Source organism: Azospirillum sp. B2RO_4 (assembly GCF_051124815.1).
In the GTDB taxonomy this organism is placed as follows: Bacteria; Pseudomonadota; Alphaproteobacteria; order Azospirillales; family Azospirillaceae; genus Azospirillum.
The window spans coordinates 338,072-393,453 of sequence record NZ_CP118486.1 but is presented as its reverse complement, the minus strand read 5'-3'; the positions used below and the strand labels follow the sequence as shown (position 1 = coordinate 393,453).

The window sequence follows — 55,382 nt, the reverse complement described above, 5'->3', positions numbered from 1 at the left end:
GCCCTTCGGGCTGCCGGTGGTGCCGCTGGTGAACTGGATGTTCACGGGATCGTCGAATTGCAGGAGGCCGGCCAGCCGCCCCAGCTCCGCCACGTCGGCCGGGCGGGCCAGCAACGGCAGGTCGTCGAAGTTCAGCATGCCCGGCGTCTTTTCCGTGCCCAGCCGGATCAGGTGGCGCAGGGTCGGCAGTCGTTGCAGCGACAGGGGCTTGTCGGCGGTCGCCTGATCCAGTTCCGGCGCCAGCTTGGCGATCATGCCGAGATAGTCGCTGGACTTGAAGGACGGCGACAGGATCAGCGCGGCGCAGCCGACCTTGTTGATGGCGTATTCCAGCTCGTGCAGGCGGTAGGCCGGGTTGATGTTGACCAGGATCAGGCCGGCCTTGGCGGTGGCGAACTGGGTCACCACCCATTCGGCGTTGTTCTGCGACCAGATGCCGATGCGCTCGCCCGGCTTCAGCCCCAGCCCGACCAGCCCTGCCGCCACCTGATCGACCCGGCGCTTGAACTCCGCATATGTCCAGCGGACGTTCTGGTGACGGACGACGAGAGCCGGCCGGTCGGGCGACAGCGACGCCATGCGGTCGAGATGGGCGCCGATGGTCTCGCCCAGCAGCGGGGTGCGGCTCGCCCCGTGAACATAGCTCTGGGTCAGCGGCTGGGTGTCGGTATGCACGGTTGCGCTCCTCCGGAATTCGTTCTTGAGCGCAGCAGTTGGGGTGGCTGCGCATTCCGGTACTGAACCCATACCGACCCGTATTGTCGATACCCTTCTTGGTTAAATTTCCGCACCGAGATCGAGTTGACCGCGGCTCGACGCCGCGCGTGCGAGGCCGGCATAGTGGCGGACGTCGAAGGCGATGAACTCCACCTCGGCGTCGGTGACGTTGCGCAGGTGCTTCGCCGGGCTGCCGGCCCAGAGCTGGCGGGCGGGGACGCGCTTGCGCGGGGTCAGCAACGCACCGGCGCCGAGCATGGCGCCGCTTTCCACCACCGCACCGTCCAGAACGATGGAGCCGATGCCGATCAGGCAGCCGTCCTCCAGCGTGCAGCCATGCATCCGCACGCCATGACCGATCACCACGTCGGCGCCGATGATCGTGGGATAGTCGTTCAGCATGACATGGATGATGGTGCCGTCCTGGATGTTGGTGCGCGGCCCCACCGTGATGCTGTGGTCGTCGCCGCGCAGGACGCAGCCGTACCAGACGCTGGCCTCCGCCCCGATGGTGACGTCGCCGACCACCACCGCGCCGGGGGCGATGAAAGCGTCGGCGGCGATGCGCGGCCACACGCCGCGCACGGGCTGGATGATGGCGCCGGGGTGGCGGGCGAGCAGGGACTCTCCCGTTTCGAAATTGCTCTCGGTGGTCATTCCTGTTGTCCTTTTTGGGTCCCGCCGCGCTTTTGCGCCAGTCAGGAGGCGAGCCGTTCCGTCTCCTTCTCGGTCTTCGGAACGGCGACCACCCCGGCGGCGAGCAGCCGGTCGATATCGTCCGCAGTGTAGCCCAGTTCGGCCAGCAGCGTCGCGCTCTGCGCACCCACCGGCGGCAGCGCCATGCGCGGTCCCAGCCGGCGGCCGTCCAGCGTCAGCGGTAGCAGCGGCACGCGGGTCTCGCCGCCGGTCTCGGTGGTGATGCGGGCGAGGCCGCCACTCTGGTTCAGGTGGGGGTCGTCGAACAGCTCCTCCGGCCGATTGATCGGGGCGTAGGGCAGGCCGTTGCGCTCGAACAGGTCCGCGATTTCGGCCTTGCTGTAGGCGGCCAGCCGGCGCCGGATCTCCGGCAGCATCCAGTCGCGGGCCTGGCAGCGCTTGGTGTTGCCGTCCAGCCTGGGGTCGGCCAGCAGGTCGTCGAAGCCGAAGGCGGTGCAGAAGGTCCGCCACTGCACATCGCTGACCGCGCCGAGGAAGATCTGCTCGCCGTCCTTCACCTCGAAGGTGTCGTAGATGCTGAAGGCGGCGATGCGCTCCGGGAAGGGGGGCGGCGCCTCGCCGGTGACGGCGAACTGCTGCATGTGCTGGGCCGACAGCAGGACGCAGGTCTCGTACAGGCCGGACTGGATGTCCTGGCCGCGGCCGGTCGCCTCGCGGGTGCGCAGCGCCGCCATGATGCCGATCACGCCGAACATGCCGCCCATGATGTCGTTGACCGAACTGCCGGCGCGCAGCGGCCGGCCGGTCGGGCCGGTCATGTAGGCCAGCCCGGCCATCATCTGCACCACCTCGTCCAGCGCCGTGCGCTTTTCATAGGGGCCGGGCAGGAAGCCCTTCAGCGACAGGTTGATGATGCGCGGATTGCGCGCGGACAGGCTGGCGTAGTCGAGGCCGTATTTCGCCATCAGGCCGGGACGGAAATTCTCCAGCACCACGTCGGCGGTTTCAACCAGCCTGTGGACGGCGGCCAACCCGTCGGGGCTGTTCAGGTCGACTGCCAGCGACTGCTTGTTGCGGTTGAAGGTGCGGAAGAAGCCGGCGGCGGCCCCCGGCAGGGACCGGGTCTTGTCGCCGGTCACCGGCTCCACCTTGATGACGTCGGCGCCAAGGTCGCCCAGGATCATGCCGCAGGTCGGCCCCATCACCATGTGGGAGAATTCGACGACGCGGATGCCGGCCAGGGGAAGGTTGGTGGCGTCAGGCATGGACGGGGCTCCGGTTGAAGTGGCCTTGGACGAAATGCTTGGGCAGGCCGGCGGCGGCGATCTTGCCGTGCAGCGTCTGGCCGGGAAGAAGGGTGGCGAGCAGGCGCTGCGCCTCGATCAGGGCGTCCAGGTCGATGCCGGTGTCGAAGCCCATCGCCTCCAGCATGAAGACCAGATCCTCGGTCGCCACGTTGCCGCTGGCACCGGGGGCATGCGGGCAGCCGCCCAGCCCGCCGAGCGAGGCGTCGAACTCGCGGATGCCGATGTCCAGCACGGCGAGGCAGTTGGCGAGGCCGAGGCCGCGCGTGTCGTGGAAATGGGCACTCTGCAGCCGGTCGCCGGCGAGATCCTTCACCCGCTTGTAGAGGCGGCGGACCTGCGCCGGATCAGCATAGCCGACGGTGTCGGCAAGCGCCACGCGGTCGGCCCCGGCCTCCAGGCAGGCTTCGGCAAGGCGGACCACGTCGTCTTCCGGCACTTCGCCCTGGATGGTGCAGCCGAAGGCGGTGGAGAGGCCGGCGTCGATGCGGGTCTTGTAACCGCCTTCATCACGGGCGCGGCAGACGCGGGCCAGTTCCTCCACCGACTCCGCGCGGGTCTTGCGGATATTGGCGCGGCTGTGCGCCTCGCTGGCCGAGAGCGGCAGGACGATGACGTCGGAGCCGGCGGCGAGCGCCGCCACGGCGCCTTTCAGGTTGGGAGCCAGCGTGTGGACGACGATGCCGGGCAGTTGGCGGGCCCCGGCCACCACCTCGGCGGCGTCGGCCATTTGGGGCAGCAGCTTGGGCGGGACGAAGGAGGCGGCCTCGAAGCGGCGGACGCCGGCGCGGTGTTCGGCCTCCAGCCAGCGCAGCTTGTCGGCGGTCGGCATCACGCGGTCGAGAATCTGGAGCCCGTCGCGCAGGCCGACCTCGACGATGGTCACGGGGTCTTTCGTCATGGCAAGGGTCCTCCGTTCGGATGCGCCGGGACGGGGCGCATCCGGTGAAAACGGGATGGGGGAGCTTTGTAAGGGTCTAGGTCAGACGCCGAAGCCGGCGGCCTGCGGCAGCCAGAGCGACAGGGATGGGACCAGCCAGATCAGGAACAGGCCGGCCATCATCAGCAGCACATAGGGCAGGGCGCCGCGCGTCACCTCGGACAGGGACGAACTGGTGATGCCCTTGATGACGAACAGGTTCATGCCGACCGGCGGGGTGATCAGCGCCAATTCCAGGTTGATCATCAGCATCACGCCGTACCAGACCGGGTTGATGCCGAGCGCGGTCATCACCGGCAGGATGATCGGGGTGGTGATCAGGATGATGGCGATTGTTTCCAGGAACATGCCGAGGATGAAGATCGCCAGCATCACCGCCAGGATGAAGCCGCCCTGCGACAGCCCCAGCGCCGTCACCGTCTCCATGATCTGGGCCGGCAGGCGGATGATGGTGATGGCGTGGCCGAACATGCCGGCGGCGGCGATGATCATGAACAGCATGGCGGTGGTCCGCATGGTCTGCACGCCGCAGTCCAGAAGGTCGGCAAACGACACGTTGCGGTAGACCAGCAGCGCCACCGCCAGCGCATAGACCGCGCCGACCGCCGCCGCCTCGCCCGGCGTGAAGACGCCGAGATAGATGCCGCCCAGGATCAGCGGCGGCATGACCACCGCCCAGACCGATTTGCGGAATGCGGCGGCGACGGTGCCGAAGCCGGGCCAGGGCTGCGACCGGACGGCGTCCTGCCGCTTGGCCTGGAGCCAGCTGTAGCCGGCGAACAGCACCGCCATCAGCAGGCCCGGAATGATTCCGGCGAGGAAAAGCGCGCCGATCGAGGCGTCGGTGACGATGGCGTAGAGGATCATCGGCCCCGACGGCGGGATCAGGATGCCCAGCGTGCCGCCGGCGGCGATCAGCCCGTAGGTGTCGCGCTGGCGGTAGCCGAAGCGCTTCATCTGCGGGATGGAGATCGAGCCGATGGTCAGCGCCGTCGCCACCGACGAGCCGGAAATGGTCGAGAAGATGGTGCAGGACAGGATGGTGGCGAAGCTGAGCCCGCCCTTGATGTGGCCGACCAGCGTGTTCGACATCTCATAGAGATCGTCGACCACCTTGGCCTTGATCATGATGTGCGCCATGAAGGCGAACATCGGGATGGTGGCGAGCAGCGGGTTGTTCAGGCTGGAGAACACCGCGTCGGCCATGCTGTCGATGCTGCCCTCGAACAGGGCCAGCACGCCGAGCGAGGTGAGCGACAGCGCCGCGAAGATCGGCATGCCGCTGATCAGCAGGAGCAGCAGCAGGCCCAGGATCAGGAACGTCATCAGTGGCCTCCCCCCTTCTCATCCGCCTCTACCCCCGCCAGAGCGCCGACCAGCTTGGCGAAGGCGACGATTCCCAGCAGGGCGGCGCCGATGGGAAGCGTGGTCTGCGGGATCCACATCGGCAGCTCCAGCTGACCCGGCGAGAAGGCGTCGAAGTCGTAGGAGAACATCGCGGTTTCCCAGCCGGTGCGGGCCAGCAGCACGGCGAAGACCAGCACCGCCAGATTGGCCCAGGCATCCAGCCAGCGCCGGCCGCGCGGACCGACCAGGCCCATGATGAGGTCGATGCGGATGTGATGGCCGGTGCGCAGCGCCTCCGCCGCGCCGGCCATCACCATGGCGACGACCATGAAGCCGCAGGCCTCGTCGACCCCTTCCAGCGGCTGGCCCAGGACATAGCGGGCGAAGACCCCCGCGGTGGTCAGGGCCAGCACGACGACGATCAGCAGGACGCTCAGCGCACCGCCGATGCGCGCCAGGACCGACGCGGTGCCGGTCAGCAGGCGGAGCGCGGTGCTGGACGCGCCCTTTTCGCGGTCAGGCGTGACGGCGTCGGGGGTGGACATGCTGCTCATGGCCGGTCCCCTCTTCACTGGAGCTTGTTGACGAGTTCCAGCAGCTTGCGGCCGTCGGCTCCGGTCTCATCGGCGAAGCCCTCGGCGAAGGCGGGCGCCATGGCGGCCTTGAAGGCGGCATTCTCCTCCGGCGTCGCGATGTGGACCTTGACGCCCTTCGATTCCAGCTCCGCCGGGGCGTTGGCTGCGGCCTCCTGAGAGGCTTCGATCGCCCAGACGGCGGCCTTTTCGCCGGCCTTCTTCAGCGCGGCCTTGTCCTTGTCGGACAGCTTGTCGTACCAGCGCGGATTGACGTAGCCGTGCAGATAGGCGGCCAGCACCGGCACCACAGTCATGTGGTCCTGCACCTCGTAGTATTTGCGCGACCAGGCGGCGGCGACGTCGGTGATGGCGGCGTCGATGACGCCGGTCGCCAGCGCCTGATAGACCTCGCTGCCGGGGATCGCGACCGGGGTGGCGCCCATCGCCTTCAGACCGCGGTCGAAGGCCGGGCCGAGGCCGCGCATCTTCAGGCCCTTGAAATCCTCCGGCTTGAGCAGCGGCTTGCCCTGGGAGGTGAAGACGCTGGTGTTGGTCTGGAACATCCAGACGACGTTCTTCACGCCCTTCTTCAGCAGGCGCTCCTCAAGGAAGGCGGCCGCTTCGGAGGTCGGCCACTTCTTCCACGCCTCGATGGACGACATGGTGTAGGGACCGACCGTGACGTTCATCAGCGGCAGGGTCTTGCCCCACTGGAAATTCAGCGAGAAGGCGCATTCGATGTCGCCCTTGGCGACGGCCAGGATGTTCTCGTTGGCCTTGATCAGGCTGTCGGAGCCGAAGACCTGGACGTCGAGATCGCCGTCCGACAGCGTCTTCACCTCCGCCGCCCAGCGCTCGACGACCTTCGCGATGTGGTGGGCCGGCGGCAGCTGGTGGCTGCAGCGCATCCGCGTCGCGGCTTCGGCACCGGTCGGCAGCGCCAGCAGAGCCGTGGCGGACGCGGTGGCGAGCAGAGCCAGCATGGTCTTGAAACGGTTGGACGTCCTGGTGGGCGTCATGTCCTGCACCTCCCTCTGGTGGTTCTTACGGCGGTCCAAGGTGTTGAAACGCCGGGCCCATTCAACTGCGGGCTATCTGATTGTTCGTCTGCAAAACAGAACAGCACGGGGAGGGGGAGGTCGTAAAATACAAAGAAAAGAAGCGAGCTATCTGGTTTCGAGATGGCTGGCTTCGAGAAGGGCATCGCGCGGACGACCCGGCCAGCGGCCGGTTGCATGCGCCTCGCGCACCACGTCGATCATCAGCCGCCGCGCCTCGACCACAGCGCGGGAGGCGGTCTTCATGCGCGAGGACACCAGATAGAGCGTGCGGCCCATCGACGGGTTCACCACCGGCCGCGCCACCAGCTCGCCGCGGGCGATCTCGTCGCCGGCGAGCGCGGCCGACTGCACCGTCACGCCCAGCCCGGCGGTGACCGCCCGTTTCAGCGGGATGGCGGATTCGATTTCCAGATAGACCTTGGCGGCGATGGCGTTGCGCACCTGGGCGTCGCTGGCCAGCGCTTGCAGCACGGCGGTGCGGCCGGGCATGATCAGCGGCAGGCGCAGCACCTCATCCAGATCGATCGGGCCGCCGTCGCCGATCATGGCGCGGGTGCCGAGGCAGACCAGTTCCTCGTCCAGCAGCGGCACACCCTCCAGCCGGTCGTCGTTGGGCGGAACCAGGGTGAGGGCGAGGTCGGCCTGACCGGACAGCATCCATTGATGCATGATCTCGCTGTGTGCTTCGATCACGCGCAGCTTGACTTCGGTCAGGGTGGAGGCGATGCGACGGATGAAGGGCAGGCCGATGGCTTCCATCGCCGTATAGTTGAAGCCGACCATCACCGGCCCGACCACCGCCCGCGACAGCGACAGCACGTCCAATTCCGCCTGTTCCAGCGCATGCAGCACGCCGCGCGCATGGGCGAACAGCCGGTCGCCCGCCTCGGTCCGGCTGACGCCGCGCGGCTGACGCAGCAGGAGCTGGACACCCAGATCGCCCTCCAGCGTCGCCACATGCTGGCTGAGCGCCGATTGCGCGACGTTCAGGAACTCGCTGGCCTTGGAGAAGCTGCCGAGTTCGCAGACGGCGACGAAATAGCGGAGGCGGCGGAAGTCCAGCTTGATCGACATGCGGCTTTGTCCCACAGGCCCCGCTGCCGGACAAAGCGGAATATTGGCCGCGGACGGGGCGTATACTCAGGTCACATGCGCATCATGCGGAAGATGGCGATGAACATCACCACCACGCCCACTTCGGCGGCCGTGGCCATCCAGGCTGGGTGGAACACGATGCCCAGCGGCATGATGAGAAGGAGGATGAGCGCCGGGAACACGACGTATGGAGACTCAAGCCGGCGGGAATTCGCCTGCGTCGCGGTGTCTTCGTCGGCCGGCAGCGACGGCTGCGCCATCTGCATGGTCATCGGATCGGAACCCTTGTTGATGGTTGGGTGCGCGGGCCGGCAACAGCCCGGCGACGCCGATCCTAGGCAGCGGCATTCATCGGAAAAAGCGAAATTAACCGATGGTTCATATCGGCTTTTTCAATTCAAACCCGCACCTCCAGCGGAGCGGCCAGGATGGCCTTCAGCCCGGTGAGCGCCGGGTCGATGATCGCCTCGTCGGCGTCGGTCGGATAAGCGGCGTAGATGGGAAGGCTCAAGGGCCGGGCTTCCGGCAGGATTTCGCCCTTGCCGGCGTCGATCAGCGGTTGGACGAGCTGGCGGGGAAAGTGACCGGTGCCGCCGCATTGCTTGACATAATCGAGCCCCAGCGTGCCGACGCCGATCGACACCGGCGCCGACTGCACGTCGTCCGGCCGGTGCAGGCGCACGTTGCGGCGGAAATCGTCGCCCCAGTCGATGTGGACGTACGGCTCCTCTGAATAGTCGTCGACCGCCGGGATCCGGAAGAGGACCAATTCCTCCTCGATCAGCAGGCGGATCGACAGGCCGGGCAAGGCCCGCGGCGAATAGAGGACGGCGACATCCAGCGTCCCATCCTGAAGTCCCTGCAGCAGCCCGCTGGGCAGGCCGACGTCGCAGCGCAGTGCGATCTCGTTGGCGTTTCGGCGCATCCAGGGGATCCAGCGGTAGAGCAGGCGGTTCCACAAGCCGGCCTCGCTGCCGATGCGCAGAAGCGCCTTGTGGCCGGCGGGCAAGGTGGCCTCCTGGCGCGCCTGCTCCCACAGGCGGAGGATGGCGACGGCATGGCGCTGGAAGCGCAGGCCGGCGGTGGTCAGCGTGGCGCCGGTCTTGTTGCGCACGAACAGCCGGCAGCCAAGCTGCTGTTCCAGTTGCTGGATCCGCGTGCTGACCGTTGACTGCGTGACGTGGAGCCGGTCGGCCGCCGCCATGAAGCTGCCCGCCGCCGTGACCTCCAGAAATGTCCGCGCCATTTCCGTATCCATGACACCTCACCTGACCGCCGGTCCTTTCGGATCAGACCTAAAGCATCGGCGGCTTGATCGCGACCGGGCGGTATGAGACGATTCGTCGCATCCGCTGGGTGCAGCCGCTACCGGCAGATCCCCTAATGGGAGGAAATAATATCGAGGAAATCGATAATAACCATCGGTTAAATTCGCTTTCTGGCTTTTCCGACCGCCAGTAGCCTCCGCTTCGCCAGCCGGAAGCGATCCGGCCGACCTCTCCGGACATCCGGAGACAACGTTGAAAAATGGGAGTTCCGCTGTGTCCGTCATGCGCAATATTCTGTTGGCGTCCGTTCTTCTCATCTCCGGTGGAACCGTTGCCGCCCAGGCCGCGGATGCCGCGGCGGGCAAGACGGTGTTCAACGTTTGCAAGGCCTGCCACACGATCGAGGCCGGCGGCCCCAACCGCGTCGGTCCCAACCTGCACGGCATCGTCGGCCGCAAGGCGGGCACCCACGACGGCTTCAGCTATTCGGCGGCGATGAAGGATTCTGGCATCACCTGGGACGAGGCGAAGCTGAACGAATATCTGAAGGATCCGAAGGCGACCGTCCCCGGCAACAAGATGGCCTTCGCCGGCGTCAAGGACGACGCCAAGCGCGCCGACCTGATCGCCTATCTGGCGAGCGAGTCCAAGTAAGGTCTGGCTAACCTGATCGACGGAAGGCACCGGATACGGCCCTTGGCGGGATCGCGTCCGGTGCCTTCTGTGTTTGTCGCCTTCTGTGTTTGTCGCCTTCTGTGTTTGTCGAATGATCGCCGGGGATCAGTCGGCGGCGACTGCCGACAGCAGGTCGGAACAGGCGTCGGCGACGGCGGAGGGGGCCTCCAGCGGCGACAGGTGGCCGACGCCGGGGAGGATGCGGAACTCTGCCGCGGGCAGGATTTCGCCGTAGATCTGCCGGAGAGCGTCCGCGCGTTCGACCCGGTCGCAATCGCCCACCGCGATCAGCGTCGGGATGCCGATGCCCGCAATTCCGTCAAGGCGGGCGAGCATGCCGGCCTTCGTCCATTCCCGCTTGGCGCCCGCCGCCCCCTGCAGCGTATCCTCGACCACCTGCCTCCGGTCCTCCTCCGGTAGGCCGCGGTGGCTGAGGATTTTCAGCGCTTCGTCCACACCCTCCGCGCTCTGATAGGAGGCGAGCATCGCCTCGCGCACCTCGGCCGGCACCGGCATTCCGGTCGGCGGGGAGGGAGCGATCAGGACCAGTCCCGCAAGAGCGTCGTTGCCCTTCGCGGCGACGATCTGGGCGACCTTGCCGCCCATGGAATGACCCACCAGAATGCAGCGGGTCAGCCCCATCTTCGCGATGACTTCCGAAACGTCGCCGGCCATCGCGTCCAGGTCATAGCGCCCGTCCAGGGCGACGGACCCGCCCCAACCGCGCAGATCCAGGCTGACGCAGCGCGCCCGATCCTTCAGTCGTGCGACGACATGGCGCCAGGTGCGGGCGGAACCGCCCCAGTAATGCAGGAACACCAGTGCCGTGTCTCCTTGACCTTCGTCTAGCGCATGGATGACCGCCCCGTTCGTTTCGATCTTTTTGGACATTGCCAAGCTCCGTGATTTTGCTGTCGCGCTGAATTCGATTTAGTCGCTGAACGGAGCCGTGATAATCAGGCGCGAAATGGATTCATTCCGAACCAGGAGTGGATGATGGCGCTGGATACGCTGACCGGCATGACGGTGTTCCGCCATGCCATCGAAGAGGGCAGTTTGGCGGCGGCGGCGCGGCGGAACGGCCTGTCGGCGGAAATGGCCGGCCGGCATCTGAGGGCGCTGGAGGCACGGCTGGGGGTTCGGCTGGTCAACCGGTCGACGCGCAAGCTGAGTTTGACCGAGGCCGGTCAGGCCTATTTCCTCCGCTGCACGGCGATCCTGGATGAAATCGCCCTGGCCGAAGCCGACGCCGGAACACGACAGGCGGAGCCGCGAGGTCAATTGCGGGTGGCGGCGCCGCTTGCCTTTTCCAATGCGGTGCTTGGGCCGGCGGTGGCCGATTACATGCGCCGCTTTCCGGGCGTCACCCTGACGCTGGATCTCAGTGAACGGGAGACCGATCTGCTCGGCGAAGGGTTCGACGTCGCCTTGCGTCTCGGCACGCTGCCGGACACCGCGATGATCGCCAAGCGACTGGGCGGCTTTCCACTGATCCTGGTCGGCGCGCCGGGCTATTTCAGGTCCCGCACCTTACCGGAGCATCCGAAGGATCTGCGGGAACACGGGATTCTCGCCTATATGCAGACCGCGACGCCGGAGCGGTTCGTGCTGTCCGACGCCGCGGGACATCGGACGCAGGTTGCGTTCGAGGCGCAGCTTCGGGCAACGGATGCCGGTTTCCTCGTCACGCTCGCGCTGCTGGGACAGGGATTGGTTCTGGCGCCGTCCTTCCTCGTCATGGAGCACGTCGCCGAAGGCCGATTGGTTCATGTCCTGCCGGACTGGTCTGCACGGACGCTGCCGCTGCACGCGATCATTCCCCATCGCACGCTGATGCCGGCGACGGTCCGGAGCTTCATCGACGTCGTTGCCGCGTGGGTCGGGGGGCGTGACGGCGACGACGGAAATTTCCGCTCCCTCTAGGACAAATCCTCCTGCCCGGCGGAGGCCAGCGGCGGTTCGGCGCCGCGGTCCATGCGCTTGATGATGCCGGTCAGATGGGTGGCGAAGGCATACACCGCCTCCGGCAGATGGCGGCCGAGCATGGTCTGGATCTGGTAATAGCGCTGGTCGAGCGTGGGGGAGTCGATCGGGACCGACGCCACCGGATGGCCCACCGTGCTGGCATGGACGGTGAAGGGGCTGGCGATGGTGATGCCGCCGCCTTCCGCGGCGAAGGCCCACAGCCCGGCGATGTAGTTTGAAATCAGCACCGGTTCGATCACCACCCCGGCCAGCCCGCAGGCGATGTCGAACAGCTGCCGCACCGTGGTGTCCTTCTCCGGCAGCGCGATCGGTTCACGGGCCAGCTGGGCCAGCGTCAGGATGGGCCGACCGGCCAGCGGGTGGTCCTTCGCCATCACCGCCAGGACCGGCGCGCGGCCTTCCCCCATCGCTCTGACCCCCGGTTCGGGAGCGAAGGAGAAGGTGGCGCCGATGTCCACTTCCCCCTCCCGCACCATGCGGGTTACGGCGGCCGGCGCGACGATGCGCAATTCGATGCGAATGCCGGGATGGCGGTCGCGGAAGCTGCAGATGGCCGCCGGGATCAGGCTCATGCCGAACCCCTCGGTCGCGGCGACGCGCACCCGGCCGCTGGCCAGCCCGCGCAGCCGCTTCAACTCGGTCACGATGGCCTCTTCCTCAAGGAAGACACGCTGGGCATGGCGGGCGAGCAGGTCGCCGGCATAGCTCGGCACCATGCCGCGCGGCCGGCGTTCGAACAGTTCGACACCGAGATCGGCTTCGAGATGGGCGATCTGCCGGCTGATGGCGGAGGAGGCGACGTGCAGCCGCGCCGAGGCGTCGGCGATGGAGCCGGTACGGGCGACCTCCAAAAAATAACGGAGCGCGGTGGCGTTCATGGCGGTTCCCCTGGCCGGCGCCTGTTTGCTAAGCTTGCGGAAAATCAGCACCGCAAATCATACGGTTGCCGGTTCGGCAACGCTAACTTCCAACTATTATAATTGCGGCATGCCAGTCTGCACAATACCGTGTCATGGCTAACTTTCGTGCAAATGGACCCTCTTGGACGGAGTTCGGACATGGCGCCCTTTGCGTACGGTAAGTCGATGATGTTCGCAGCCGCGGCGGTCGCGGCCCTGGCCCTGCCTTCGGCGGCGTTCGCCGACAAGGCGAGCGACACGCTGGTCTATGCTTCCGACAGCGAGCCGGAGAACATCAGCCCCTATCACAACAATCTGCGCGAAGGCGTCATCATCGCCCATCTCGTGTGGGACACGCTGGTCTACCGGAATCCCAAGACCGGCGAGTATGAGCCGGAGCTGGCGACCTCGTGGAAATGGATCGATCCGGTCACGCTTGAACTGAAGCTGCGCAAGGGCGTGACCTTCCAGGACGGCTCGCCCTTCACCGCCGACGACGTGGTCTTCACCTTCAATTACGTGCTGACGCCGGAAGCGAAGGTGGTGACCAAGCAGAACGTCGAATGGATGGCCGGCGCCGACAAGGTCGACGACTACACGGTGCGCGTCCGCCTGAAGGGCCCGTTCCCGGCCGCGCTGGAATATCTGTCCGGCCCGACGCCGATCTATCCCGCCGCCTATTTCAAGAAGGTCGGGCTGGACGGCTTCTCCAAGGCGCCCATCGGCACCGGTCCCTACCGCGTCACCGCGGTGGAGAACGGCAAGGGCGTGACGATGGAGAAGTACAAGGACTATTTCAAGGACAGCCCGCTCGGCCAGCCGGCCATCGGCAAGATCCGGTTCCGCGTCATCCCCGACGGCGAAACCCGCATGGCCGAGCTGATGACCGGCGGCGTCGACTGGATCTGGCGCGTGCCGAAGGATCAGGCGGAACAGCTGAAATCGGTGCCGAACCTCACCGTGCTGTCGGCCGAGACGATGCGTGTCGGCTTCCTGCAGTTCGACGCCGCCGGCCGCACCGCCGCCGACACGCCGATGAAGAAGGAGAAGGTGCGCCAGGCCATCGCCTACGCCATCGATCGGCAGGCGATGGTCAAGAATCTGGCCGGCGAGGGCGCGCGGGTGATGCATTCCGCCTGCTTCATCGACCAGACCGGCTGCACCGACGACGGCGTGCCGCGCTATGAGTACAATCCCGAGAAGGCAAAGAAGCTGCTGGCCGAGGCCGGCTATCCGGACGGTTTCGAGACGGAACTCTACGCCTATCGCGAGCGTGACTATGCCGAGGCGGTCATCGGTTATCTGCGCGCGGTCGGCATCCGCGCCAACCTGCGGTTCCTGAAATACGCGGCGATGCGCGAGGCTGCCCGCGCCGGCAAGGTTCCGCTGGAGTACCAGACCTGGGGCTCCTTCTCGGTCAACGACGCCTCCGCCTTCACCGGCGTGTGGTTCAAGGAGAATGAGGACGACATGAGCCGCGACCCCAAGGTCAAGGCTCTGCTGGAGAAAGCCGACACGACGACCGACACCGCGGCGCGCAAGGACCTTTACAAGGAAGCGCTGTCGATGATCGCGCAGAAGGCCTATCTGCTGCCGCTGTTCTCCTATCCCAGCAATTACGCCTTCACCTCCGATCTCGCCTTCACTGCACAGCCGGACGAGCTTCCGCGCTTCTACGCCGCTCACTGGAAGTGAGGCCGCGGCGGCGGGCCGGCATGGTTGAAGGCCGGCCCGCAGCGTCCCTCCGCACGCTCCTTTTCAGGAGACCGCCATGCTCGCCTTCCTGCTTCGCCGGCTCGCCGTGGCGCTGTCGGTGGTGCTGACCGTATCGGTCATCGCCTTCCTGCTTCTGCATCTGTCGGGCGACCTCGCCACCGATCTCGCCGGTCCCGAAGCCTCGCCCGAACAGGTGGCGCAGGTGCGGGCCGAATACGGCCTGGACCAGCCCCTCGCCGTCCAGTACGGCCATTGGCTGGCCGGGGCCGTCCGCTTCGATTTCGGCCAGTCCTTCTATTTCCGGGAGTCGGTGGCGTCGCTGGTCGGCGACCGCATCCCGATCACACTGAAACTCGGCGCCATCGCGCTCGGCCTCGCCCTGCTGTTCGCCATCCCACTGGGGGCACTGGCCGCCGTGAAGCGCGGAAGCTGGTTCGACCGCGCGAGTCTGGCCTTCTGCGCGCTGGGGCAGGCGGTGCCGACCTTCTGGCTCGGCCTGACGCTCATCATCATCTTCTCGGTCAACCTGCGCTGGCTGCCGGTGTCGGGCAACGCGACCTGGAGCCATTACGTGCTGCCGTCGGTGGCGCTCGGCTGGTACGCGATCCCGGCGGTGATGCGGCTGACCCGCAACGGCATGCTGGACGTGATGGCGTCCGACTATATCCGGACGGCACGCGCCAAGGGGCTGCGCCCGAAGACGGTCATCTTCAAGCATGCGCTGCGCAACGCGGTGGTGCCGGTGGTGGCGCTGGCGGCGGTGCAGTTCGGCTTCATGCTCGGCGGCTCCATCGTGGTCGAGGCGGTCTTCTCGATGCAGGGGCTGGGGCAACTCGCCTGGGAAGCCATCGGGCGCAAGGATTTCCCGGTCGTCCAGGCCATCGTGATGCTGCTGGCCACGATCTACATCCTGCTGACCTTCCTCGCCGACATCCTCAACGCCTGGCTGGACCCAAGGATCCGCGTCGCATGAGCACCACGAGCGCTTCAGGTGCCGCCGCCACGGCCACAGCCGGGTTCGACGCCGTTCCGGTCCGCCGGTCGCCGCTGGCCCGCTTCACCAAACGGGCGGCCCGTCATCCCGGTTTCCTGGCCGGTGCCTTCATACTCGCCGTCATCCTCGTCATGTCGATCGGCGCGCCGCTGTTCACCGCCCACGATCCCTATGCGCAGGACATCTCCAAGCGGCTGATCCCGCCGATCTGGCACGCCAAGGGAACCTGGGAACATTGGCTGGGCACCGACAAGCTGGGGCGCGACTATTTCGCCCGGCTGCTCTACGGCGGGCGCATCTCGCTGATGATCGGTGCTGCGACGGTGCTGCTGTCGGGCGCCATCGGCACGGCGCTGGGCGTCGCCGCCGGCTTCTTCGGCGGGCGGGTCGATATGTTTATCGGCTACATCATCAATGTGCGCCTCGCCCTGCCGGTAGTGCTGGTGGCGCTGGCGGTGGCGGCCCTGGTCGGCACCTCGCTGAACACGGTGATCGTCGTGCTGGGACTGCTGCTGTGGGACCGCTTCGCCGTGGTGGCGCGGTCGACGACGCAGCAGATCGCCCATGCCGATTTCGTCGCGGCGGCCCGCGCCATCGGCTGCTCGACGCGGCTGATCGTCTTTTCGGAAGTGCTGCCCAACATCATCAACCCGCTGATCGTGGTCGCCACGCTGGAGATGGCCCATGCCATCCTGCTGGAGGCGGCGCTGTCCTTCCTGGGTCTTGGCGTACAGCCGCCGCTGCCGTCCTGGGGCCTGATGATCTCGGAGGGCAAGCAGTACATGTTCTTCAGCCCCTGGGTCATCACCATCCCCGGCGTGGCGCTGGTGGCGCTGGTCCTGGGCATCAACCTTCTGGGCGACGGCCTGCGCGACGTCACCGCCCCCGACAACCGGAGCTGACGGCCATGCCCCTGCTCGACGTCGACAATTTGACCATCCAGATCCCGACCGAGGCCGGACTGCTGAACGCCGTCAACGGGGTGTCCTTCACGCTGGAGCGCGGCGAGACGCTGGCCATCGTCGGGGAGAGCGGGTCGGGCAAGTCGCTGACCTCTCTGGCCCTGATGGATCTGCTGCCGTCCAGGGCGGTGCGCAAGGCGCGGACCATGCGCTTCGACGGCATCGACCTGATGACGGTCGGCCAGCGCAAGATGGAGGATCTGCGCGGCGACCGCATGGCGATGATCTTCCAGGAGCCGATGACCTCGCTGAACCCGGCCTACACCGTCGGCGACCAGCTGATCGAGGCGCTGCGGCGCCATCGTCCGGTCAGCCGGGCGGTGGCGCGGGAGCGGGCGGTCCATCTGCTGGAGCGGGTCGGCATCACCGCCGCCGCCTCACGCCTCGGACAATATCCGCACCAGCTGTCGGGCGGCCTGCGCCAGCGGGTGATGATCGCCATGGGGCTGATGTGCGAACCGGATCTGATCATCGCCGACGAGCCGACCACCGCGCTGGACGTGACGATCCAGGCGCAGATCCTGATGCTGCTGCGCGACATCCAGCGCGAGTTCGGCATGGGGCTGATCCTGGTCACCCACGATCTGGGCGTGGTCGCCCGCGTCGCCACCAAGGTGGCGGTGATGTATGCCGGCCGTCTGGTGGAGACCGGCCCGGTCGAGGCGGTGTTCGGCGCCCCCAGCCACCCCTACACCCAGGGGCTGCTGCGCGCCATCCCGGTCCCCGGCCGCACCCGCCCCGGCGAGCCGCTGGGCACCATTCCGGGGCAGGTGCCGAATCTGATCGGCCCGCTGACCGGCTGCGCCTTCCGCAACCGCTGCGACCACGCCACCGACGCCTGCGCCGCCGCCATTCCGGAACGGGATCTCGGCCCAGGCCACCGCATGGCCTGCGTGCTCGACCCCGTCGCCACCGCTGCATGACCGGAGACCGACAATGACCGTTCCGGTGCTCGAACTCGAAAACGTCACCAAGATCTATCCGGTGCCGCAGGGGATGTTCAAACCCAGGGCGATGCTGACCGCCGTCGGCGGGGTGTCGCTGACCGTCGCCCGCGGCGAGGTCCACGCGCTGGTCGGCGAAAGCGGGTCCGGCAAATCGACGCTGGCGAAGCTGCTGCTCGGCCTGACCAAGCCGACCTCCGGCGAGATCCGCATCGACGGCGTGCCCATCGCCAAGACCGACCGGCGGGAGGTGGCGCGCCGCATCCAGCCGGTGTTCCAGGACCCCTATTCCTCGCTGAACCCGCGCAAGTCGGTGGCTGACCTGATCGCCCTGCCGCTGGTCGCCCACCGCATCGGCACGTCGGAAAGCCGGCAGAAGACGGTGGCGGAGATGCTGGACGCGGTCGGGCTGCCGCGCCGGATGATCGACGCCTATCCCGGTCAGATGTCGGGCGGCCAGCGCCAGCGCGTCGCCATCGCCCGCGCGCTGGTGATGAAGCCGGACGTGCTGATCTGCGACGAGCCGACCTCGGCGCTCGACGTGTCGGTGCAGGCGCAGATCCTGAACCTGCTGATGGATCTGAAGCGCGAGTTCAAGCTGACCTACTTCTTCATCAGCCACAACCTCGCGGTGGTCGAGCATCTGGCCGACCGGGTGGCGGTGATGTATCTCGGCCGCATCGTCGAGGAACGCGGGCGCGAGGCGCTGTTCACCCACGCCAGCCATCCCTATTCCCGCGCGCTGCTCGACTGCGTGCTGACGCCCGATCCGACGCTGGGCATGCCCGACACGGTGATTTCCGGCTCCTTCCCCAACCCGATCGCGCCGCCGTCCGGCTGCGCCTTCCACCCGCGCTGTCCGCGCGCCACCGACCGCTGCCACTCCGTTGCCCCCGGCCCCGTGCCGGTCGCGGACGGCGTCGCCGCCTGCCATTACGCCAATTGACGACCCATCCCCCACACCCGAGTTCCGCCATGACCCAACAGCCATCGCGTGACGGCGCCATTGCGCGCGCCGCCCATCATTTCGCGTCCGGCGCCTTTCTGGCCGACCTGACGCGGCGTGTCGCCATCAAGTCGGAAAGCCAGTCCTCCGACCGTGGGGCGGAGCTGCATGCCTATCTGGACGAGGAGATGATCCCGTCGCTGGGCAAGCTCGGCTTCACCGGCACCATCGTGGAGAATCCGGTCGTCGGGCGCGGGCCGTTCCTGATCGCCGAACGCCATGAGGCCGACCATCTGCCGACCGTGCTGATCTACGGCCATGGCGACGTGGTGCCGGGCCATGAGGGGCGCTGGCGCGACGGCATCGACCCGTGGACGGTGACGGTGGTCGGCGACCGCTGGTACGGACGCGGCACTGCCGACAACAAGGGCCAGCATTCCGTCAACATCGCGGCGCTGGCCCAGGTGATGGAAGAGCGCGGCGGCAGCCTGGGATTCAACGCCAAGTTCGTGATCGAGATGGGCGAGGAGGCGGGATCGCCCGGCCTGCGCGCGCTGGCGGAAAGCCATGGCGAGGATCTCTCCGCCGACGTGCTGATCGCATCGGACGGGCCGCGGGTGATCGCCGAGCGGCCGACGGTGTTCCTGGGCTCGCGCGGCGCCATCAATTTCGAGATGACGGTGGATCTGCGCAAGGGCGCCCACCATTCCGGCAACTGGGGCGGGCTGCTTGCCAATCCCGGCACCATCCTCGCCAACGCCATCGCCTCGCTGATCGACGGGCAGGGGCGGATCAAGCTGGATGCGCTGAAGCCGGCCGGCATCCCGTCGGCGGTCAAGGCCGCCATCGCCGACCTGTCCGTCGGCGGCGGGCCGAACGATCCGGAGATCGACCGCGACTGGGGCGAGCCGGGCCTGACGCCGGAGGAACGGGTGTTCGGCTGGAACGCGCTGGAGGTGCTGGCCTTCGAGACCGGCAATCCGCGCGCGCCGGTCAATGCCGTGCCCGGCATCGCCAAGGCGACGCTGCAGCTGCGTTTCGTCGTCGGCACCGATCCGGCGACGGTGATCGACGCTGTGCGTGCCCATCTCGCCGCCAACGGCTTCGACCGGGTGCAGGTCACGCCCAGCCGCATGGAGGCCTTCACCGCCACCCGCCTCGATCCCAACGACCCGTGGGTGGGCTGGGCGCTGGATTCGCTGGCGCGGACCACGGGCAAGAAGCCGGCGCTGCTGCCCAACCTGGGCGGCTCGATCCCCAACGACGTCTTCTCCGAGATTCTGGGGTTGCCGACCATCTGGGTGCCGCATTCCTACCCCGCCTGTTCCCAGCACGCGCCGGACGAGCATCTGCTGGCGCCGGTCGTCGAGGAGGCCCTGCGGGTGATGGCCGGGCTGTTCTGGGACCTGGGTGAGACCGGTCCCGCCATCGCAGACGCCCGCAAGGAGGCCCGCCGCGCATGACCCCGCTCGCGCAACGCGCCAGCGACTGGCTGGCAACCCGCCGCGCGGAGATGGAGGATATGCTCCAGCGCATCGTCGACATCGATTCCGGCAGCCGCGACGGCGCCGGCATCGATGCGGTCGGCGACATCATGGCCGCGATGCTGGAGACCGACGGCATCGCCGTGACGCGCTTCCCCAACGAGACCTACGGCGCCGTGCTGAAGGCCGACATTCCCGGCAACATTCCCGGTAACGGGGGCGGGGCGCCGGTGCTGGTGATGGGGCACCGCGACACCGTCTATCCCAAGGGGACGGTGGCGGCCCGGCCCTTCACCCGCGACGGCGACACCGCGCGCGGGCCGGGGGTGGCCGACATGAAGGGCGGGCTGGTCGTCGACGTCTTCGTGCTGCGGGCGTTGAAGGCGGCGGGCGGCACCGGCTTTCCGCTGATCGGCCTGTTCACCGCCGACGAGGAGATCGGCTCGCCGTCCGGCCGCAAGATCATCGAGGAGGTGGCGCGCGGGGCCCGCGCCGCCTTCAACGCCGAGCCGGGGCGGGTGTCCGGCAATGTGGTCACCGCGCGCAAGGGCGGGCTGACGCTGGACATCACGGTGACCGGACGGGCGGCGCATTCCGGCGTCAACCATGCCGACGGGGCCAGCGCCATCGGCGCGCTGGCGGCGAAGATCACCGCGCTGCACGCGCTAACCGACTATCCCAGCGGCATCACCACCAATGTCGGGGTCATCCGCGGCGGCCGGACCCACAACACCGTCGCCGACCATGCGGAGGCCGCGCTGGACATCCGCTTCCGCTCGGTCGAGCAGTTGGACGGGATCCTGGCGCGGGTGGAAGCGATCCTGGCGGCGGAGGACGTGCCGGGCACCAGCGCGAGCTACCAGCGGGGGCATCTGTTCATGCCGCTGGAGGAACAGCACTCGGCCGATCTGTTCGCCCGTTACAAGGCGGCGGCGGCGGAAGTCGGATTCGAGGTGGATGGCGAGTTCACCGGCGGCTGCGCGGATTCCGGCTTCACCGGGGCGCTGGGCGTGCCGTCGCTGTGCGGGCTGGGGCCGGTCGGCGGAGCGGCCCATACGGAGCGGGAATGGTGCCGGCTCGAAACGCTGGTGCCGCGCGCCCAGGCGCTGGCGGTCACGATCGCGGGGCTGGAGGGGTAGATTTAGGTGCGTGTTTCCCCCTCTCCCCCCTGGGGAGAGGGGCGGGGTGAGGGGGATGCACAGGGGAAGATTCTCGAGAATCCTCCCCGCGTTCCCCCCTCACCCTAACCCTCTCCCCGGGGGGGAGAGGGGATCTTCCTTTGGGAGAGAGACTCAGCCGTTGCGATACGTATAGCTGTAGCCGTTCAGCGCCGGGGCGCCGCCGAGATGGGCGTAGAGGACCTTCGAGCCTTCGGGGAAATAACCACGCTTCACGAGGTCGATCATGCCCTGCATCGACTTGCCCTCATAGACCGGGTCGGTGATCATCGCCTCGGTGCGGGCGGCAAGGCGGATGGCCTCGTTGGTCTCGGCGCTCGGCACGCCGTAGGCCGGATAGGCGTAGTCTTCGAGGATGACGATCTCGTCGTCGCGGACCTTGCGGCCGAGTTCGACCAGTTCGGCGGTGTTGTCGACGATCTGGCGGACCTGGGCGCGGGTCTGTTCCGGGGTGCCGGAGGCGTCGATGCCGATGACGCGGTCGGCGCGGTCGTCGGCGGCGAAGCCGACGATCATGCCGCCCTGGGTCGAACCGGTGACCACGCAGACGACGATGTAGTCGAACTTGAAGCCGAGGTCGGCCTCCTGCTTGCGGACCTCCTCGGCGAAGTTGACGTAACCGAGACCGCCGTACTTGTGGACGGAACCGCCGGCCGGAATGCCGTAGGGCTTGCCGCCGGCATCCTTCACCGACTGGATGGCGTCCTCCCAGCTCTTGCGGATGCCGATGTCGAAGCCGTCCGAAACGATGCGGCTGTCGGCGCCCATCAGGCGGGTCAGCAGGATGTTGCCGACGCGGTCATAGACGGCATCCTCGTGCGGGACCCAGCTTTCCTGGACCACCACGCACTTCATGCCGAGCTTCGCCGCGGTCGCCGCCACCATGCGGGTGTGGTTCGACTGCACGCCGCCGATCGACACCAGCGTGTCGGCACCGGCCGCGATGGCGTCGGGAATGATGTATTCCAGCTTGCGCAGCTTGTTGCCGCCCATGGCGAGGCCCGAGTTGCAGTCGTCGCGCTTGGCGTAGATCTCGACCTTGCCGCCGAGCGCCTCGGTCAGGCGCGGCAGATGTTCGATGGGCGTCGGGCCGAAGGTGAGCGGATAACGTTCGAAACGATCGAGGCGCAGCATGGCGGGGCTCCACTGTCTAGGTGAAGGGACGGTATCACCGGTGAAATGAAAGGTGCTCTCGAACTTCGCTGGCGAATTGCCGCCAAACGCCCATAGAGTGACATCCGATGATTGGATTTGTGCAAAAGCCGGGGCTGAAATGAGAGAAACGTCCACATCAGATGGGCTGAGTCCCGCGGATCGCAAAATTCTCCAGCATCTTCAACGGGATGGCCGGATAACGAACGCCGATCTGGCGGCGGCGGTGAATCTCAGCCCGGCCACCTGCCACCGCCACACCCAGCGCCTGTTCGCCGAGGGCTACATCCGCTCCGTCCGGGCGGAGATCGAGCCGGCGAAGGTGGATCGCGGCACGCTGGTGATGGTCGGTGTCGAGTTGGACCGCTCCACCCCGGAGAGCTTTGCCGAGTTCGAGCGGGCGATCCGCAAGCTGCCCTTCGTCCTCGACTGCCATCTGGTTGCCGGGGATTTCGATTTCTTCCTGAAGATCCGGGTCAGCGACATTGCGGATTTCAACCGCCTGCACGGGCAGGAACTGATCGCGCTGCCCGGCGTGCGGCAGACGCGCACCTTCTTCGTCATGAAGGAAGTGATCGACAACGCGATGCTGGATTTCTGAATCCATCGGCACCTGTGGCGCAGGCCACAGCGGACCGCAGGTGGTTGCGGCAGGATGGGCGTCTCCCCCGGCTTCGTCCCTTTTCGCGGAGGAAACGCCCGATGCGCCGCCTTGCCGCCGTCATGCTTTGCCTGTCCGTCCTGGTAACGATTCCTACCGCAATCCGGCCGGCCTCCGCGTTCGAGGTGCAGTCCGGCGGCATCCCGCTGTCGGCAGCCGCCGTCTCCATGCTGGCGAACCGGGGCGGCGCCGCGCAGCCGACCGCCAGCGGTGCCGGCGGCGCATTCCCGCCCTGGATGGGCAGTGGCAGAAGCCAGGTGGTCGGCGCCGGGCTGCCGGGAATGAAGGGCGTCGGCTTGCCGCCGCCAGGCCGGGCGGCAGGTGCGGGTGTGCCGGATCGGGCGGCGATGAACGAGCAGCTGTTCGGGATCCGGCGCTGAGCGGCGATGGCCGCAATGATGGGGAAGACGGCCTCATTTCTCCGCCTATTCGGAAGAAGGAGCCGCAGAACCGGCTCGTTTTCCAACGGGATGGGATTACCCAAGAATTCGGGGGGACCCTGCTTCCCGGCGGAAGACTAAGATCGAGGTCATCGGACAAAGGGCAATGAAGAACACAGGGGGACATCATGCTGCGGACTGCCATGATCGCAGTCGGCGCCCTGCTGCTTCTGCCGCTGTTTCTGGCTGGGCAGGGAATGGCCGACCGGGCGAAAGCGCCCGAAGACGCGCGTGCCTACATCCTGTGGCCTCCCAACGGGGCGGTCATCAACGGCGGGAAGCTCTGGGTGCGGATGGGGCTCCAGAACATGGGGGTGGCGCCGGCCGGCATCAGCCATGCCGACACCGGACACCATCACCTGCTGGTCGACACCGACCTGCAGAACCCGGACGAGCCGATCCCCAACGACAAGCAGCACCTGCATTTCGGCGCCGGCCAGACCGAGGCGCGGCTGGAGCTTCCGCCGGGGGTCCACACGCTGCAGATGGTGCTGGGCGACGCCGAGCATGTTCCGCACAACCCGCCGGTGATGTCGGACAAGGTGACCATCACCGTCCGCTGACCGGTCCCATCCGGGTTCATGTCCGCCAGGGAGGGCACCATGAAGACAGGATTCCCAAATTTTGCGACCGGCCCCGCACCTTGGGCCGCCCGGATGGCGGTGCTTTGGGCGGCGCTGGCGGTCGCACCGCTGGTCTGCGCGGCGAGCCCGACGGCTGCCGAGCAGGCGTCATCCGCACACAGCGCGGATCATAAGGCCGATCCGAACGCCAGCACCGCTCCACAGCGGACGCCCGGCCGCAAGGATGCCTGGCTCTACATCGGCTGGCCCAACAACGGCGAGGTGGTTGGCACGCGGTTCAAGGTGTGGTTCGGGCTGCGCAATTTCGGCGTCGCGCCGGCCGGCGTGCGCAAGGACGGCACCGGTCACCATCACCTGCTGATCGACACCGACCTGAAGAATTTCGACGAGCCGATCCCCAACGACAAGCAACACCTGCATTTCGGCAAGGGCCAGACCGAGACGGTGCTGGAACTGCCGCCCGGCCGTCACACGCTGCAATTGGTCCTGGCCGATGCCGACCATATGCCGCACGACCCGCCGATCATGTCGAAGAAGATCACCATCACCGTTCGCGCCGACCGGGGCCAGCAGCTGTCGGAGCGGTGACGGTCCGAAGCCGCAACGCTTGAAACCGACGGCGGGACCGGACGCACCAACCCAGAGGAGACAGCGCCGATGAGCATGGTCCGGGTCCTTGGTTCCGTCGCGCTTTCCGCCGGGCTGACGCTGGCACTGGGCGGCTGCTTCACTTCCGGCGAGATGGCGCGCGTGGTGCAGCAGCCGAAGACACCGGCGGTGCGCACCATCAGCAGCTTCAGCGAGGCGCTGCGCTGCATGGACAGGCTGCTGTGGACCCACGGCAAGCGCGACATCTACATCACCGCCAACGGCCTGCCCGACGCCACCGGCCGGGTGGCCGGCGGCACCAAGGAGATGCTGATTACCGCCGTCTCCCGCATGTCGGAGACCTCCAACGCCTTCCGCTTCGTCGATTTCGAACCGGCGCTGGACGACGTCAACGCGCTGTATTGGATGATCGGTGTGCAGCCGAACTTCCGCGCGCCGTCTTATTACATCCGCGGCGCCATCACCCAGCTGGACGACAATGTGGTCAGCGAGGCGGCGGGGGCGGGGCTGTCGCTGCCCAAGCTGGACATCGGCGTGTCGGCCGATCAGGTGGTGTCGATGGTCTCGGTCGACCTGAATGTCGGGGAGCTGGTGACCCGTCAGATCATCCCCGGCATGTCGGCGTCCAATACGCTGGCCGTGGTGTCGTCGGGGCGCGGGGCGGATGCCGGCGGGGTGATCGGCAAGGCCGGCCTGTCCTTCAACATCTCGCTGAACCGGTCGGAGGGGCTGCATCAGGGTGTGCGCACGCTGGTCGAACTCAGCACCATCGAGGTGCTGGGCAAGCTGACCCGCGTGCCCTATTGGCAATGCCTGGGCATCGACCAGACCAACCCCGCCTTCATGGCGGAGGCGCGCGGCTGGTTCGACGGCATGGCGCCGGCGGAGCGCGTCACCTTCACCCAGCGCGCGCTGTCGGCGCAGGGCTATTACGACGGGCCGGTCAACGGGCAGCTCGACCAGCGAACCGCGGAAGCCGTCGGGCGTTTCCAGGCCGACCATGACCTGATCGCCACCGGCCGCATCGATTTCGACCTCTACCAACGCCTGCTCGCCAAACCGCCGGGCGAGGGCGGGGCTCCGCCGGCCCGGCTGCAGAGCGTCAGCAATGCCGGCGGCGAAGGGCTGCCGCGCGCCCAGCCGTCGCCGGCCCGGCTCGACCTGCTGCTGTCGTCGGATCGTGGGCCGGCACCGCGCTACCGCGCCGGGGAGGCGCTTGTCGTGCGGATGCAGCCGACGGCGGACGGCTTCGTCTATTGCTATTACCGCGATGCCGCCGGCACGGTCTCCCGCATCTTCCCCAACCGTTTCCAGCCCGACGCCTTCGTCGAGGCCGGCCGGCAGGTGGAGGTCCCGCCCGGCGTGCAGAAGCCCTTCAACCTGCGCATGGACCGGCCGGGGGCGGAGGAGACTGTGGCCTGCGTGCTGTCCCACGACGAGATCGGCGTGCGCATCCCGGAAGCGTTCAAAAGCGAGGACCTGCAGCCCATTCCCGGCGCCGCCCTGGACGACGTCATCAACGCCTTCGCCACGGCGAAGGGAAGCGACGCCCGCGCCAAGCGGCTGACGGTGAAGGTGCTGCCCGGCACGCTGGCGCAGGGGGAGTGAGGCTCCGGTCATTTCGGAAAAGGGGGCCGACTGTTGGCCGGCTCACAGCGCGGGGGGTGGGGGTGGCGCTAGAACCAGGGGCAACGCCGTTCCTTCTCCTGCCCATGGAGCCTCACATGACCAAATCCACTCTGTCCCATGTTCTGCCCCGCGTTCTGGCCGCCACCCTGCCGATGCTGGCCGTCTGGGCCGGTTCGGCGTCCGCCCAGACGGTGGAGGGCTCCGGCCAGTCGAAGGTGCTGATGTTCGACCGGCCGCCCAGCGTGGAGGAACTGCGCGAGGTGGTGGCGCCGGAGCCGAAGATCCGCACCCGCAGCATCGAGATCATCGGCGGCGCGGCCGGTGCCGCCGCCAGGCGCCCCCGCCCCATCGACGAGATCAATTACGGCACGGCGCCCCTGCCACAGGCGGCTCCCCAGGCGGAGATGCAGCCGGTCGCCCAGCCCGCTCCACAGCCGGCACCGAGCCGTCCCGCGCACAGGCAGCGCCGGCAGGAGGCGCGGATGGAAGCCGCCGCCGCGCCGCCGGCTGCCGCCGAACCGCCGGCCACTGCGGAACAGGAAGCGGCGCCTCAGGCTTTCGGCTTCCGCATCAACTTCGCCCTCAATTCGGCGGAGATCCCGGCGGAGTCCGCCTCCTACATCGACGCCGTCGGGGCGCTGATGAAGGAGGATCCGAACCTGGGGCTGACGGTGGAGGGCCACACCGACGCCAGCGGCAGCCTCGCCTACAACATGCTGCTTTCGCAGCGCCGCGCGGTGTCGGTGGGCGAGTATCTGGTCCGCGTCCACCAGATCGATCCCAAGCGCATCACCGTCGACGGCAAGGGGCCGAGCGAACCGCTCGCCGCCAACCCCTATGACGGCCGCAACCGGCGCGTCGAATTCAAGCCGACCCATTGAGCGGCGGCCGGAACGGAGGGGATGTCATGAAGCACGCCTTGCTCCTCGCTATTTGCCTAGGTCTTGCTGCGGTTGGCGTCGCCTCCACCGGGGCCGATGCCACGGTGGTCCGGAAAAAGGATGGCGAGACCTCCGGGGCCGCGAGCGGCGGCGTCGACATCGCCCCCGCCGGCAAAAAGGTCCGCGTTCAATGCTGGCAGGACGGCCACAAGATCATCGACGAAGCGGACCTCGCCGTCGTCTCGCTCAGCATCGCCAGCCAGATGAACGGGCTGCGCTTCCGCCGCAACGGCGCGACGGACGGGGCGGTGTCGGTGGTGACGCAGTCGCGCACCGCCTGCCTGCTCTCACCCGATGAGGGAAGGGCGCGAAGCCGCGACTGATTCCCCGAAACCGGAAGGTGACCATCATGTTCAATCGATCCCTTTCCAAAGCACTTGGCACCGCCGCGATCCTGGCATTGGGTTGCGGTCAGGCCGCGGCGGCGGAGGCCGTCGTCGTGTCGTCCAGCGCACCCGGCTTCGTCCAGGGCCAACTCGTCGCCGACGGGCAGGCCCTGCGGCTTCCCGATGGGGCGAACGCGACGCTGTTGTTCGCGAACGGCAGGCTGCTGCGGCTGCGCGGCCCCTATGACGGGGTGCCGGGCGACATGACCGACAGCGCGGTTTCGGCCCGTGCCGGCCCCGGCGACGACCGCTTCATGCAGAGCGACCTGGGTGCGGCGCGCGCCCTGGGGAACCCGCTGGACGCGGCGCTGGATCGGGCGCTGGCAATCGACCCGTCGGTGTCCGGCGTCCAGTGCGTCAAGGCGGGAAGCCCGCCCGCGCTGCGCCGCCCGGCGGAGCCTGGGCTGGACCGCCTGACGTTGCAGGACATGGCGGGCGGGGAGCGTGCAGCGGTGAGCTGGACGGACAATGGCCCGACGCCCTGGCCACGGACGCTGCCGCTGGCGGATGGGGCCGACATCGGCGCGCTGCGGCCGGATGGAACCCTGGTTGGCACGCTGCATGTCCGCATGGTTGGGGCAACGGGCGGGGCGGCGCTGGCGGTGGGCATGGCGTCGGCCGGCTGCGCCGGGCAGATCGCCGCGGCGATGGCGGGCCTGCGCGACGCGATGGTGCCGCTCGACCTCTTTCTCTCGGCGGATCGCGGCGGCGGACCCGCCTACCGGCCGGGCGAGGACATCCGCCTGCTGGTCCAGACCGACCGCGACGCCCATCTCTACTGCTATCTGCGCAACGCGCGCGCGCAACTGATTCCCATCTTCCCGGCCGGCGCCGCGATGAGCGCACGCGTGGCGGGCAATGTGCCGCTCAGCCTGTCGGGCGACCGCATGCCGCTGCGCGCCGGGGAGGGGCCTGCCGATCTGGAGGTGCGCTGCATCGCCGCCAGCCGCAATCTGGACGACGAGATGCCCGGCCGCGCCGCCGCCTTCCGCCCGCTGTCCGAGGATGCCGCCGTCCAGCTCGACCGCGCGGTGTCGCGCCTGCGCGAGACCGAGGTGGCCTCCGCCCACCTGTTCCTGAAGGTCCGGTGAGGGGCGCATGGACGGTGCGCCGGCGACACCGCGGGGAAGGCCGCATCCCTCTCCCATCGCCGGGCAGGCGGCGCACGATCGGCCGGCATCCGGCCGGCGCCGCTGGCCGGGCGGCTGGCTGGCCCTGGCCATCGTGCTGGGCAGCGCCCTGCTGGCGCTCGCCGCCGCGCGGCTGGTGCCGCCGCTGCGCACCGCCGACGAGAGCCTGGGCGATCGGCTGATCGCCACCGCCGCCCCGGCCCGGCCGCAGCATCCGGCCATCGCGCTGGTGCTGTTCGGGGAGGACAGCTTCGCCGGGCTCGCCTGCCGGTCGCCGGTGGATCGCGGCATGCTGGCCGACATCATCGGCGTGCTGGCGGCGGCACGGGTCCGCGCCATCGGCATCGACGTGCTGTTCGACCAGCCGACCTTGCCGGCGTTGGACGAGCGGCTGCGCCGCGCCATGCTGGGCGCGTCGGTCCCGGTGGTGGCGATCACCGCACTGGAGCAGACGCCGCTGACCGAGCGGCAGCGCCGTTTCCTCGGCGAATTCACCGACGGGCTGCCGCGCGGCCATGCCAATCTCGCCAAGGACCGGCTCGACGCCGCCGTGCGCTGGCACGTCCCCTTCGGCGGCGACGGCACGCCCAGCCTGCCGGTGCAACTCGCCCGGCTCGGCGGGGTGTCCGACGTGCCGGCGGAGCCGTTCCGCATCGACTGGCACGGCCGGCCCGACGGCGCCACCACCCCGTTCCCGATCTATCCCGCCGAGGCCGTCGCCGTGCTGCCGAAGAACTGGCTGACCGGGCGGACTGTGCTGGTCGGTACGGCGCTGGCCGGCATCGACCAGCACCGCACGCCGCTGTCGTCCGCCGGAGCCTCGACGCCGGGCGTGGAGATCGAGGCGCATGTGCTGGCCCAACTGCTGGACGGGCGGAGCAATCCGCGGCTTCCCGTCGCCGGGGAAGCGGCGCTCGCTCTGCTGATGGCGGCGGCGGGCGTGGCGCTGGCGATGGCCGGGCTGCCGCTGTGGCTGCTGGCCGCGGCGGGGCTGCTGGTTCCCGCCGCGGCCTGGGCCGGCTCGACGGCGCTGTTCGCGGCCGGCGGGCCGCTGGTGCCGCTGGTGGCGCCGTCGCTGGCCTGGGGCGCCGGCATCGCCGCCATGACGGTGCAGATGTCTCTGCGCGAACGGGCCGACCGGCGCGTCATGATGCAGCTGTTCGCCAACCATGTCTCCCAGCCGGTGGCGGAGGAGATCTGGAGGGAGCGCGCGACCTTCATGGCCGGCAACCGCCCGCGCCCGCAGCAGCTGACCGCCACCGTGCTGTTCTCCGACATCGAAGGCTTCACCACCATCTGCGAGGCGCTGGAACCGGAGCCGCTGATCCGCTGGCTGGAGGGCTATCTGGACGCCATGGTGCGCATCGTCACCGCCAACGAGGGGGTGGTGCTGCGTTTCGTCGGCGATGCGATCCTGGCTGTCTTCGGCGCGCCGGTCGCCCGCACCACCCAGGCGCAGATCGATGCCGATGCCTGCCGCGCCGTCCGCTGCGCCCTGCAGATGGGGCGGGAGCTGGAGGCGTTGAACCGCCGGTGGCGGGCGGAAGGGCTGCCGCCGGTCGGCATCCGCGTCGGCCTGTATACCGGCCCGCTGGTGGCCGGCAGCCTGGGCGGGTTGCGGCACAGCGAATATTCGCTGCTGGGCGACACCGCCAACACCGCCGCCCGCCTGGAAGCCTATGGCAAGATGGTGGACGCCCGATCCTCCCGCCATGCCCGCATCATCGTCGGCGATCCGACCTGGCAGGCGGTGCGCGACCGCTGCAAGGCGCTGCCCGTGGGGGAGGTGGCGCTGAAGGGCAAGACCAGGACGGTGCGGATCTGGCTGCTGATCGACGATGAGAATGCCGACGTCTGCGGGTGACGGGAGCCAGCATTCGGTTGCCGTTTATGAAGTAATCACTTCGGCATGCTACCTCCTCTTTTGCCAGGATCGGGCGGAAGGGGCGGATTGGCAATTGCCTCGTCCATGGGTATGCTTCTTCCAATCATGGCGGCCTGCCGGAAATTTCCGCAAATACAGCCGAAGCCGACCGCCATGCGTCGCAAGCCTTGCCGGCGGACCCCCATGGTCGAGGGGGCCACTTTGCTCGGGGACGGAGGCGGGGATGATGGGACCGGTCGGACCCTGCCGGATGCTTCTCGCGGTGCTGCTGCTTCTGCTGGTGGTCGCGGTGCCGGGCGGCTTTGCGCATGCGGCCCGTTCGGCTGGCGGTGGGCCGGGTACCGGTGCTTCGGCGGAAAGCCGGCTGGCGCTGGTGATCGGGGTCAGCAAGTACCGCAACGCGCCGGAATTGCTGAACCCGCGCAACGACGCCCGTGCCATCGGCGAGGCATTGCGGGCGCTGAACTTCACGGTGGATGAAGAGTACGACCTGGACGCCCGCGGCTTCGCCGTCGCCCTGCGGCGGTTCGGCATCAAGGCCTCGCAGGCCGACGTGGCGGTGATCTTTTACGCCGGGCACGGCATTCAGGTGAACGGCGTCAATTACCTGCTGCCAGCCGACGCCCAATTGGAGCGCGAACGCGATCTGGTCTATGAGGCCATCCCGCTGAACCTGCCGATGGGGGAACTGGCCGGCGCGCGCAAGCTCGGCATCCTCATCCTCGACGCCTGCCGCAACAATCCCTTCGTCGACCGCCTGACCCGCAGCGGGTCGAACCGCAATCAGGCGCATCCCGGCTTGGGCAGCGTCGACGACACCCCAAGCGACACGCTGGTGGCGATGGCGACCCGCGCCGACCAGCTGGCGGAGGACGGCACCGGCGACCACAGCCCCTTCAGCGCGGCGCTGCTCCAGCATCTCCAGACGCCGGGGCTGGAGCTGAGCCTGTTCTTCCGCAATGTGCGCGATACGGTGAAGCAGGCCACCAACGGCCGGCAGGAGCCGTTCGTCTACGGCTCGCTCGGCGCCACGCCCTTCTACTTCAACCCGCGCCCTCCCAACCGGCCGCCGGTGCTGGGCGAGTTGCGGGTGCTGACCGTGCTCGACCACGCAGGCCCGGAGCCGCTGGGGGCCGGCAAGCCGACCGACCCCGACGACGACCAGATGTACGCCCGCGTCACCGGCCTGCCGCGCGGCGGCACCGTTCGCGTCGGCGAGCGCAGCGTGCTGATCGGCGACTATCTGACGGTGGAGCAGCTGGCGGCGACCAGCTTCAAGCCCGACGGCAGCTTTCGAGGCGAGGCCGGCGCCTTCGAGTTCCTGGTGGCCGACGGCCGCGGCGGCATGGTCACCGGCACCATCCCGGTCACCATCAAGCCGAGCAACCAGCCGCCGGCCGTGGTGGCGGAGCGCAAGCTGCGCGTCGCCGGCAACCCGATGGGGATCGACGCCCCGGCCGATCCGGACGGCGACCCGCTGACCGTCACCGTCACCGCCGTGCCGGAGCGCGGAAGCGTCCATGACGGCGCGGCGGTGGTGAAACCGGGTGACCGGCTGACCGTCCAGGCGTTGACCGCGCTGACCTTCGACCCGGAGGCCGCGGCCCCCGGACCGGCCGGCACCCTGCGCTACAGCGTCGATGACGGGCGCGGCGGCACCGCGACGGCAAGCGTCAGCGTGGAGATCGCGCCGCCGGGAACCACGCCGGTGGCGGAACTGGAGGACAGCCTGTGGAAGCGCGTCCAGTCCAGCAAGGAACCCAACGACTATCGCGCCTTCCTGCAGCTGTTCGGCGGCAGCGGCTACGCCCCCATCGCCCGCCGCCAACTGGAAACGCTGACGCTTGCCGGCAAGCGGGCGGAAGAGCCGCCTAAGACGGAGACCAAGCAGGAGGCTGCCAAACAGGAGCCGGCATTGGGCCCCGGCCTGGAGCCGGCGGAGCCCGGACGCTACACCGCCACGGTGGACAGCGTGCTGCGGGCGGCGCCGGCCAACAGCGGTGCGCGGATCGGCCGGGTGCCGCGCGGGTCTGCGGTGCAGGTGCTGGGCCGCGTGCCGGACGGCGGGTGGTACCGCATCGCGCTGGAGGACGGCACCCAGGGCTTCGTCGCCGCCAGCCTGCTGAAGCACGAACCGCTGCCGGCGCCCGAGGCGGCCCCCCCGGCGGCATCCGTGGTGGAGGCCGCGGTCCAACCGCCGGCCGAGCCCGCTGCCGCCGAACCGCAGGTGGCGGCGGCCACGCCGCCGGCGCCCGCACCGGCACAGGGCAACGGGACGGCGCGCAACCATGGCAACGGCAACAGCTTCCAGGATTGTCCGACCTGCCCGGTGCTGGTGCGGGTGCCGGCCGGAAGCTTCATGATGGGGAACGACCGAGGCGATCCGTCGGAGCGGCCGGTCCACCGCGTCACCATCGACAAGCCCTTCGCGCTCGGCATGTATGAGGTGACGGTCGGCGAATGGCGCGCCTGCATCCAGGAGGGCGGCTGCACCGACATGCCGCGCATGGTCAACCCGACCGATGGGACGCCTGTCCACAATCTGCATTGGCAGGATGCCCAGGCCTATGTGGCGTGGCTCAGCCGCAAGACCGGACAGCGCTACCGCCTGCCGAGCGAGGCGGAATGGGAATTCGCCGCGCGCGCCGGCACCACCGCCCCCTACTGGTGGGCGGGGGAAGGCGGCCTCCACGCCGATTGCGACGATTGCGGCGGCCCGCACGAGCACCTGACCCCGATCGCGGCCGGCAGCTACAAGGCGAACCCCTTTGGCCTGCACGACATGAACGGCAGCGTGGCGGAATGGGTGGAGGATTGCTGGAACAGGAACTATCACGGCGCGCCGGACGACGGCAGCGCCTGGACCCGCGGCGACTGCCGCAAGCGGGTGCTGCGCGGCGGCTCCTGGCGCGACCGGCTGGAGGCGATCAACGGCACGGTGCGCAACAGCTACGACATCGACGTGCGCTATCTCACCAACGGCTTCCGGGTGGCGCGCGAGGTGAACTGACTTGACGTTCAGCGCTGGACGGTGACGGCGGTCTGGGTCGCGCGGTTGTGCGTACCGACCGCGGTGTTGGTCACGGTGTTCACGTTGTTGAACTGCACCCCGCCATGTGCCAGCGCCGTGGGCAGATGCGGCAGCGGCCCTGCCGTGCTCATCAGCAGGTCCAATGTCGAAGGGCCGGCAGGCTTGGCGGGCGGAGTTGGGGCCGGTTCGGGTGCCGGCGTGGCCGGGGCGGCGGTCTCCGCCGGCCCGGCGCTGCCGTCGCCGAGCTGCTGCTGGCTGACGTTGCCGTCGCCGAAGGCGAAGTTCAGCGCGCTGTTGAAGTTGTTCACGATGAAGGGCGCGTCGATGATGGTGAAGCCGGGATCGGGCTGCAGCGGCGGCTGTCGGCTGGCGGCCAGCGGCTGACCCTTGTTGAAGCCGGCGAGATAGCCGGCGTCGCCACGGATGCGGGTGATCGCCTGCTGGTTCACGGAAGACCGGCGGACCGACGGGTTGGTCACCATCGCGCCGGGGGGCGCGCCGCGAGGCGTCGGATTCACCGACACCGGCAGGCGCGGCGCCTGGGAGAAGGCCTGCGCCATAGCGGCGCCGGGGATCGGGCCGGGCGGAAAGGCGATGCCGCCGGTGACCTGGGCTGCGGCCGTTCCGGCGGTCAGCAGCAGGGCGGCGACCGCGGGAAGAAGGGCGGTGCGGGTCGACATCGTCATGGGCTCCCTCTGGACTTGCGGCCGGGTGTGGGGAGCAGAATAGGGCGGACGCCGATGCCGGCGCTGTGGCGCGGCTCACAAAATGGTGCCGATTGGCGTCTCAGCCGCAGGATTCGCCGATCTCGTCCAGCGCGCGGGTGTCGCGGATGACGATATGGCCGGCATCCATTTCGATGACCCCGGCACGCTGCCATTCGTTCAGCAGCTTGTTGACGCTCTCGCGCGACACGCCGACGAGGCAGCCGAGCTGCTGCTGCGACAGCTTGATGTCCAGCCGCAGACCCTGCGGTCCCGGCTTGCCGAAGGCCTCGCCCAGCCGTTTCAGTGCGCGGGCGAAGCGGGAGGACGCTTCCAGGAAAAGCGTGTCCTCCAGATGCTCGCTGGTCGTGCGAAGCCGCTTGCACAGCACGCCGATGATACGGAACGCCAGATCGGGCCTTGCGTTCAGCACCGGCATCAACTGCGACCGGTCGAGGACCAGCAGGTCGGTCTCCTCCAGCGCCACCGCATCGGCGGTGCGCGGCTCGCCGTCCAGAAGCGCGATCTCGCCGAACAGGCCGCCCTTGTTGATGATGCTCAGCACCAGCTCCTTGCCGTCCATCGAGTGGCAGCAGATCTTCACCCGGCCGCGGATGACCGCCATCATGCTGTCGCCCGGATCGCCCTTCTGGAAGATCATGGCGCCGCGCGGGTGGTGGGACAGCCGGGCGGTATTGGCCAGACGCTGCCGTTCCTCCCGCTCCAGATGCTTGAGCAGGAAATGTCCGGCGAGGACGAGATCCTTGTCGAAGTTGATCCGTATCGCGGTCATGGCCGCCACTCCCTTGCTGACATCGTGGCTGACATCGCGGGCCGCTTCTCCAGCCACGGAATGGTACGCCGGCAACCGGGCTGCCTTACTCCGTCAAAGGCGGTACGCCGTCGTTGGCACTTCTGCACCGTCCGTGCGCGGGGCGGACACGAAAAGGGCGGCCGGCGCTGGCCGGTCGCCCTTTGGTTGGAAAATCGCTGGTCAGCGGAAGATCGCCTTCGGCGGCAGTGGCTGCGGATTGAGGGCGCGGTCGCCGCCGAAGGTTGGACCCGGCGTGATCCCCGGCAGGGTCGTCCGGCCGCAGGTCAGGCAGGGCGGCGGCCTCGGGATGCCGGGGGCCGGCTGGAGGATCAGCGGGCCGAGCGTGGTGGCGCGCGTGTAGGACAGGACAGGCGTCGCGGCGAAGGCCGGTGCCGCGGCGATGGTGGCAAGCGCCAGCGACAGGGTGAGGAGGCGGGACATGGCGGTGTCTCCGGGTCGGTTGCGGTGGGGATCAGTCGATGTCGGGGTCGTCGTCGTCATCCATGTCGAGGGAGCGGGCCTGATGGCCGAAGGGGAAGCCCCGGCGGTCGAAAAGGCCGTGCAGGTCGGGGGCGACCGGTCGGGGAAGCAGAAGGGCTTCCGCATCGGGAACGACCTCAGACCGCGGGTCGGACGGCGTGGCGGAGCAGCGGGTCTGGCCGTCGAGGGTCACGCAGCTCAGCGTTCCCGATCCCCGCATGCAGACGGTCTTGCCGTTGACCGTCTGGCAGGCGAGGGAGCCGGCCTGCACCGGTGCCGATAGAGCGGCGAACAGCAGGACGGGCGCGGCGATGGTCAGGATTGTCGGGACTATGAGCGGGAGCTTCGGCATCGGTGGCCTCCCGGATAAGAGGGGGGGATCAGCGGCGCAGGCCGGTCAGCGATTGGCCGGCGCTGTTGCCGATGCCGGCGGTGACGTTGGTGCCGACACCGACATTGGTGCTGACCAGAGGCCCGCGGCCGCTGAAATTGAGCCCGACTTGAACACCGTTGCCCTGGAAGCCGAGCAGCCTCTGGCCGGCACTGTTTCCGATGCCGGCGGCGACGTTGGTGGCGGTGCCGACATTGGTGCTGACCAGCGGGCCGACGCCGCGGATGGGCGCACCGCCGCCGCCCTGGAAGACGGCGCCCTGTTGCTGTGCCGAGTTGCCGATGCCGGCGCCGACATTGGTGGCGTTGGCGACGTTGGTGCTGGTCAGACCGGGAACGGCCATCATGGTGGGCAGGCCGGGACCGACGGCGGATTTGGGTTGCGCCAGGGCGGGGGTGGCGAGCAGGGCAGTGGCGAGGGCGCCAAGGACGAAATTGCGGATCATGTCGTGGGTTCCTTCAATGGGGGATGAGGCTTCGGGCTTCCGCGCCCCGCTGTTCTCTTGAAGGAAGCTTAGTGGAGTGCCCGGAAGGCTTCTGTGAGTTGACCCACAGTTTGCGGGCGTTTTCCGGGAAGGTCCCGGCCGCATCATGCGGGCAAAAGAAAGCTCCGGCCGGGGGTCCGGCCGGAGCGAGGTCTGGGGAGGAAGCCTGGAAGGAGAGGGCCGGTGGTCAGCGCTGCTTGACCAGGGCGCTCTGGCCGGCAAAGTTGCCGACGCCTGCCGACAGGTTCTGCATGGAGCTGTGGTTGAAGGGGCCGAGCAGACCGCCGGAGCGCTGCAGGACGGTGCCGTTCTGCAGGGCGGTGTTGCCGATGCCGGCCGCCGTGTTGCCGACATTGGCGACCGAGCCGCCGCTCAGCAGGCCGCCGCTGCGCTGCATCACCGTGGCCATCTGGCCGGCGTTGTTGCCGATGCCGGCGGCGGTGTTGCCGATGGTCGCCGCCGAGCCGCCGCCGAACACGCCGCCGCTGCGCTGCTTCACGAAGGCGCCCTGGTTGGCCGTGTTGCCGATGCCGGCGGCGAGGTTCGACACGGTTGCGACGTTCGGCCCGGCAAAGGGACCCTTCGACCGCTGCATGACCAGCGCGCTCTGGTTGGCGGTGTTGCCGATGCCGGCCGCGGTGTTGGAGATGTCGGAGATGTTCTGGGCCATCGCCGGGGCGGCGAACAGGGCGAGCGAAGCGAAGCCGGTCAGCAGGGAGGTGCGGATCATGATCTGGTCTCCTGTCTCGGTGCCGCGGGATGCGGCGTGTTGCCGATGGACAGACCCTACCCAAGACCCGGATTCCGGGATGTGAGCCGCACCACAAACTTGTGCCTTTTCCCGATCAGGCCGATGCGAGCGCCACCGCGTCGGCGCCGGCGGCAAGGCGCATCGGGCAGGACGGATCGGTCGCGGCGCGCCACAAGACTTCCGCGACATCGCTGGCGTGGGTGACCGGACCCGGCTGCTGCCATGCCGCGAATACGCTTTGCGCCAGGGCAGTATAGGCCTCCGGAATGGCGTCGCGCATGCGGGACCGGGCATTCTCGCCGAAGGCGGTTTCCGGCGCCCGGCCGGGAAGGACCAGATGCGTCCGGATATTGAAAGGCTCCAGTTCCAGAGCCAGCGATTCGGTGAAGGCGTTCACCGCCGCCTTGCTCGCCGTATAGACCGAGAGCAGATGCAGCGGCTTCAGCGTCACGCTGGAGGTGACGTTGACGATGACGCCCGACTTCCGCGCCCTGAATTGCGGCAACAGCGCCTGCGTCATCGCCATGGTGCCGAAGGCGTTGGTCGCGAAGATCTCGCGCACGCTGTCCATCGTCACCCCTTCCAGCGCGCCCAGCAGGCCGATGCCGGCATTGTTGACCAGCACATCGACCGGCCCGGCTTCTTCCACTGCCCGGCCGATGCTGTCCACATCGGTGACGTCGAGGCGGAGGATGCGCAGCCGGTCGGAGCGGGGCAGAACATCCTCGCGCGGAGTGCGCATGGTGGCGATGACTGTCCAGTCGCGATCGAGGAAATGACGGGCCGTCTCCAGGCCGAAGCCGGACGAGCAGCCGGTGATGAGGATGGTTTTCATGGAATGGCTCCTGCCGAAATGGTGTGAAGCGGAAGATAGACCGCAACGGCTGGACCATCTACAATCGGAAGTCCGGAATTCATTCGCAGGAGTCCGAACATGATCGACCCCCTGGCGCAGGTGGTCGGCCTGCTCCGCCCGAGCGCTTCCTTCTCGAAGCTCACCTATGGGGCCGGCTGCTGGCGGGTGCGGCGGACGGAGACCGGGCGGCCGTTCTATTGCGTGGTCCTCGACGGCTCGTGCCGCCTGAGCCTCGGCGGGGGCGAGCCGATCACCCTGGAGGCGGACGACTTCGTGCTGATTCCCGCGGCCTACGAGTTCACGGTGGCGAGCATCGAGCCGATGCCGGCGGGGGCCGCCGATACCTGTCCGGTCGAACTGCGGCCGGGCGAATATCTGCTGGGCAGTCCCGACCGGTCACCGGACGTCTGCAATTTGGTCGGTTACTGCGATTTCGCGTCGCCCGACGCCGACCTGCTGGTGTCGCTGCTGCCGCAACTGGTGCATGTCCGCGGCGAGAAGCGGTTGAGCGCGCTGGTGCGGATGGTGAACGAGGAATCGCGCGCGCAGCGGCCGGCGCGCGAGGTGATCCTGGCGCGGCTGCTGGAGATTCTGCTGATCGAGGCGCTGCGGTCGACGACGGTGTCGACCGGATCGCCGGGGCTGCTGCGGGGGTTGGGCGACGACCGGCTCGCCATCGCCCTCCGGCACATCCATGACCGTCCATCCGCGCCCTGGACGGTCGCCCAGTTGGCCAAGGAGGCCGCGCTGTCGCGTTCGACCTTCTTCGAGCGGTTCCGGCAGGCGGTCGGCGTCGCCCCGATGGAATATCTGCTGCAATGGCGCATGGCCCTGGCCAAGGACATGCTCCGGCGGCGCGACGGCGGGATCGCCGATGTCGCCGAGCGTGTCGGCTACAGCTCCGCCAGCACGTTCAGCGTCGCCTTCACCCGCCAAGTCGGCGTTCCGCCGACGGTCTATGCCCGCCGGCAGGTGGAGGGGGAGGCGACGCTTTCCGAAGCCTTGCCGGCCGGCGTCGCGCCGTGAGGATGGCGCCTTACGCCGGTGCGCCGTCGCGGGTCCGCAGCATGCGCAGGGGGTTGTAGGTCATGACGACGGTTCCGTCCTGCCGCGTCACGCGATTGGACGTGCGGATCAGGCCGCGGCCCGGCTTTGAGGTCGGGCGGGCCTCGATCACCTCGCAGGCGACATGGATGGTGTCGCCGACGAAGGTCGGCGCCTTCACGTCGATTTCGGCGTTGAGAAAGGCGAGGCCGGTGCGCTGCATGCTGGCGGTCAGCAGGCCTTCGGAGAAGGAATAGACCAGGGCCGCCGGCACGACCCGGCCGGCGATGGCCATATGCTCGCGGTCGGCGGTGTTGGTGAACAGCTCCTCGGTGAACCAGCTGAGATTCACGAAGGCGGTGAGGTCGGATTCGGTGATCGTGCGGGCGACCGTGCGGAAGCGCGTGCCGACGGGCAGATCCTCGAAATGGAAGCCGAGCCCGATGGTGGGGCCTTCCTGGTCCTGGTTAGCGATGGTCATGGTGCGTCCCCTTTCGCGGTGATGGCCGTTCCGGCCCGCAGCGGCGGCGTGGCCGGGATCGCCCCGGCGATCGCCGGGCTGAGAAGGAAGGGCAGGGGGGCCGCGCCGATGGCGGCGGCGGCCACCACCAGCGAGACCGCGTAGCCCTGCGTGAGGTCGTGCAGCAGGCCGGACAGCCATGCCCCCAGCGCCGCGCCGATCGACATGGTGGCGTAGATGCTGCCGAAGATGGTCGCCGAACCGCCGACGAAGATCCGGCTGGTCAGGGTGGAGACGATGGGACCGCGCGCCCCCTGGGCGACGCCGAACAGCAGCGTGTAGCCGGCAAGCAGGATGGGGCTCGGCCGCTCATACAGCCCGATCAGGCAGAGGATGCCGGCCAGCGTGCCGGCGAAGCTTGCCAGTGCCGTGGTGCGGAAGCCGATGCGGTCGCACAGGCCGCCCGCAGCGATCACCCCGGCCACCGACAGCATGCCGGCCGAGCCGAAGGCCGCCGCCGCCTCGATCGGCGGATAGCCGCTTTCCACCAGCATCGCCACGACCTGGACGATGACGATGTACATGCCGAAGGCGGTGAAGAACAGCACATGGACCAGACCCCAGAAGGGCAGGGTGCGCATGGCCTCGGGCAGGCGCCATCCGGTCCCGGCGCGGCGGACGGGGGTGGCGCCGCCATCATCCTGTTCCGCCGGGCGGCCGTCGGCCAGCCGGCGCCACGGCAGCAGAAGCACCGGCAGGGCGAGCGCGGCGAGCAGCAGGCCCATCGCCTGATAGGCGCCGCGCCAGCCGAGCCTTTCGATCAGCAACTGCGCCAACGGCGCGATCACCAGGATGCCCGAGCCGAAGCCGGCATAGGCGATGGCGATGGCCGTGCCGAGATGCCGGCGGTGCCAGCGGCCGATCAGCGCCGCCGCCGGGATCATGCCGATGGCGGCGACCCCGAGCCCGGTGACGATACCGAGACAGAGATAGAGCTGCCAGCGCGCCTCCAGCATGCTGCCGCCCAGCGTCGCCAGCGCCAGCAGGACCAGACCCGCCGGGTAGACGACGCGCGGGCCGAACCGCTCGAATGCCATGCCGCTGACGGGAGCGGCCAGACCCTGCACCAGCATGTAGAGCGCGTAGACGCTGGTCAGGGTGCTGCGCGGCCAGCCGGTTTCCTGTTCGATGGGGACCAGGAACACCGTGTAGGCATCGGCAACCCCCCGCGCCACGAAGTTGAAAAGAAAGGCGAACAGGACGACGAGCAGCGCCGGCAACAGCGTCGGATTCCGTCGTGGACTCCCGCCGGGCCGGTTGCCGAAGGGCAAGGCTCAGCCCTCCGCTGCGGTGGCGGCCGAAGAGGGCGATACCGCAGCGGGGCTGCGCGTGATACCGCGCGCCAGAAGGTCGGCGATCCGCTCCTCGTCGTATCCGGCCTCGCGCAGCAGTTCCACGCTGTGTTCACCCAGGCGCGGGGCCTGGCGGACGGGTTGCGGACGGCGGCCGGACCAGCGGGTCGGCACGCCGATGGAGCGCACCGTGCCTTCATGGGGATGCTCGACCGGTCGCAGGAAGCCGGTCGCCGCATGGTGGCCGTCGTCGATCAGGCTGTCGGGCGTGTGCAGCGGCATGACCGGGATGTCGGCCTTCGTCAGCGCGGCCAGCCAGTCCGCCGTGCTGCGGGTGGCGATGGCGTCGGCGACCAGCCCGTACAGCTCGTTGATGTGGCGGGTGCGGCTGCCGATGTCGGCGAAGCGGGGGTCGCTGTCGAGGTCGCCGTCCCGCCCGATCAGCGCGAAGAAGTTGCGCCATTGCTTGTCGTTGTAGATCACCACGCAGATGTGGCCGTCGCTGGTCCGGTAGGGGCGGCGGTGGCGGGCGAGCAGCCGGGGATAGCCGGTGGGACCCAGCGGCGGCTCGAAGGTCATGCCGCCCATATGGTCGCCGAGGACGAACTCGGTCATCGCCTCGAACATCGGGATCTCGATCTCCTGTCCCTCGCCGGTGCGCTCGCGCTGGAACAGGGCGGCGGCGACCGCATAGACGGCGTGCAGACCGACGGTGCGGTCGGCCATGGTCGCCGGCACATAGCGGGGATCGCCGCCGGAGGAGTCGGCGATCAGGGTGGGAATCGCCGCCGCGCCCTGGATCAGGTCGTCGTAGGCCGGCTTTTCCGCATAAGGACCATCCTGGCCGAACCCGGTGACCGCCGCGTAGATGATCGACGGGTTGACGGCGGCGAGGTCGGCGTAGGACAGGCCGAGCCGCGCCATGGCGCGCGGCCGGACATTGTGGATGAGGACGTCGGCGCCGCGCGCCAGATCGAGCAGCGCCTGCCGCCCGTCCGGCGCCTTCAGGTCCAGCACGATGCTGCGCTTGGAGCGGTTGGCGTGCAGGAAGATGGCCCCCATGCCGGGATGGCGCATCGGCCCGATGCCGCGGACATTGTCGCCGGCCGGAGATTCGACCTTGAGGACATCGGCGCCGAGATCGCCCAGGATCTGCGTCGCATAGGGCCCCACCAGGACCGAAGTGAGATCGAGGATCCGAACGCCGTGCAGCGGGCCGTTCATGCCGGGCCTCCGTGATTGGGAAGTTTGGACGGGGTCGGAGCGCCGATCTCCGCGCCGATCTCCGCCAGAATGGCTTCGGCGTCGCCGTTCAGGGCCGGCGCCGGTGCATGCAGGGGAGAGGACTGTCCGGCGGCGCGGACGGGAAAGCCGACCTGCCGCCCGTCGGGACCGGCGACCGACAGGCCCAGCGCCTCCGCCTGGGCAGAGGCGGCGGCCTCGTGGGGAAGGCGGCAGATGTCGGCCGGCACGTCGGCCTCGGTCAGCCTCGCGATCCAGCGGTCGGCGCTGTCGCCGGCGATCACCTCCGCCAGCAGGCCGGCGAGCCGGTCGCCATGCTCCTGACGGCCGGAGTGGCTGTCGAATGCCGGGTCGGAGAGCGCCGCCGCAGCGGGGCCGGACGGCTGGGCCGCCACCGCGGCGCGGAAGCGTTGCCAGAAATGGTCCTCCATCAGGCCGAGCGCGATCCAGCGGCCGTCGGCGGTTTGGTAGATGTCGTTTGCCGGGCTGAGATGGGCGCGCGGGTCCTGCTGCGGCTCGGTGCCATGGCGCAGGCCGGCGCAATAAAGCACGGCGCCGAACAGGCTGGCGTCGAGATGCCGACCGCGACCGGTGCGGTCCCGCTCCGCCAACGCCGCGGTGATGGAGGCGGCGGCAAGCGCCCCCGCCGCGAAGTCGCCGACGGGAATGCTGGGGCGGGAGGGCGGGCGGCTCCAATGTCCCGGAAGCCCGAGCGCGCCGGCCGCCGCCATGATGTTGATGTCGTGGGCCGGTCGATCCCGCGCCGGCCCCGTCTGGCCGAAGCTGGAGACTGAACAGTAGACGATCCGCGGGTTGAGAGCACTGAGCGCCGCGTAGCCGATTCCCAGCCGGTCGGCGACGCCGGGCCGGCTGGATTCGATCACCACGTCGGCCCAGCCCGCCAGCCGCGCCACGATGGGCGCGGACTGCGGGTCCTTGAGGTCGAGGGCCACGCTCCGCTTGCCGCGGTTGACTGCCGCGAACATCGCCCGCTGATAGCTGCGGGCGCTGTCGCCGCCGGGCGGCTCGACCTTCACGACGCCGGCGCCCAGATCGGCCAGCACCGTGGAGATGAAGGGACCCGGCAGCAGGGCTGAGAAATCGACCACCCTGGTGCCGGCCAGCGGACACCAGATCTGGGAGGATCGGTCGGACGTCATCGGCTTTCCTGTGAAGCGGCTTACCTGCGAAGCGGAGCGGGGATCAGGTCCGGGCGGTCATTTCCCGTCCTTCAGCGCCTGCTGGAAGGCGGCCAGCACCTCGCTGCCGGGCAGGCGGCGCTTGTCCAGGTTGGCCGCCCATTCCTTGCTGACCGACGACAGCATGTCCTTCAGCTTGGCGCTTTCCGCCTCCGGCAGATGGACCATGGTCACCCCGGCCTTCTTCAGCCGTTCGATGTCTTTGGCCTCGTCGTGGTCGGTCTTTTCGCAGGCGTTGTGGTTGATGGTCTCGGCGGCCTTGTCCATGGCGTCGCGGACGTCGGCGGGCAGCTGGTCCCATTTGCGCTTGCTGATCATGTAGGTGATGACGAAGCTGCCCAGATTCTCGCCGACGGTCGCCGACTTCACGGTGTTCTGCAGGTCGTAGGACAGCACGCTGGAATGGGGGAACAGCATCCCGTCGACGGTCCCGCGCGACAGCGCCTCCAGCACGTCGGGGGTCGGGATCTGCACCGGCACGGCCCCCATCTTGCGGATCGCCAGTTCCTTGGCGGCGCCGGTCGTGCGAATCTTCTTGCCCTTGACGACGTCGACGCCCTCGATGCCGGTCTTGCCCATGTAAAGCTGGTAGGGCGGCAGGACCATCGTCCACAGCACCCGCATGCCCGCCGGCCCGATCTCGCGCTTGTCGAGGATGCCGCCGGGCTTGACCAGCTGCCAGTAGGCGTTGGTGCCGGCGCAGGACGAGTTGAAGGCCTCCGGCAGCTCGGCCACGGTGGACAGCGGAAGCTTGTCGGTCACGAAGGCCGGCGCGACGTAGCCGATGTCGACCACGCCGTTCTGCGTCAGGGACAGCAGGTCCTTGGCCTTGCCCAGCTGTTCGGCCGGGTAATACTCGAAATCCACCTTGCCGTTGGTCAGGCGCTTGATCTCGTCCATCCAGGGTTTGGTGCCGTATTCGACGACATAATGGCCGGCGGGGAAGGAATCGGCGACGCGCAGCTTCGTCTGCTGTGCCGCCGCCGGCGACGCGGTGACGGCAACGGCGACGGCGAAAAGAGTCGCGGCGGTGGTCGGCTTCATGGGTTTCCTCCGGATTTTCTGCGGGTTTGTTGTCGTTCGGCCGCGGGTCAGTAGCTCATCGTCGACGGCAGCCAGGTGATGATCTGCGGGAAGGCGGTCAGCGCCGCGATCAGGATCAGGTGCGCCACCACATGGGGCATCACGCCGGCGAAGATCTCTTCCAAAGGCCGGCCGGTGTAGCGGGAGACGACGAAGACGTTCAGCCCCATCGGCGGGGTCACCATGCCGACCTCGGCGGTGATGACCACGATCACGCCGAACCAGACCGGGTCGAAGCCCAGCGACAGGACTACCGGCAGCACCACCGGCACGGTCAGGATCAGGATGGCGATCTGGTCCATGACGCAGCCCAGCAGCACATAGCCGAACAGGATCAGCGCCATGATCACCCACGGCGACACGTCGAGCGACCCGACCCAATGGACCAGCTCCTGGGTGATCTGCGTCAGGGTGAAGAAGGTCCCGAACACATGGGCGCCCAGCATGATCATCAGGATCATCGCGGTGGCGTGGACCGCGCGGACCAGGGCGGCGCGCAGGGTTCCGGCGGTCAGGTTGCCCGAGCGCAGCGCCAATAGGAACGCGCCGAAGGCGCCGATGCCAGCCGCCTCGGTCGGGGTGGCGATACCGGCATAGATCGTCCCGGTGACACCGGAGAACAGCAGGATCATCGCGCCGCAGACCTTCAGCGAGGCGAATTTCTCGCGCAGGGTATAGCTGCGGCCCGCCGGCGCGCGGCTGCGGTCCTGGATGACCAGAAGATAGACTGTCAGGACGATGGTCAGCGTCACCAGGATGCCGGGGATGATGCCGCCGACCAGAAGCGCGCCGATGCTGACGTCGGCGATGATGCCGTAGAGCACCAGCGCGATGCTGGGCGGGATCAGCATCGCCAGCGTGCCGGAGATCGCCACCACGCCGCCTGCCAGTTTCGGCTCGTAGCCCTGTTCCAGCATGGCCGGGATCGAGGTGGAGGACAGCGTCGCCGCCGCCGCCGTGCTGGAGCCGGAGATGGCGCCGAAGCCGGCCCCGGCCACCGCCGTCGCCATGCCAAGGCCGCCCGGCACCCGGCCGACCCATTTGGCCGCCGCGGCGAACAGGTCGTTGGCGACCCCGCTGAGGATCACGAACTCCGCCATCAGGATGAACATCGGGATGGTGATCATCTCGTAGGAGTTGGCGGTGGAGAAGGGCACCGTTTCGAGGATGCCCATCACCATGTCGACGCCGCCGATCATCATCAGCCCGGCCGCGCCGGAAACCGCCATGGCGAAGGCCACCGGCAGCCCGAAGGCCAGCATCAGGAAGAGGATGGAGATTCCGCCGAGCGCCACCATCAGATGCGTTCCTCCAGATTTGGGGTGGGGGCATGTTCGGTGCCCTGGGCGCCGCCGAAGGCGTCGCGGAGGTTGGTCGCGGTCAGCAGAAGATTGCGGAGCGTCAGCAGGACCCCGCCGATGACGACCGGCACCAGCGCGATCCAGGTCGGCCACAGATAGGCGCCGGACAGCGCCTCTTCGTTCTGCCAGGCGGAGAGGGAGCGCTGGAAGGCAAGCCAGCCGATCGCCGCCGTGACCATGGCGGACACGAGGTAACCGGCCGCCTCGCCGATATGGCGCATCGGTGCCGGCATGCTGCGCTGGAGAATGTCGATGCCGATATGGCCGTTCTCGCGCAGGGTGTCCGACACGCCGAAGAAGAACATCCCGACCATGAGGTACAGGGAGATCACGTCGTAGGACCACGCCAGCGGCATGGCGAAGAAATACCTCATGACCACGTCGGCCACGACGACCAGCATGATCAGCATCATGCAGGCCGCCGCGACCAAGGAGAAGACATGGTCGACGGCATCGAGGATGCCCGTCGGTCCGCGTGTCCTGCTCATGCCTGGCACCTCCCTCGATGTTTTATCGGCCGCCGTCTTGGACGAGCAGCACCGTCTTTCCCTTGTGCCGGCGGGCCAGCAGGTCCGCGGCGGCCTCCGGCATCTCCGCCCATGGGCGCCGGACGGCGATCTCCGCCGCCAGCCGGCCCTCGGCGGCCAGCGCCAGCAGCAGGGACAGGTCGCGCGCGGCAGGCTCGCCGCTTTTGATGTCTTCGAAGACCGCGAGGCCGGTTACGGTTCGCGAACCGCTCATGTAGAAGGCGCGGGCGTCGATGGTGGCTTCCGAGCCGCCGGTGACGCCGAAGACGACACAGATGCCGCCGGGCGCCAGCATGCCGAGCGACCGTGCCAGCGACGGGCCGCCGACGGATTCGACGATCAGGTCGAAGGTTCCGATGCTTGCGGTTTCGTCCTGATCCTCCGCCATCACCGCGGCATGGTGGGCACCGAAGCCGAGCGCCCGAGGCGCGTCCTCGGCGGTGCGGACCATCGCGGTCACCCGCGCCCCGGCCTGCCGGGCCAGCTGGCAGGCGAGATGCCCGACGCCGCCGGTGGCGCCGGTGACGAGCACGCGCCTGCCCAGCAGGTCGCCGCCCCGTCTCAGCGCATGCAGCGCCGTCAATCCGGCGACCGGCAGACAGGCGGCCTGTTCCGTCGCCACCCCGTCGGGGATCGCCGCAAGCTGGCGAACCGGCACGGCAACCAGTTCGGCCCATGCGCCCGCCGCCAGCAGTCCGGCGACCCTGGTCCCGGCGGTGGGGCCGGAGCCGTCGGCCGCCTGCTGTTCCACCACGCCGGCAAGATCCCAGCCCGGCCGTGTGCCCGCACGGGCGGACAGCGCCCGCGTCGCCTCGCCGCGATTGAGCGAGATCGCCTCCACCCGCACCAGCGCCTCCGAGGGCTTCGGTTCGGGGGGCGGCACGTCGCGCAATGCGAAGACCCCTCCCGCCTCCATGACGATCGCCTGCATGGCCCTATCCTCCTGTTCGGCGGTTTCCGGTGCGAAAGGTCGCGGGTCGGCCGCCGGTGGTCAGCGGCCAAGTGGTCAGCGGCCGGTGAAACGCGGGTCCCGCCGCTCCAGCAGGCCCGCCACGGCTTCGCGGTGATCGTCCGTCGCATGGGCGAGTGCCTGCATCGCGGCCGACATCTCCAGCAGGCTGTCGAGGTCGGCATTGCGGCCCTGGCGCAGCAGGCGCCGCGTCATCCGCACGGCGTGCGGCGGGTTGGCGGCGATGCGGGCGGCGAGCGCACGCGCCTCCGCCAGCAGATCGGCGTCGGGCACCACGCGGGAGACCAGCCCGCAGGCCAGCGCCTCCCGCGCGTCGATGGCGTCGCCGGTCAGCGCCATCTCGCAGGCCTTGGAGAAGCCGACGACCCGCGGCAGGAACCAGGCGCCGCCGTCGCCGGGCACGATGCCGACCTTGACGAAGCTTTCGGCGAAGCGGGCGCTTTCCCCGGCGATGCGCAGATCGCACATGCAGGCGAGGTCGCAGCCCGCACCGACTGCCGGCCCGTTCACTGCGGCGATGGTCGGTACCTCCATCGCCTCGATCAGCAGGGGAAGGCGCTGGATGCCGCGGCGGTAATTCAGCCGGGTCTGCGCCGGCAGCGGATCGTTGAGCCCACCCGACGCCCCCATCTTCTTGAGGTTCCCGCCGGACGAGAAGGCCGAACCGGCGCCGGTGATGATGATCGCGCGGGTGGCGTTGTCGGCGTCGAGCCGGGCCAGCGCGGCGATCAGCGTTTCCAGCACATCCTCATCGGAAATGGGGTTGCGCTGTTCCGGCCGGTTCAGGGTCAGCGTGACGATGCCGTCCGCATTCTCTTCAAGCACCGCGTCGGTCATGGCGGTCGGGTCCTTCCTGTTGTGTCTTCTCCGGCCCTGCGCGGTCGCGCCGGCAGTGCGTCAGCGCAGGCCGAGGCCGCGGGCGATGATGCCGCGCAGGATCTCGCGGGTGCCGCCGCGCAGCGAATAGGCCGGGGCGTTGAGGATGGTGTGGGCCAGCACGGCGGCCAGTTCGGTGTCGGCCTGCAGTGACGGCTCCACCGACACGACGCCGCGGACGATCTCGGGGATCTCCTGCTCCACCAGGGCGCCGAGATCCTTGACCAGCGCCGCCTGCAGCGCCGGGTTCTCGCCGTTCTGGAGCATGCCGGCCACCGAGCGGGACAGCCGCCGCAGCGTGACGATGTGCGCGGTCAGCCGGCCGACGGCTTCCCTGGCGCGATCCGACGGGTCGTTGCCCAGCGCACGCACCAGCTCCACCAGCAGGGTGAAGGAGGACAGGAATCGCTCCGGCCCGCTGCGTTCGAAGGCCAGTTCGCCCATCACCTGGTTCCAGCCATCGCCCAGCCGGCCGATCAGGGCGCTGTCCGGTATGAAGGCGTCTTCGAACACCACCTCGTTGAAGTGACGCTCGCCTGACAAATCGGCGATCGGGCGGATGGTGATCCCCGGCGTGTTCAGGTCGACCAGCAACTGGCTGGTGCCGCCCTGCCGCTCCTCCTGGCCGCCGGTGCGGCAGAACAGGATCATGTAGTGGGACTTGTGGGCGTAGGTCGTCCACAGCTTGGTGCCGGTGACGCGGAAACCACCGTCCACCGGGGTGGCGCGGGTGCGCACCGCCGCAAGGTCGGACCCGGAATCCGGCTCGCTCATGCCGATGCAGAAGAAGCATTCGCCGGCGGCGATGCGCGGCAGGATGGTTTGGCGCTGTTCCTCGGTCCCGACCTTCAGCAGCAGCGGGCCGCTCTGGCGGTCGGCGATCCAGTGGGCCGCCACCGGCGCCCCGGCCGCCAGCATCTCCTCCAGCACGACATAGCGTTCGAGCGCGCTGCGTTCGTGGCCGCCATAGGCCTTCGGCCAGGTCATGCCGATCCAGCCGCGCTCGCCCATCTTGCGGCTGAAGTCGGCGTCGAAGCCGCTCCAGGAGCGGGCGCGGTCGCGCGGCCTGCGGGCGGCCAGCTCGGTGGCGAGGAAGTCGCGGACTTCGGCGCGCAATTCCTCGACATCGGCGGGCGGGGGCGCGGGGAAGGTGAATACGGTCATTGTCGGGTGTCTCCGCTGCTCAGGCCGCCGTGACCATCGGCCACAGGCCGTCGGCGCCGGCGGCAATGGCGGCGTGTCCCAGGCGGCGGGACCATTCGGCGTCGTTGCCGAACTCGTCGCGCCAGGACCACAGACGCCGGGTGAGGTGGTGGAGGCCGTGTTCGTGGGTGAAGCCGATGGCGCCATGGACCTGATGGGCGATGGCCGCCGCCACGCCCGCCGCCTCGCCGGTGCGGGCCTTGGCGACGGCGATGCGATGGTCGCCGGCGGGCGCGGTGATCGCTTCCGCGGCGAGATCGGCGGCGGCCGAGGCGGCGGCGGTCTGGCCGGCCAGCACCGCGAGGGATTGCTGGATCGCCTGGAACTTGCCGATGGGCCGGCCGAACTGCGACCGCTCGTTGGCGTACTGCACCGTCATCTCCAGAACCCGCGCCAACGCGCCGGCGATCTGGATGCTGCGCAGGGCGGCGCCGGCGGCGTGCAGGTCCTCCGGAGTGCCACCGGCGGCGGCGGGCGCCACCTGCGACGGCTCCAGCAGGCAGCCGAAGGTCAGGTCGTCGCGCGGCTCCCCGGCGAGATTGGTGCCGGGCGCCACGTCGAAGCGGCCGGCGGGAACCAGCGCGACATGCGGCACGCCGGCAGCCTCGGCGACCACCACGACGCCGGTCACCTTGCCGCCCCAGGGCACGCGGCGCGCCACCCCGGTCAGCCGCCAGCCGCCATTTTCCGGCACAAGGCCGAGTGGGCGGGCCGTCCGGCCGGTGGGGATGGCAGCCGATGCGACCGACAGCGGTCCACCCGGCGCGTCGATGCCGGCGCCGGCCAGCAGGCGGTTGGCCAGCATCGTCTCGCCCAGCGGAAGCGGCAGCGCGAAAGCGGCGGCGACGCGGATCGCCGCCAGCGCCTCCACCGGGTCGATGCCGAATCCGCCCTGGTCCTCCGGGACCAGCGCCAATGGCAGGCCAAGCTCCTCCACCGCGTTCCAGACGTCGCCCGGCCACTCGCCCGCTTCGGCGCGGGCCAGTTCCCTGGGCGTGACGATGTTCTGGAACAGTCTGGTCGCCGTATCGACGAGGATCCGACCGGTTTCGCTCATCTTCGTCCCCCCAGCTTTGCCGGTTCAAGATCGTTTCATTGTATGAAACGCCTTTTCATTGTTAAAACCGTACAGGGGGATGGTTTGGTTGGCAACCAAATTTGTTAGGGTCACCACCAATAGCCGAGGGGAGGAAGAGGGTCGGCACCGCATATCTGGGCATGCGGATGGCGGCATGCAGATGGCAGATTGCGGGCACGGGGAGTTCTGCCCGACTGGACTGATAAACCGGGGAAAAAGAGCGGGCCGGATCAGCCCTGGGCGCGGAAAACCTCGGCAAGGCGGGCGGCGGTCGCCTTCAGCGGCTCCAGCAGGCGGTCCACCGCCATTTCGTAGGACATGGCGTTGCGCAGCATCAGGATGTTCACCGATGCGCAGGCGCGCTCGCCATTCATTACCGGGACGGCGATGGCCCAGACGAGGCCTTCGTATTCGCGGTCGCTGTAGGTGCTGTCCATCACGGAGAAGCCGCGCTCCCGCACTTCCGCCAGTATGGCGTCGGCCTTGCCCAGATCGACGCTCTCCGCGTTCGGGCGGGCGGCGATCTGGGCCAGGATGGCCTGCCGCTCCTCGTCCGGGCAGAAGGCCAGATAGGCGCGGCCGACGGACGTCGACAGGATCGGCGCCTGATAGCCGGGCCGGCGGTTCAGGGACAGCGGCCCCTGCTCGCGGCTGGTCTGGACGACGATCATGGCGCCGCGATCGCAGATCGCCAGATCCGACGGCCAGCCGATGGATTTGCGGAAGTTCGTCAGGATCGGTTCCGCCGCGGCGCCCAGGCTGCGCTGCAGGTCGTAGCCCTGGCTGAGCTGCAAGGTGCGCCAGGAGGGAACATAGGCCGGCCGGCCGGCGACGCGCACGATGTAGCCGGCATGTTCCAGCGTTTCCAGCATCCGCACCACGGTCGCCTTGTCCAGCCCGGTCGCGGCATGGACCGATCCGACCGTCGCCTCCCGCGATGCATTCACCGCATTGAGGACATCCAGCCCACGCAACAGGGCGACCACGGGCTTAAAGGACGGCATCTCGGTTCCTCCAACTCATGGGCGATGACGAATCATGGCCATCTGTCCGGCCCGGCGGGGGCCGGGGACGTTAGCCGGACCGCGTTGGATTGTACAGGCAGCCGATTGCCATTCCGTTGAGCATTGTAACCCAGCCGGCGGCAGGCTACCATCGATATGAAAAGCCATTTCGCACAATGAAATGCCGGGGTCTGGTTGGCGCCCGCCGACCAGACGGCGCCCATCGGACAGCAGTCTAGCCAGGACGATCATGAGCACAGAAAACCACGGGGATTCGCAAGGCAACGCCGGAGCCGGAGCAGACGGCGGCGGCGCGCTGGCCGGCATCCGTGTCCTCGACCTCAGCCGGGTGCTGGCGGGTCCCTGGGCGTCGCAGGCGTTGGGTGACCTCGGCGCCGACGTCATCAAGGTGGAGCATCCCGGACATGGCGACGACACCCGCGCCTGGGGGCCGCCGTTCCTGTCGGCGGATGGGGCGGAGGGAGACTGGGCAGACGGTGATGCGGAGCGGCTGAGCGCCTATTACCTGTCCTGCAACCGCAACAAGCGATCCATCGCCATCGACATCGCCAAACCGGACGGGGCCGACATCGTCCGCCGGCTGGCCGCGGAGTGCGACGTGGTGATCGAGAATTTCAAGGTCGGTGGCCTTGCCCGCTATGGGCTGGATCATGCCGCCCTGTCACGCATCAACCCGCGTCTGGTCTATTGCTCCATCACCGGATTCGGCCAGACCGGGCCGCTGGCTCCACGTCCCGGCTATGATTTCCTGATCCAGGGAATGAGCGGGCTGATGAGCATCACCGGCCAACCGGAGGGAGAGCCGGGCAGCGAGCCGCTGAAGGTCGGCGTCGCCGTGTCGGACGTCTTCACCGGGCTCTACGCCACGATCTCGATCCTGGCCGCACTGCGCCACCGCGACCGCACCGGGCAGGGCCAGCATATCGACTGCGCACTTCTGGATACCCAGGTGTCGGTCCTCGCCAATCAGGCGATGAACTGGCTGGTCGGGGGAATGGTTCCCGGACTGATGGGCAACAAACACCCGAACGTCGTGCCATACCGCACCTTCAAGGCCCGCGACGGACACGTGATCGTCGCCACCGGCAATGACGGCCAGTTCCGGGCGCTGTGCCGGCTGCTGGGATTGGAGGAGGTGGGGACCAGTCCACGCTTCGCCGACAATGCCAGCCGGCTCGGCCGGCGCGACGAGCTGGAAGGTCTTCTGGCCGACGCCATCGCCGGGTGGGATCAGGCGGCGCTGATTGCCGCCATGGCGAAGGCCGGCGTGCCCGGCGGGCCGATCAACCGGATCGATCAGGTCTTCGCCGAACCCCATCTGGCCGAACGCGGGCTGGTGCGGGAAATGACGCTGGAGGACGGCCGCAAGGTGCCGGTGGTGGGCTACCCGGCCCGGCTGTCGAATTCCCCCGCGACCTACCGCCGCCCGCCGCCCCGGCTGGGACAGGAGACCGCGGAGGTTCTGGAGGAGATGCTGGGCTACGGTCCCGACCGGGTCGAGCAACTGCGGACCTCGGGTGTGCTGGGCGGATAAGGCCGGGGAGTCCCCCCGGTCACCCCGCCGCCACGTCATCCCGGATGCACGACACCGAATGCCCCGGCGCCACCTGCCGCAGCGCCCGCGCCTCCGGTTCCGCGCAGGCGGGCAGGGCGAAGGGGCAGCGGGTGCGGAAGACGCAGCCGGACGGCGGGTTCATCGGGCTCGGCACGTCGCCGTCCAGCAGCATGCGGGTCTTCGGCGCGTCGGGGTCCGGGTTGGGGGCGGCGGACAGCAGGGCCATGGTGTAGGGATGGCGCGGGCGCTCGTAGAGGGAGTCGCTGGGCGCGATCTCCATCAGGCGGCCGAGATACATCACCGCCACGCGGTCGCTGATGTAGCGCACCACCGCCAGATCATGGGCGATGAACAGCACCGCCAGCCCAAGCTCGCGCTGCAAGTCGCCCAGCAGGTTCACCACCTGCGCCTGCACCGAGACGTCGAGCGCCGATACCGGCTCGTCCGCGACGATGAAGTCGGGCTCGACCGCGAGCGCGCGGGCGATGCCGATGCGCTGGCGCTGGCCGCCGGAGAACTCGTGCGGGAAGCGATCCATGGCGTCGGCGGTCAGACCGACCTTTTCCAAGAGCGCGGCCACGCGGTCTCGGCGGTCGGCGCGGCTGCCAATGCCATGGATCACCAGAGCCTCGCCGATCACGTCGCGCACGCGCTGGCGCGGGTCGAGGCTGGCGTATGGATCCTGAAAGACGATCTGCATGCGGCGGCGCTGCGCCCGCATCTCGGCGGTCGGCAGACCGGTGATCTCCTGCCCGTCGAAACGGATGGAGCCGCCGGTCGGCTCGATCAGCCGCAGGATGCTGCGGCCGGCGGTGGTCTTGCCCGATCCGGACTCGCCGACCAGCCCCAGCACCTCGCCGCGGTTCAGGTCGAAGGACAGATCGTCCACCGCCTTCACCCAGCCGACCGGCCGTTGCAGCAGCCCGCCCCGCACGGGAAAGCGTTTTTCCAGATTGCGGACGCTCAGCAAGGGCTCTTCGGACACGGTGACGGCGCTCATTGCACGTCCCTCCAGCGGCGGCAGCGGGCGGAATGGTCGGGGCCGACCGGCTCCAGCACGGGTTCGGCGGCGGTGCAGGCCGGCTCGGCCAGCGGGCAGCGTGGGGCGAAGGTGCACCCCTGAGGGCGGTTCACCGGGCTGGGTACGCTGCCGGGGATGGCGTGCAGCCGGCCGCCGTCGCCGCGGCGCTGGCCCAGATGCGGCATGCAGGACAACAGCCCACGGGTGTAGGGGTGCCTGGGCGATTTCAGCAGGGAGCGGACATCGCCTTCCTCGACGATGCGGCCGGCATACATCACCACCACCCGATGCGCCACCTCCGCCACCACGCCCAGATTGTGGGTGATGAACAGGATCGAGGTGCCGGTCTCCTCCTGCAATCGCCGCATCAGGTCGAGGATCTGCGCCTGGATGGTCACGTCCAGCGCCGTTGTCGGCTCGTCGGCGATCAGCAGGGTGGGGCGGCAGGCCAGCGCCATGGCGATCATCACGCGCTGGCGCATGCCGCCCGACATCTGGTGCGGATACTCGTCCAGCCGCCGCTCCGCCGCCGGGATGCCGACCTTCTTCAGCATGGCCAGCGCCTCCGCCCGCGCCGCCCGGCGGTCGAGGCCCTGGTGATAGCGCAGCGCCTCGCCGATCTGGTCGCCGACGGTGTAGACCGGGTTCAGCGAGGTCATCGGCTCCTGAAAGATCATGCCGATCTCGTTGCCGCGCACGCTGCGCATGGCGCGCTCGCTGAGGCGGGCGAGGTCGCGCACCTGCCCGTCGCGGCCGCGGAACAGGATCTCGCCGCCGGCGATGATGCCCGGCGGCGACGGGATCAGCCGCATCGCCGACAGGCTGGTCACCGACTTGCCGCTGCCGGATTCGCCGACGACGGCCAGCGTCTCGTTGCGGCGCACGGCGAAGGACACGCCGTCCACCGCCTTCGACACGCCCGGATCGGCGGTGAAGTGGGTTTGCAGGTTGCGGATGTCGAGCGTGAGGTCAGCGTCCATGACGGGATCCCATGGTTCGGATCAGCGGGTGCAGCCGCGCGCCGGCACCGGCCAGTCGCCGACGACCTCGCCGTTGCGGGTAATCGCCATGCGGTCGTGCAGGTTGGTCACCACGCAGACATGGTTGGGCAGGATCATCACGCGGTCGCCGATTTCCGGCTTCGCCTCGCTTCGGCTGAGGTCGACCACGGCATGCTCCTCGTTGACGCGGACGATCACAGCGTCGGGGTAATCGAGGATCAGGCCATAGCCTTCGCCGACCGACGGTGCGACGCGGTCGCTCGACAGGGTCTTGCTGCCGCAATCCAGAACGGCGCGGTCGGGGGTGGGACGGCTGACCACGGTGGCGTGGACATGCACGGCGCATTCGTCCAGCGTCGCCACCCCGGCGCCGACGGTGGCGCGGTCGTGATAGATGTAGGTGCCGACGCGCAGCTCGGTCACGCCGGGAAGCTCGTGGGTGTCCCAGCAGCCGGGGGTGCCGCCGACCGACACCGTCTCCACCGCGATGCCGGCGCCGTCCAGCAGGGCGCGCGTCTCGGCGACGAAGGGCACGGTGCGGGGACCGCGCGGGTAGGTCATCAGACCGCGGAAGCGGGTCAGCCCGTTGCCGGCGGCGCGGCGGGCCAGCGTCAGCACCTCGTCCGGGGTCTGCACGCCGCAACGGCCGTCGCCGCTGTCGAACTCCACCAGAATGCCGATCTCGACGCCGGCCTCGGCCGCCGCGGCG

At 68.8% G+C, this 55,382-nt stretch carries 56 protein-coding genes (2 of these 56 running past the window's edge); 21 read left to right on the top strand and 35 right to left on the bottom strand.

Annotation, left to right across the window (positions count from 1 at the left end; all coding sequences use genetic code 11):
- The 10 genes from PWS46_RS15870 to PWS46_RS15825 all read right to left on the bottom strand — a co-directional run.
- Positions 1 to 675, bottom strand: partial view of an AMP-binding protein gene (locus PWS46_RS15870; RefSeq protein ID WP_434622019.1) — the 5' portion only. The gene continues 1,035 nt to the left of window position 1, outside the view; the window shows 675 of its 1,710 coding nt (coding positions 1-675); its start codon is at positions 673 to 675; its stop codon lies beyond the left edge, outside the window.
- 102 nt (positions 676 to 777) lie between these two features.
- Positions 778 to 1,374 (bottom strand): gamma carbonic anhydrase family protein, encoded by a 597-nt coding sequence (locus PWS46_RS15865; protein ID WP_434622017.1) that lies wholly within the window; start codon positions 1,372 to 1,374, stop codon positions 778 to 780.
- A 41-nt stretch (positions 1,375 to 1,415) separates the two neighbouring features.
- Positions 1,416 to 2,639 (bottom strand): CaiB/BaiF CoA transferase family protein, encoded by a 1,224-nt coding sequence (locus tag PWS46_RS15860; protein WP_434622015.1) that lies wholly within the window; start codon positions 2,637 to 2,639, stop codon positions 1,416 to 1,418.
- The gene (locus PWS46_RS15855) at positions 2,632 to 3,579 is read right to left on the bottom strand and encodes a hydroxymethylglutaryl-CoA lyase (protein ID WP_434622013.1); all 948 of its coding nucleotides are present in this window, start codon (positions 3,577 to 3,579) and stop codon (positions 2,632 to 2,634) included. The genes PWS46_RS15860 and PWS46_RS15855 overlap by 8 nt, the downstream gene beginning before the upstream one ends.
- Positions 3,580 to 3,660: 81 nt before the next feature.
- On the bottom strand, positions 3,661 to 4,944 hold the full coding sequence (locus tag PWS46_RS15850) for a TRAP transporter large permease (RefSeq protein WP_434622011.1): 1,284 nt from the start codon (positions 4,942 to 4,944) through the stop codon (positions 3,661 to 3,663).
- On the bottom strand, positions 4,944 to 5,519 hold the full coding sequence (locus PWS46_RS15845; RefSeq protein ID WP_434622009.1) for a TRAP transporter small permease: 576 nt from the start codon (positions 5,517 to 5,519) through the stop codon (positions 4,944 to 4,946). Before PWS46_RS15845 ends, PWS46_RS15850 begins: the two co-directional genes overlap by 1 nt.
- Positions 5,520 to 5,533: 14 nt before the next feature.
- On the bottom strand, positions 5,534 to 6,559 hold the full coding sequence (locus PWS46_RS15840; protein WP_434622007.1) for a TRAP transporter substrate-binding protein: 1,026 nt from the start codon (positions 6,557 to 6,559) through the stop codon (positions 5,534 to 5,536).
- Between the two features lie 147 nt (positions 6,560 to 6,706).
- Positions 6,707 to 7,675: a LysR family transcriptional regulator gene (locus tag PWS46_RS15835; RefSeq protein WP_434622005.1), complete on the bottom strand. Its 969-nt coding sequence runs from the start codon at positions 7,673 to 7,675 to the stop codon at positions 6,707 to 6,709.
- A gap of 71 nt (positions 7,676 to 7,746) precedes the next feature.
- On the bottom strand, positions 7,747 to 7,968 hold the full coding sequence (locus PWS46_RS15830; RefSeq protein WP_434622003.1) for a hypothetical protein: 222 nt from the start codon (positions 7,966 to 7,968) through the stop codon (positions 7,747 to 7,749).
- A gap of 125 nt (positions 7,969 to 8,093) precedes the next feature.
- Positions 8,094 to 8,942, bottom strand: coding sequence for a LysR family transcriptional regulator (locus PWS46_RS15825; protein WP_434622001.1), 849 nt, complete (start codon positions 8,940 to 8,942; stop codon positions 8,094 to 8,096).
- A 319-nt stretch (positions 8,943 to 9,261) separates the two neighbouring features.
- Here PWS46_RS15825 and PWS46_RS15820 point away from each other — a divergent pair, with 319 nt between their 5' ends.
- On the top strand, positions 9,262 to 9,618 hold the full coding sequence (locus PWS46_RS15820) for a c-type cytochrome (protein ID WP_434621999.1): 357 nt from the start codon (positions 9,262 to 9,264) through the stop codon (positions 9,616 to 9,618).
- 126 nt (positions 9,619 to 9,744) lie between these two features.
- Here the strand turns inward: PWS46_RS15820 and PWS46_RS15815 are convergent, their stop codons facing one another.
- Positions 9,745 to 10,530 carry an alpha/beta fold hydrolase gene (locus PWS46_RS15815; RefSeq protein ID WP_434621997.1) on the bottom strand — a complete coding sequence of 262 codons (786 nt, stop codon included), beginning with the start codon at positions 10,528 to 10,530 and terminating at the stop codon, positions 9,745 to 9,747.
- 129 nt (positions 10,531 to 10,659) lie between these two features.
- Here PWS46_RS15815 and PWS46_RS15810 point away from each other — a divergent pair, with 129 nt between their 5' ends.
- The gene (locus tag PWS46_RS15810; RefSeq protein WP_434621995.1) at positions 10,660 to 11,562 is read left to right on the top strand and encodes a LysR family transcriptional regulator; all 903 of its coding nucleotides are present in this window, start codon (positions 10,660 to 10,662) and stop codon (positions 11,560 to 11,562) included.
- Here PWS46_RS15810 and PWS46_RS15805 read toward each other — a convergent pair.
- The gene (locus PWS46_RS15805; protein ID WP_434621993.1) at positions 11,559 to 12,503 is read right to left on the bottom strand and encodes a LysR family transcriptional regulator; all 945 of its coding nucleotides are present in this window, start codon (positions 12,501 to 12,503) and stop codon (positions 11,559 to 11,561) included. The genes PWS46_RS15810 and PWS46_RS15805 overlap by 4 nt on opposite strands.
- 180 nt (positions 12,504 to 12,683) lie before the next feature.
- Here PWS46_RS15805 and PWS46_RS15800 point away from each other — a divergent pair, with 180 nt between their 5' ends.
- The 7 genes from PWS46_RS15800 to PWS46_RS15770 all read left to right on the top strand — a co-directional run bounded on the left by PWS46_RS15800 (position 12,684) and on the right by PWS46_RS15770 (position 20,709).
- Positions 12,684 to 14,219 (top strand): ABC transporter substrate-binding protein, encoded by a 1,536-nt coding sequence (locus tag PWS46_RS15800; RefSeq protein ID WP_434621991.1) that lies wholly within the window; start codon positions 12,684 to 12,686, stop codon positions 14,217 to 14,219.
- 76 nt (positions 14,220 to 14,295) lie between these two features.
- A complete protein-coding gene (locus PWS46_RS15795; protein ID WP_434621989.1) occupies positions 14,296 to 15,213 on the top strand; it encodes an ABC transporter permease in 918 nt (305 codons plus the stop codon).
- Positions 15,210 to 16,136, top strand: a complete 927-nt coding sequence (locus PWS46_RS15790; RefSeq protein WP_434621987.1) for an ABC transporter permease — start codon at positions 15,210 to 15,212, stop codon at positions 16,134 to 16,136. Before PWS46_RS15795 ends, PWS46_RS15790 begins: the two co-directional genes overlap by 4 nt.
- A 5-nt stretch (positions 16,137 to 16,141) precedes the next feature.
- Positions 16,142 to 17,119, top strand: a complete 978-nt coding sequence (locus tag PWS46_RS15785) for an ABC transporter ATP-binding protein (protein WP_434621985.1) — start codon at positions 16,142 to 16,144, stop codon at positions 17,117 to 17,119.
- A 13-nt stretch (positions 17,120 to 17,132) separates the two neighbouring features.
- Positions 17,133 to 18,086, top strand: a complete 954-nt coding sequence (locus tag PWS46_RS15780) for an ABC transporter ATP-binding protein (RefSeq protein WP_434621983.1) — start codon at positions 17,133 to 17,135, stop codon at positions 18,084 to 18,086.
- Positions 18,087 to 18,115: 29 nt separating this feature from the next.
- Positions 18,116 to 19,549 (top strand): M20 family metallopeptidase, encoded by a 1,434-nt coding sequence (locus tag PWS46_RS15775; protein WP_434621981.1) that lies wholly within the window; start codon positions 18,116 to 18,118, stop codon positions 19,547 to 19,549.
- Positions 19,546 to 20,709, top strand: coding sequence for a M20 family metallopeptidase (locus PWS46_RS15770; RefSeq protein ID WP_434621979.1), 1,164 nt, complete (start codon positions 19,546 to 19,548; stop codon positions 20,707 to 20,709). Before PWS46_RS15775 ends, PWS46_RS15770 begins: the two co-directional genes overlap by 4 nt.
- Positions 20,710 to 20,862: 153 nt before the next feature.
- On the opposite strand, the gene PWS46_RS15765 is transcribed toward PWS46_RS15770, so the two are convergent.
- Positions 20,863 to 21,882, bottom strand: coding sequence for a 1-aminocyclopropane-1-carboxylate deaminase (locus PWS46_RS15765; RefSeq protein WP_434621977.1), 1,020 nt, complete (start codon positions 21,880 to 21,882; stop codon positions 20,863 to 20,865).
- A gap of 139 nt (positions 21,883 to 22,021) precedes the next feature.
- On the opposite strand from PWS46_RS15765, the gene PWS46_RS15760 reads away from it, so the two are divergent.
- The 10 genes from PWS46_RS15760 (at position 22,022) to PWS46_RS15715 (ending at position 33,175) form a co-directional block, all read left to right on the top strand.
- The gene (locus tag PWS46_RS15760; RefSeq protein WP_434622055.1) at positions 22,022 to 22,501 is read left to right on the top strand and encodes an Lrp/AsnC family transcriptional regulator; all 480 of its coding nucleotides are present in this window, start codon (positions 22,022 to 22,024) and stop codon (positions 22,499 to 22,501) included.
- Positions 22,502 to 22,602: 101 nt separating this feature from the next.
- Complete coding sequence (locus tag PWS46_RS15755; RefSeq protein ID WP_434621975.1) at positions 22,603 to 22,941, top strand: hypothetical protein; 339 nt, start codon at positions 22,603 to 22,605, stop codon at positions 22,939 to 22,941.
- Positions 22,942 to 23,129: 188 nt separating this feature from the next.
- Entirely contained in the window at positions 23,130 to 23,564 is a 435-nt protein-coding gene (locus tag PWS46_RS15750) for a DUF4399 domain-containing protein (protein WP_434621973.1), read from the top strand.
- 39 nt (positions 23,565 to 23,603) lie between these two features.
- Positions 23,604 to 24,173, top strand: a complete 570-nt coding sequence (locus PWS46_RS15745) for a DUF4399 domain-containing protein (protein ID WP_434621971.1) — start codon at positions 23,604 to 23,606, stop codon at positions 24,171 to 24,173.
- A gap of 69 nt (positions 24,174 to 24,242) precedes the next feature.
- Positions 24,243 to 25,802 (top strand): DUF4384 domain-containing protein, encoded by a 1,560-nt coding sequence (locus PWS46_RS15740; RefSeq protein WP_434621969.1) that lies wholly within the window; start codon positions 24,243 to 24,245, stop codon positions 25,800 to 25,802.
- 116 nt (positions 25,803 to 25,918) lie between these two features.
- The gene (locus tag PWS46_RS15735; protein WP_434621967.1) at positions 25,919 to 26,704 is read left to right on the top strand and encodes an OmpA family protein; all 786 of its coding nucleotides are present in this window, start codon (positions 25,919 to 25,921) and stop codon (positions 26,702 to 26,704) included.
- Between the two features lie 26 nt (positions 26,705 to 26,730).
- Positions 26,731 to 27,087 carry a hypothetical protein gene (locus PWS46_RS15730; RefSeq protein ID WP_434621965.1) on the top strand — a complete coding sequence of 119 codons (357 nt, stop codon included), beginning with the start codon at positions 26,731 to 26,733 and terminating at the stop codon, positions 27,085 to 27,087.
- Positions 27,088 to 27,113: 26 nt separating this feature from the next.
- A complete protein-coding gene (locus tag PWS46_RS15725; RefSeq protein WP_434621963.1) occupies positions 27,114 to 28,241 on the top strand; it encodes a DUF4384 domain-containing protein in 1,128 nt (375 codons plus the stop codon).
- Between the two features lie 7 nt (positions 28,242 to 28,248).
- A complete protein-coding gene (locus PWS46_RS15720) occupies positions 28,249 to 30,144 on the top strand; it encodes a CHASE2 domain-containing protein (protein ID WP_434621961.1) in 1,896 nt (631 codons plus the stop codon).
- Between the two features lie 271 nt (positions 30,145 to 30,415).
- A complete protein-coding gene (locus PWS46_RS15715; RefSeq protein ID WP_434621959.1) occupies positions 30,416 to 33,175 on the top strand; it encodes an SUMF1/EgtB/PvdO family nonheme iron enzyme in 2,760 nt (919 codons plus the stop codon).
- An 8-nt stretch (positions 33,176 to 33,183) separates the two neighbouring features.
- On the opposite strand, the gene PWS46_RS15710 is transcribed toward PWS46_RS15715, so the two are convergent.
- From PWS46_RS15710 to PWS46_RS15680, 7 genes are all read right to left on the bottom strand, one after another.
- Positions 33,184 to 33,876: a hypothetical protein gene (locus PWS46_RS15710; protein ID WP_434621957.1), complete on the bottom strand. Its 693-nt coding sequence runs from the start codon at positions 33,874 to 33,876 to the stop codon at positions 33,184 to 33,186.
- Between the two features lie 106 nt (positions 33,877 to 33,982).
- Positions 33,983 to 34,693: a Crp/Fnr family transcriptional regulator gene (locus PWS46_RS15705; RefSeq protein WP_434621955.1), complete on the bottom strand. Its 711-nt coding sequence runs from the start codon at positions 34,691 to 34,693 to the stop codon at positions 33,983 to 33,985.
- Between the two features lie 201 nt (positions 34,694 to 34,894).
- Positions 34,895 to 35,155 (bottom strand): hypothetical protein, encoded by a 261-nt coding sequence (locus tag PWS46_RS15700; protein ID WP_434621953.1) that lies wholly within the window; start codon positions 35,153 to 35,155, stop codon positions 34,895 to 34,897.
- Between the two features lie 31 nt (positions 35,156 to 35,186).
- A complete protein-coding gene (locus tag PWS46_RS15695) occupies positions 35,187 to 35,546 on the bottom strand; it encodes a hypothetical protein (RefSeq protein WP_434621951.1) in 360 nt (119 codons plus the stop codon).
- Between the two features lie 28 nt (positions 35,547 to 35,574).
- The gene (locus tag PWS46_RS15690) at positions 35,575 to 36,030 is read right to left on the bottom strand and encodes a hypothetical protein (RefSeq protein WP_434621949.1); all 456 of its coding nucleotides are present in this window, start codon (positions 36,028 to 36,030) and stop codon (positions 35,575 to 35,577) included.
- Positions 36,031 to 36,256: 226 nt separating this feature from the next.
- On the bottom strand, positions 36,257 to 36,799 hold the full coding sequence (locus tag PWS46_RS15685) for a hypothetical protein (protein WP_434621947.1): 543 nt from the start codon (positions 36,797 to 36,799) through the stop codon (positions 36,257 to 36,259).
- A 115-nt stretch (positions 36,800 to 36,914) separates the two neighbouring features.
- The gene (locus PWS46_RS15680; protein WP_434621945.1) at positions 36,915 to 37,655 is read right to left on the bottom strand and encodes an SDR family oxidoreductase; all 741 of its coding nucleotides are present in this window, start codon (positions 37,653 to 37,655) and stop codon (positions 36,915 to 36,917) included.
- A 99-nt stretch (positions 37,656 to 37,754) separates the two neighbouring features.
- Between PWS46_RS15680 and PWS46_RS15675 the strand changes: the two genes are divergently transcribed.
- Positions 37,755 to 38,702, top strand: coding sequence for an AraC family transcriptional regulator (locus PWS46_RS15675; protein WP_434621942.1), 948 nt, complete (start codon positions 37,755 to 37,757; stop codon positions 38,700 to 38,702).
- A gap of 10 nt (positions 38,703 to 38,712) precedes the next feature.
- On the opposite strand, the gene PWS46_RS15670 is transcribed toward PWS46_RS15675, so the two are convergent.
- From PWS46_RS15670 to PWS46_RS15615, 12 genes are all read right to left on the bottom strand, one after another.
- Positions 38,713 to 39,201, bottom strand: coding sequence for a MaoC family dehydratase (locus PWS46_RS15670; protein WP_434621940.1), 489 nt, complete (start codon positions 39,199 to 39,201; stop codon positions 38,713 to 38,715).
- Entirely contained in the window at positions 39,198 to 40,460 is a 1,263-nt protein-coding gene (locus tag PWS46_RS15665) for an MFS transporter (RefSeq protein WP_434621938.1), read from the bottom strand. The genes PWS46_RS15670 and PWS46_RS15665 overlap by 4 nt, the downstream gene beginning before the upstream one ends.
- 54 nt (positions 40,461 to 40,514) lie before the next feature.
- Positions 40,515 to 41,756: a CaiB/BaiF CoA transferase family protein gene (locus tag PWS46_RS15660; protein WP_434621936.1), complete on the bottom strand. Its 1,242-nt coding sequence runs from the start codon at positions 41,754 to 41,756 to the stop codon at positions 40,515 to 40,517.
- Complete coding sequence (locus PWS46_RS15655) at positions 41,753 to 42,934, bottom strand: CaiB/BaiF CoA transferase family protein (protein WP_434621934.1); 1,182 nt, start codon at positions 42,932 to 42,934, stop codon at positions 41,753 to 41,755. The genes PWS46_RS15660 and PWS46_RS15655 overlap by 4 nt, the downstream gene beginning before the upstream one ends.
- Positions 42,935 to 42,991: 57 nt before the next feature.
- Positions 42,992 to 44,017, bottom strand: a complete 1,026-nt coding sequence (gene dctP / locus PWS46_RS15650; RefSeq protein WP_434621932.1) for a TRAP transporter substrate-binding protein DctP — start codon at positions 44,015 to 44,017, stop codon at positions 42,992 to 42,994.
- A 47-nt stretch (positions 44,018 to 44,064) separates the two neighbouring features.
- Entirely contained in the window at positions 44,065 to 45,354 is a 1,290-nt protein-coding gene (locus tag PWS46_RS15645) for a TRAP transporter large permease (protein WP_434621930.1), read from the bottom strand.
- Complete coding sequence (locus tag PWS46_RS15640) at positions 45,354 to 45,905, bottom strand: TRAP transporter small permease (RefSeq protein ID WP_434621928.1); 552 nt, start codon at positions 45,903 to 45,905, stop codon at positions 45,354 to 45,356. Before PWS46_RS15640 ends, PWS46_RS15645 begins: the two co-directional genes overlap by 1 nt.
- Positions 45,906 to 45,927: 22 nt before the next feature.
- Positions 45,928 to 46,875, bottom strand: coding sequence for a zinc-binding dehydrogenase (locus tag PWS46_RS15635; protein ID WP_434621926.1), 948 nt, complete (start codon positions 46,873 to 46,875; stop codon positions 45,928 to 45,930).
- Positions 46,876 to 46,950: 75 nt separating this feature from the next.
- Entirely contained in the window at positions 46,951 to 47,751 is an 801-nt protein-coding gene (locus PWS46_RS15630) for a crotonase/enoyl-CoA hydratase family protein (RefSeq protein WP_434621924.1), read from the bottom strand.
- Positions 47,752 to 47,811: 60 nt separating this feature from the next.
- Positions 47,812 to 48,954, bottom strand: coding sequence for an acyl-CoA dehydrogenase family protein (locus tag PWS46_RS15625; RefSeq protein ID WP_434621922.1), 1,143 nt, complete (start codon positions 48,952 to 48,954; stop codon positions 47,812 to 47,814).
- Positions 48,955 to 48,973: 19 nt separating this feature from the next.
- Positions 48,974 to 50,050 (bottom strand): acyl-CoA dehydrogenase family protein, encoded by a 1,077-nt coding sequence (locus PWS46_RS15620; RefSeq protein ID WP_434621920.1) that lies wholly within the window; start codon positions 50,048 to 50,050, stop codon positions 48,974 to 48,976.
- A 251-nt stretch (positions 50,051 to 50,301) separates the two neighbouring features.
- Positions 50,302 to 51,075 carry an IclR family transcriptional regulator domain-containing protein gene (locus PWS46_RS15615; RefSeq protein ID WP_434621918.1) on the bottom strand — a complete coding sequence of 258 codons (774 nt, stop codon included), beginning with the start codon at positions 51,073 to 51,075 and terminating at the stop codon, positions 50,302 to 50,304.
- Positions 51,076 to 51,325: 250 nt separating this feature from the next.
- Here PWS46_RS15615 and PWS46_RS15610 point away from each other — a divergent pair, with 250 nt between their 5' ends.
- Positions 51,326 to 52,630, top strand: coding sequence for a CaiB/BaiF CoA transferase family protein (locus PWS46_RS15610; RefSeq protein ID WP_434621916.1), 1,305 nt, complete (start codon positions 51,326 to 51,328; stop codon positions 52,628 to 52,630).
- A 19-nt stretch (positions 52,631 to 52,649) separates the two neighbouring features.
- Here PWS46_RS15610 and PWS46_RS15605 read toward each other — a convergent pair whose 3' ends face one another.
- The 3 genes in view from PWS46_RS15605 to PWS46_RS15595 are tightly spaced (at most 21 nt apart) and all read right to left on the bottom strand, a layout consistent with a single transcriptional unit that may run on beyond the window.
- On the bottom strand, positions 52,650 to 53,651 hold the full coding sequence (locus PWS46_RS15605; RefSeq protein WP_434621914.1) for an ABC transporter ATP-binding protein: 1,002 nt from the start codon (positions 53,649 to 53,651) through the stop codon (positions 52,650 to 52,652).
- On the bottom strand, positions 53,648 to 54,652 hold the full coding sequence (locus PWS46_RS15600) for an ABC transporter ATP-binding protein (RefSeq protein WP_434621912.1): 1,005 nt from the start codon (positions 54,650 to 54,652) through the stop codon (positions 53,648 to 53,650). Before PWS46_RS15600 ends, PWS46_RS15605 begins: the two co-directional genes overlap by 4 nt.
- Before the next feature lie 21 nt (positions 54,653 to 54,673).
- On the bottom strand, positions 54,674 to 55,382 hold the 3' portion of the coding sequence (locus PWS46_RS15595; protein WP_434621910.1) for an alanine racemase. Its footprint extends 350 nt past the window's final position; only the last 709 of its 1,059 coding nucleotides appear in the window; the start codon falls outside the window, past its right edge — the gene reads right to left on this strand; it ends in the stop codon at positions 54,674 to 54,676.

Coding starts and splice junctions, on each gene's coding strand:
- PWS46_RS15865 (WP_434622017.1), bottom strand. CDS start 1,374: ATGACCACCGAGAGCAATTTCGAAACGGGAGAGTCCCTGCTCGCCCGC.
- PWS46_RS15860 (WP_434622015.1), bottom strand. CDS start 2,639: ATGCCTGACGCCACCAACCTTCCCCTGGCCGGCATCCGCGTCGTCGAA.
- PWS46_RS15855 (WP_434622013.1), bottom strand. CDS start 3,579: ATGACGAAAGACCCCGTGACCATCGTCGAGGTCGGCCTGCGCGACGGG.
- PWS46_RS15850 (WP_434622011.1), bottom strand. CDS start 4,944: ATGACGTTCCTGATCCTGGGCCTGCTGCTGCTCCTGCTGATCAGCGGC.
- PWS46_RS15845 (WP_434622009.1), bottom strand. CDS start 5,519: ATGAGCAGCATGTCCACCCCCGACGCCGTCACGCCTGACCGCGAAAAG.
- PWS46_RS15840 (WP_434622007.1), bottom strand. CDS start 6,559: ATGACGCCCACCAGGACGTCCAACCGTTTCAAGACCATGCTGGCTCTG.
- PWS46_RS15835 (WP_434622005.1), bottom strand. CDS start 7,675: ATGTCGATCAAGCTGGACTTCCGCCGCCTCCGCTATTTCGTCGCCGTC.
- PWS46_RS15830 (WP_434622003.1), bottom strand. CDS start 7,968: ATGACCATGCAGATGGCGCAGCCGTCGCTGCCGGCCGACGAAGACACC.
- PWS46_RS15825 (WP_434622001.1), bottom strand. CDS start 8,942: ATGGCGCGGACATTTCTGGAGGTCACGGCGGCGGGCAGCTTCATGGCG.
- PWS46_RS15815 (WP_434621997.1), bottom strand. CDS start 10,530: ATGTCCAAAAAGATCGAAACGAACGGGGCGGTCATCCATGCGCTAGAC.
- PWS46_RS15810 (WP_434621995.1), top strand. CDS start 10,660: ATGACGGTGTTCCGCCATGCCATCGAAGAGGGCAGTTTGGCGGCGGCG.
- PWS46_RS15805 (WP_434621993.1), bottom strand. CDS start 12,503: ATGAACGCCACCGCGCTCCGTTATTTTTTGGAGGTCGCCCGTACCGGC.
- PWS46_RS15800 (WP_434621991.1), top strand. CDS start 12,684: ATGGCGCCCTTTGCGTACGGTAAGTCGATGATGTTCGCAGCCGCGGCG.
- PWS46_RS15795 (WP_434621989.1), top strand. CDS start 14,296: ATGCTCGCCTTCCTGCTTCGCCGGCTCGCCGTGGCGCTGTCGGTGGTG.
- PWS46_RS15790 (WP_434621987.1), top strand. CDS start 15,210: ATGAGCACCACGAGCGCTTCAGGTGCCGCCGCCACGGCCACAGCCGGG.
- PWS46_RS15785 (WP_434621985.1), top strand. CDS start 16,142: ATGCCCCTGCTCGACGTCGACAATTTGACCATCCAGATCCCGACCGAG.
- PWS46_RS15780 (WP_434621983.1), top strand. CDS start 17,133: ATGACCGTTCCGGTGCTCGAACTCGAAAACGTCACCAAGATCTATCCG.
- PWS46_RS15775 (WP_434621981.1), top strand. CDS start 18,116: ATGACCCAACAGCCATCGCGTGACGGCGCCATTGCGCGCGCCGCCCAT.
- PWS46_RS15770 (WP_434621979.1), top strand. CDS start 19,546: ATGACCCCGCTCGCGCAACGCGCCAGCGACTGGCTGGCAACCCGCCGC.
- PWS46_RS15765 (WP_434621977.1), bottom strand. CDS start 21,882: ATGCTGCGCCTCGATCGTTTCGAACGTTATCCGCTCACCTTCGGCCCG.
- PWS46_RS15760 (WP_434622055.1), top strand. CDS start 22,022: ATGAGAGAAACGTCCACATCAGATGGGCTGAGTCCCGCGGATCGCAAA.
- PWS46_RS15755 (WP_434621975.1), top strand. CDS start 22,603: ATGCGCCGCCTTGCCGCCGTCATGCTTTGCCTGTCCGTCCTGGTAACG.
- PWS46_RS15750 (WP_434621973.1), top strand. CDS start 23,130: ATGCTGCGGACTGCCATGATCGCAGTCGGCGCCCTGCTGCTTCTGCCG.
- PWS46_RS15745 (WP_434621971.1), top strand. CDS start 23,604: ATGAAGACAGGATTCCCAAATTTTGCGACCGGCCCCGCACCTTGGGCC.
- PWS46_RS15740 (WP_434621969.1), top strand. CDS start 24,243: ATGAGCATGGTCCGGGTCCTTGGTTCCGTCGCGCTTTCCGCCGGGCTG.
- PWS46_RS15735 (WP_434621967.1), top strand. CDS start 25,919: ATGACCAAATCCACTCTGTCCCATGTTCTGCCCCGCGTTCTGGCCGCC.
- PWS46_RS15730 (WP_434621965.1), top strand. CDS start 26,731: ATGAAGCACGCCTTGCTCCTCGCTATTTGCCTAGGTCTTGCTGCGGTT.
- PWS46_RS15725 (WP_434621963.1), top strand. CDS start 27,114: ATGTTCAATCGATCCCTTTCCAAAGCACTTGGCACCGCCGCGATCCTG.
- PWS46_RS15720 (WP_434621961.1), top strand. CDS start 28,249: ATGGACGGTGCGCCGGCGACACCGCGGGGAAGGCCGCATCCCTCTCCC.
- PWS46_RS15715 (WP_434621959.1), top strand. CDS start 30,416: ATGCTTCTCGCGGTGCTGCTGCTTCTGCTGGTGGTCGCGGTGCCGGGC.
- PWS46_RS15710 (WP_434621957.1), bottom strand. CDS start 33,876: ATGTCGACCCGCACCGCCCTTCTTCCCGCGGTCGCCGCCCTGCTGCTG.
- PWS46_RS15705 (WP_434621955.1), bottom strand. CDS start 34,693: ATGACCGCGATACGGATCAACTTCGACAAGGATCTCGTCCTCGCCGGA.
- PWS46_RS15700 (WP_434621953.1), bottom strand. CDS start 35,155: ATGTCCCGCCTCCTCACCCTGTCGCTGGCGCTTGCCACCATCGCCGCG.
- PWS46_RS15695 (WP_434621951.1), bottom strand. CDS start 35,546: ATGCCGAAGCTCCCGCTCATAGTCCCGACAATCCTGACCATCGCCGCG.
- PWS46_RS15690 (WP_434621949.1), bottom strand. CDS start 36,030: ATGATCCGCAATTTCGTCCTTGGCGCCCTCGCCACTGCCCTGCTCGCC.
- PWS46_RS15685 (WP_434621947.1), bottom strand. CDS start 36,799: ATGATCCGCACCTCCCTGCTGACCGGCTTCGCTTCGCTCGCCCTGTTC.
- PWS46_RS15680 (WP_434621945.1), bottom strand. CDS start 37,655: ATGAAAACCATCCTCATCACCGGCTGCTCGTCCGGCTTCGGCCTGGAG.
- PWS46_RS15675 (WP_434621942.1), top strand. CDS start 37,755: ATGATCGACCCCCTGGCGCAGGTGGTCGGCCTGCTCCGCCCGAGCGCT.
- PWS46_RS15670 (WP_434621940.1), bottom strand. CDS start 39,201: ATGACCATCGCTAACCAGGACCAGGAAGGCCCCACCATCGGGCTCGGC.
- PWS46_RS15660 (WP_434621936.1), bottom strand. CDS start 41,756: ATGAACGGCCCGCTGCACGGCGTTCGGATCCTCGATCTCACTTCGGTC.
- PWS46_RS15655 (WP_434621934.1), bottom strand. CDS start 42,934: ATGACGTCCGACCGATCCTCCCAGATCTGGTGTCCGCTGGCCGGCACC.
- dctP (WP_434621932.1), bottom strand. CDS start 44,017: ATGAAGCCGACCACCGCCGCGACTCTTTTCGCCGTCGCCGTTGCCGTC.
- PWS46_RS15645 (WP_434621930.1), bottom strand. CDS start 45,354: ATGGTGGCGCTCGGCGGAATCTCCATCCTCTTCCTGATGCTGGCCTTC.
- PWS46_RS15640 (WP_434621928.1), bottom strand. CDS start 45,905: ATGAGCAGGACACGCGGACCGACGGGCATCCTCGATGCCGTCGACCAT.
- PWS46_RS15635 (WP_434621926.1), bottom strand. CDS start 46,875: ATGCAGGCGATCGTCATGGAGGCGGGAGGGGTCTTCGCATTGCGCGAC.
- PWS46_RS15630 (WP_434621924.1), bottom strand. CDS start 47,751: ATGACCGACGCGGTGCTTGAAGAGAATGCGGACGGCATCGTCACGCTG.
- PWS46_RS15625 (WP_434621922.1), bottom strand. CDS start 48,954: ATGACCGTATTCACCTTCCCCGCGCCCCCGCCCGCCGATGTCGAGGAA.
- PWS46_RS15620 (WP_434621920.1), bottom strand. CDS start 50,050: ATGAGCGAAACCGGTCGGATCCTCGTCGATACGGCGACCAGACTGTTC.
- PWS46_RS15615 (WP_434621918.1), bottom strand. CDS start 51,075: ATGCCGTCCTTTAAGCCCGTGGTCGCCCTGTTGCGTGGGCTGGATGTC.
- PWS46_RS15610 (WP_434621916.1), top strand. CDS start 51,326: ATGAGCACAGAAAACCACGGGGATTCGCAAGGCAACGCCGGAGCCGGA.
- PWS46_RS15605 (WP_434621914.1), bottom strand. CDS start 53,651: ATGAGCGCCGTCACCGTGTCCGAAGAGCCCTTGCTGAGCGTCCGCAAT.
- PWS46_RS15600 (WP_434621912.1), bottom strand. CDS start 54,652: ATGGACGCTGACCTCACGCTCGACATCCGCAACCTGCAAACCCACTTC.